The following is a 57671-nucleotide window of genomic DNA, read 5'->3' as shown; positions in this document are numbered from 1 at the left end:
TATTAGCCGGAAAATTATCCTACATTTATATCGGATACTTACGAAATAATATTACATTTAAAGCGAGCGGTTAATTTCCGCGTAAGTAAAACAATTAATAATGAATCTGCATACGTTACAACCTGCACAGGGTTCCGTACATAAAGAGAAGCGCCTTGGTCGTGGTGAAGCATCCGGTAAAGGTGGTACTTCCACAAAAGGTAATAAAGGTGGTCAGTCACGTGCTGGTTATCAGAGCAAAAGAGGTCACGAAGGTGGTCAGATGCCAATTCAGCGTCGTATGCCAAAACGTGGTTTCAAGAGCTTAAATCCAACTGAATATCAGGTGTTCAACATCGGTCAGATCGACCACCTGGTTGAAAAATATGGTCTCCAGGATTTCTCTCTGGAAAACCTGTACATTAACGGGTTGATCAACAGGACTGCGAAAGTGAAGATCCTGGGTCAGGGAGAACTGAAGGCTAAAGTAACCGCAAAAGTGAATGCGATCAGCGAAAAAGCCAAGCAGCTGATAGAAGCAGCGGGTGGAACGGTAGAGCTGGTATAAAGATTTCACGACTGAGGAGACGCCTACGCAGTAGTGCGTCTTTTCACATTTTATCAAGCCAGAGAAAACAACACAAATCCCGGCCGGAGTTACTGGATAGCAGCTAATGCCTGTTCGGAATTTGGTCCCGCCTCAAACGGGATGAAATTTTGAATATTAAACATTCATCTTCCTGTGAAGAAATTTATCGAAACGATTAAGAATATCTGGAGCATCGAGGATTTGCGTAGCCGCATTCTCACTACATTGCTTCTTGTCCTCATCTATCGTGTAGGATCCTATATCGCGTTACCCGGTATTGATGCCAACAGTTTGGGTATGGGAGAGTTTGCCAACAAGTCTGAAAAGGGTATCCTTGGACTATTCAACATGTTCGCAGGTGGTTCCTTCTCCAGGGCTTCCATTTTTGCTCTCGGCATTATGCCCTATATCTCTGCATCCATAGCCATACAACTGCTTACAATTGCCGTGCCTTATTTTCAGAAATTACAAAAAGAAGGTGAAAGCGGTAGAAAAAAGATTAATCAGTATACCCGTATACTGACAGTGATTGTGACTGGTCTGCAGGCAAGTGCATATGTTGCCTTCCTGAGACAGCAGTCTGCAGGTTCAATAATCCCGGAATACGGTGCAGCTTTCTTCTGGCTGACTACCACTGTCGTACTTACAGCAGGTACCCTGTTTGTAATGTGGCTGGGTGAGAAAATCACAGACAAAGGTATTGGTAACGGTACTTCTATCATAATCATGGTCGGCATCCTTGCCCGTCTCCCTCAGGCGATCATTCAGGAGTTCTCCTCCAGAAATGCGCAGAGCAATGGTGGTGCAATGCTGTTCCTGATAGAGCTGGCTGTATTCGTACTGATCACTATCGGTCTGATCCTGCTGGTACAAGGTACCCGTAAGATCCCGGTAAACTATGCAAAACGTATTGTTGGTAACAAACAATTCGGCGGTGTTCGTCAGTTCATTCCACTGAAAGTAAACGCTGCTGGTGTAATGCCGATCATCTTTGCACAGGCGATCATGTTTATTCCGGCTACAGCTATCGGTTTCGCTACTGACAGCAACTCTGGCTTCATTCGTATCTTCAGTGACCACACAAATGGCTGGTACAATCTGATTTATGCTGTACTGGTAATTGTGTTCACTTATTTCTATACTGCCCTGATATTCAATCCGACCCAGATGGCGGATGAAATGAAACGTAACAACGGTTTCGTACCTGGTGTTAAACCTGGTCAGGCTACCGCTGATTACATCGGCGCTGTAATGGATCGTATCACCCTTCCAGGTGCATTCTTCCTGGCAATGGTTGGTATCCTTCCAGGTGTTGCAGCCGCTGTGAATATCAACAGCAACTTTGCTACCTTCTTTGGTGGTACTTCCCTGCTGATCATGGTGGGCGTTATCCTGGATACGCTCCAGCAAATAGAAAGCCAGCTGCTGATGCGCCATTACGATGGTCTCATGAGCACCGGTCGGATTAAAGGCAGAACAGCTCCGGCTAACGTCTAATATCCGGGCTATCTGGCCTAAAAGCCACAGAAGCATAAGACCAACAGTGAGTTTACTCCGCTGCGGGTTTTATGCTTGCGTGGCTTCATCTTTTAAGTAAAGAGCTTTGAGAATTACTGGCAAGTGCAGGCCCCGTCTTTTATGTGGTTACGATCATTATTGACACGATGTGCAAACGCACTTTCGAAACTGAACTTTCCGAACCCGTTTTTTAGTATGGTGCATTATAAAACTAAAGAAGAAATTGAGCTGATGCGTAAAAGCGCATTGCTTGTGAGTGCTACGTTGGAAGAAGTGGCTAAGCATCTGAAACCGGGTATGTCTACCCTTGAGATTGATGCAATTGTGGAGAATTTCATCGTTGCTAACGGCGCCGTTCCTTCATTTAAAAATTACAAAGGATTTCCAAAGAGCTGTTGCATCTCTGTGAATGCAGAGGTGGTACACGGTATTCCGAATTCTTATGTATTACAGGACGGTGATATCGTCAGCGTTGATGTTGGGGTATTACTGAACGGATATCATGGCGATAGTGCATATACTTTCGCTATCGGTAATGTGAAGCCGGAAGTGCTGGAACTGATGAAAGCAACTAAGGCAGCATTGTATAAAGGTATAGAAAAAGCGGTGGCGGGTAACCGTATTGGTGACATCGCACACGCTATTCAGGATTATACCGAAAAACAGCGCGGTTACGGCGTTGTTCGTGAGCTGGTAGGACATGGACTGGGAAAGAACCTCCACGAAGATCCTCAGGTCCCAAACTACGGTAAACGAGGCAGCGGTCCTATCATGAAGGAAGGTCTGGTGATAGCAATTGAACCAATGATCAACCTGGGCGTAAAAGAGGTGGAATATATGGAAGATGGCTGGACCGTAATCACACGGGACGAAAAGCCTTCTGTACATTTTGAACACAACGTGGCCGTAATGAAAGGCAAACCGGACATACTTTCTTCATTTGAAGGTATCGAAAGGGCAGAAAAGAACAACCCTGCTCTTAGTTCAAGTCACTGATTATCAATGATTAACCGTGAATAGAAAAAATTATCCACAATAATTGTTCGCGTTTAATTCATTAATTTTTCTTTTTCTTAAGATTTCACTATCTTTGCAGTCCTAAAAATTTTTATGGCAAAACAGGCACTCATTAAACAGGATGGAATAATACTAGAAGCCTTGTCTAACGCTATGTTCAGAGTAAAGTTAGAGAACGGGCATGAGATTTTGGCGACCATTTCCGGTAAGATGAGAATGCACTATATCCGCATCCTGCCTGGTGACAAAGTAGGGGTTGAGATGAGTCCATACGATTTGAGCAGAGGCAGAATCATATTCAGATATAAATAACAATACAGACTTATAATTTATAACTTATGAGGGTAAGAGCTTCCATAAAAAAAAGAAGCGCAGATTGTAAAATCGTGCGCAGGAAGGGTAAATTGTTGGTGATCAACAAAAAGAATCCCCGTTTTAAGCAACGTCAGGGATAATCTATTTAATAAAGTAACAAAGTAAATTAAACTACAAATATGGCACGTATAGCCGGTATCGATCTTCCTAAAAATAAAAGAGGAGAAATTGGCCTGACCTACATCTTTGGTATTGGTCGTTCTACCGCTCAATATATTCTGGAGAAATCTGGTATAGACTTCAACAAGAAAGTTAAAGACTGGAACGATGATGAGCAGGCTGCAATCCGTAACATTATCAACGGTGAGTTTAAAGTAGAAGGTCAGCTGCGTTCTGAAGTGCAGATGAACATTAAACGTCTGTTGGATATAGCTTGCTATCGTGGTCTTCGTCACAGAAAGGGCTTACCACTGAGAGGTCAGCGTACCCGTACCAATAGCCGTACCCGTAAAGGTAAACGTAAAACGGTTGCAGGTAAGAAGAAAGCGCCTAAGAAATAAACTTGATAATACAAATAACAAGTTCCGGTTTCCAGTAGTCGTATATATGGCAAGAGGAATCTGGAACCTGGAACCTGGAATTTTATACAATTATGGCAAAAGCACAAAATACAAAAACTGCTGCTAACAAAAAGAGAGTAGTTAAAGTTGATAACTACGGTGATGTTCACATCTCTGCTAGCTTCAACAACATCATCATCAGCATTACCAACAAACAGGGTCAGGTTATCTCCTGGTCTACTGCAGGTAAGATGGGCTTCAAAGGTTCTAAAAAGAACACTCCATATGCAGCTCAGCTGGCTGCTTCTGACGCTGCAAAAACAGCAATGGAAGCAGGTCTGAAAAGAGCTGATGTTTTTGTAAAAGGCCCAGGTGCTGGTCGTGAAAGCGCAATCCGTGCGATCGCTAACTCCGGTATCGAGGTTAACATGATCAAAGACGTAACTCCTTTACCTCACAACGGTTGCCGTCCTCCTAAGAAGAGAAGGGTATAGGATTCAAGATATTCTGTGGTATTTCGAAAGTGGAAGGACTGGGATATTTTCGGTCTGCTGCTTTCGAATTTCCGCTTGAGAGTTTTATTAAATAATGGGTATATGATCAGGTTTAAGATTTTTTAAAGATCATATACCGGAACTAAAAAATCTATTAAAGAAAATGGCAAGGTATACAGGACCAAAGACCAAGATCTCCAGAATTTTTGGAGAACCGATTTTAGGAAACGGTAAATATTTAGGCAAGAACAGTAACCCGCCGGGTCAGCACGGTGTAAGCCGTAAACGTAAACAGCTGGGCGAATACGCACTGCAGCTGCGTGAAAAACAGAAAGCGAAATACACTTATGGTGTACTGGAGCGCCAGTTCGCTAACCTGTTCGTTGAAGCTAACCGTCGTAAAGGTGTTACCGGTGAAGTATTGATCAAATTGCTGGAAGCACGTCTGGATAATGCAGTATTCCGTCTCGGTATCGCTCCTTCCCGTCCTGCTGCACGTCAGTTGGTTTCTCACAAACATATCACTGTTAACGGCCAGGTAATGAACGTTCCTTCTTACCAGCTGAAACCAGGCGATATCATCGGTCTGAAAGCATCTGCAGCAACCAACACCGCTATTACAAGTAATATCCGCGGTAAAAATCCTAAATTCAGCTGGCTGGATTGGAATGAAAAAGAACTGAAAGGTACTTTCATTGCATATCCTGAGAGAGAGAGCGTTCCTGAGAACATTAAGGAGCAGCTGATAGTAGAATTGTACTCTAAATAATAATATGTCTTTAGCCGTTAAGCATGGGTCATTAGTTGCCAGCGTATTTAATGTACGCAGGTTGCTAAAGGCTGCATGTTAATGGCTAAAGCCAGTTTTACATAAACAATTAAACTTAACATATCAATGGCAATTCTGAATTTCCAAAAGCCTGATAAGATCGTTTTGCAGAAGTCAACTGACTTTGAAGCTCAATTCGAATTCCGGCCGTTAGAACCGGGTTACGGTGTGACTGTGGGTAATGCGCTGCGTCGTGTGCTCCTGTCATCTCTGGAGGGTTATGCCATTGTGGGAATAAAGATTGAAGGTGCTGATCACGAGTTTGCAACTTTAAAAGGAATCACTGAAGACGTAACTGAAATCATCCTGAATCTGAAACAGGTGCGTTTCAAACGTATCGTTGAGAACGAAGTTAACAACGAGAAAATTCAGATCTCCATTAAAGGTAAAACTGAGTTCCGCGCTGACATGATCGAAAAAGCAACCAGTGCTTTCCAGATCATGAATCCTGAATTGCTTATCTGTACGCTGGATCCATCTGCAAAGCTGGATATCGAATTAACTATCGGTAAAGGCCGTGGTTATGTGCCAGCTGAAGAGAATAAACCTAAAGATGCCGTTTTCGGTTATATCGCGATCGACTCTATCTTTACGCCAATCAAAAACGTAAAGTATAGCATCGAGAACACCCGTGTGGAACAAAAGACTGACTATGAGAAACTGATCATGGAAGTGATCACTGATGGTACTATCCACCCGGAAGAAGCTGTAAAACAAGCCTCCCGTATATTGATTCAGCACCTGATGATCATCACCGATGAAAACATCAGCTTCGATACTAAAGACACTGAGAAGGAAGATGTGGTTGACGAACAGACACTGCAGCTGCGTAAGATCCTGAAAACGCCGCTGGAAGATCTGGATCTGAGCGTTCGTGCCTTCAACTGTCTGAAAGCAGCTAAGATCAACTCTCTGAGCGAACTGGTACAGTACGAGCAGGAAGAACTGATGAAGTTCAGAAACTTTGGTCAGAAATCCCTCAGCGAAATCGAACAGGTACTGAACGAAAGAGGTTTACATTTCGGTATGGATCTGTCCAAACTGAAATTAGACGAAGAATAGTCGAAATCAATTAGAACATAAGTACCCTGTAATTCCTGACACGGTACAGGGGAATCTTAAAAACAAAGCGTCATGCGTCACGGAGTAAAATTAAACCGCCTCAGCAGAACTTCTGCTCACCGTCAAGCCCTGTTATCTAACCTGGCTATGGAACTGATTAAGCACAAACGTATCACTACCACCCTGGCGAAAGCTAAGGCGCTGCGTGTATATGTTGAGCCACTGCTGACAAGAGCAAAGAATGATTCTACCCACAACCGTAGAATTGTGTTCAGCTACCTGCAGGATAAAGAGGCAATCAAAGAACTGTTCGGTGCTATCAGCGAGAAAATCGCTAACCGTCCAGGTGGTTACACTCGTATCATCAAATTAGGCAAACGTGTTGGTGACAACGCGGAAACTGCGCTGATTGAACTGGTAGACTTTAACGAAATCTACGGTAGTAAAGTTGAAGCTGAAGCAGCTCCAGCTAAGAAAACACGTCGTGCTGGTGGTAGCAAGAAAAAAGCTACTGAAGAAGGCACTACTTCTACTGAAGAAAAAGCAGCTGAATAATCATTTAGCATTCGCTTCAATTCATAAAGAAAGTCCCGGAGTTTACTCCGGGATTTTTTTTTGCGGCTTTACTTCGATCTATAAAAGCGGATATAGATTAATTATATTTTTTTGTAATATCGTGGCTGGAAATGAAAACCACGGGAAGATCCGTTTAAAAACTACTCTATATCTTATGACTTACCTGAAATGTAAAAGTTGCGGGCACTACAATGAATTAAAATCAGAATTTCTCACCTTTTGCGCCGAATGTGGCAAAAAACTGCCTGCTAATTATGCTGACTGGAAATTAAAACATCCGGATGGCAGCTTTGAGCAATTCCAACAGGAAACCGGTATAAAGCCTAAAAAAGCGAGAACCAACCATCTTGGCTTATTACAGCAACGTTACCTGGCCTGGGCCGGCAGACGTGGCGTTATTATCACTATTATTCTTGTTATCGGACTGGCAGCTGTAGCTGGCGGATATATTGGAAAGAAGGTCGTATTTAACCTGATCTATCCGAAAATCAATAAAGCATGGTTATATTCTTCCTGGGAGACAGTCAAAATAGGTCGTCAGACTATCGAGATCAGCACTCCCATGCATCTGGGAGTAAATGACAGGCCACTGGCTCCGGAGATAGCCCAGTTCGTAGAATATGCCAAGAGCTACCGGAACAGGGTAGAAGAGGGGATGCAGGTAGAAGTGAACATGTATAGCTATCGCCCGAATGTATCTAACGATCTGGAAGTAGCAGGAGCGGCAGCCGCTACAGAAATGAAAAAGAATCAGGAAATCTCTGACCTGCAATATAAAACTGATACGCTGACACAAAATGGTATGTCGGCTTTATTACAGGAGGGAAGTTTTATATATAAGAATGGAATCCGCCTTGCTTTTTCTAACCTGTTGATGGTGAATGGTCAACATCGCTGGGAGGTTGTAATCAGGTACCGGGAGGACGATACTGTAGCATTGGCAACCGCACATCGTATTATAAAATCAATTGATGTCAAATAATTGAGTGGAAAGATTAACAATTATTGGGCGGAATTCTTAATTGTTAACCATTTATTCAATAACTTTGCACGATTTTTTAAAACGAAAAAATAAGCATGCCTCAGACTAGATCGATCCAGCCGGCCGTACTGTTATTAGATGACGGAACGGTATTTTACGGAAAAGCTTTTGGTAAAATAGGCACCGCCGCCGGTGAATTGTGTTTTAACACTGGAATGACAGGATACCAGGAAGTATTTACGGATCCTTCATACAAAGGCCAGGTACTGATCATGAATAATTGTTACGTAGGTAACTACGGCGTTAAGAAAGACGACGTAGAAAGTGACGATGTGAAGATCAGTGGATTGATATGTAAAAATATCGCTTACAATTACTCCCGTCAGATGGCTGACGGTTCTCTGGAGAAATTCCTGTCAGACAATAACCTGGTTGCGATCCACGATGTAGACACCAGAGCGCTGGTTGCTCATATCCGCAGCAAAGGTGCGATGAACTGTATTATTTCTTCTGAGATCCTGGATGTAGAGCAGCTGAAAGCGAAATTGCAACAGGTGCCTTCTATGGAAGGACTGGCGCTGTGTGCAGAAGTATCTACCAAAGAAGCTTATAATGTAGGTAATCCGGACGCTGAAATCCGTATTGCAGTGCTGGATAATGGTGTAAAGCGTAATATGCTGAAATGCCTCTCTGAGAAAGGTGCTTATCTGCAGGTATTCCCGACAGATACTCCATTTGAAGAGTGTGAGAAATTTAAGCCAAACGCATATTTCATCTCTAACGGACCTGGTGACCCGGCTCCTTTGAAATATGCAGTTGACACGGTTAAGAAGATCCTGAACGCAAATAAACCGATGTTCGGTATCTGCCTTGGACATCAGTTGCTGGCACTGGCAAATGATATCCCAACATATAAAATGCACCATGGTCACCGCGGTCTGAATCACCCGGTAAAGAACCTGGCAACTGGTCGTTGTGAGATCACTACCCAAAACCACGGTTTTGCTGTAGATCCGAAAGCGATCGCTGCAAGTGAAACAGTAGAAGTAACACACGTGAATCTGAATGATTCTTCTATAGAAGGTATCCGTATCAAGAATAAACCGGCATTTTCCGTACAGTACCATCCGGAATCAACTCCTGGTCCTCATGATAGCCGTTATTTATTCGACGACTTCTTTAATATGATCAAAGCGAACATGTAAATCTGCTGAAGATAAAAATAAAAGAGGCGGTCCTGATTGCAGGCCGCCTCTTTTTTATTAGCTATAATTTGTCGGTAGGTGTATTCGGTATAAGGGAGGTTTTTTATAAAAGACTGATTATCAACTATCTTTTTCAGTATAGGACAAAAAAATACGGCTCCGTGATCGGAGCCGTTTGCCTTTATAAATTCCACGTTATGAAAAACTGATACAAAAATACGGTATTTTGCTAAAACGTTTTAGTTTCTATCTAACTTTTTTACAGAAATCTGATAAATCATACTTCCGTGTTATTAATTCTGCTTTTTCAGAATTATTGATCGAAGTTCCACAATCTAAAACGCTTATCGAAATTATTAAGGTTAAATTTATGCTAAACAAGTGTTTCTCTATTCTTTCCCCTCATTACTGTCTCACCTGTTTGCTTGCCTTTCGCACTTCAAATATACAAAGAATATTGAAGTAAAAAACATTTTATGCGATAAAATTTGCATTTCGTTAGAAATACATTTACATAGAATTTTTCATAATGTAAAAAAAGGGCCTTTTTGGCCCTTTTTTAATCTAAAACAGAAAATATCTATTATATAGAATTTAAAATAATGTGTTTTTATTGCTGACCGGCGAGTATTGTTTCTTTTATGGCTGTACGACCCGGATACACTTCAAGTGCTTTTGCAAGACAAATCATCGCTTTTCTGATATCGTCAGTATTGAGTACATAAGCAAGACGTACTTCGTCCGTTCCCAGTCCCTGAGTGGCATAGAAACCGGTCGCAGGGGAGAGCATCACTGTTTGTTGCTCGTAAGAGAAAGACTCCAGTAACCATTGACAGAACTTATCTGAATTGTCAATTGGCAGTCTGGCAATAGCATAAAATGCTCCTCCCGGATTAGGACAGAAAACGCCGGGAATATCATTCAGCATACTAACCAGCACATCACGACGGCTCAGGTATTCTGCCTTAATCTCGTCGAAATAGTCCAAAGGAAGGTCAATTGCAGCTTCGCCCGCTATCTGTGCGAAAGAAGGAGGGCTCAGACGAGCCTGAGCAAATTTCATCACAGCATCCAGTACAGTCTGGTTTTTTGTTACCAGCGCACCGATTCTGCCTCCGCAAGCGCTATAACGTTTAGAGATGGTATCCATCAGGATTACATTTTCTTCCAGACCTTCAAGGTTCATGGCAGAAAAATGCTCACCGGTATAGCAAAACTCACGGTATGCCTCATCAGAGAAGAGGTAGAGGTTATGACGAAGACACAGTTCCTTTAATACGGAAAGTTCTTCTTTACTATATAAATAGCCGGTTGGGTTGTTTGGGTTGCAGATCATGATCGCTTTTGTGCGGGGAGTGATCGCTTTCTCAAATGCTTCCATTGCCGGAAGGGCAAAGCCAGTTTCGATATTTGCGGTGATGGTGCGTACATGTACGCCTGCCTCGATTGCGAAACCGTTATAGTTCGCGTAGAAAGGTTCAGGAACGAGTACTTCGTCTCCGGCATCAAGGCACGCCATAAAGGCGAACAGGATCGCTTCGGAACCACCTGTTGTAACGATGATCTGCTGATGGTTCAGCTTGATACCGAACCTATCATAATAAGTCACCAGTTTCCGGCGATAACTTTCGTTACCTGCACTGTGACTGTATTCAAGTACTTTGAAGTCTGAATGACGTACTGCATCCAGTACTGGTTTTGGTGTTTCAATATCCGGCTGGCCGATATTGAGGTGATAAACCCGGGTTCCGTTTTTCTTGGCTGCTTCTGCGTAAGGAACCAGCTTCCTGATAGGAGAAGGTGGCATTTGCTCCCCTCTCTTACTAATGGTAGGCATAAATTGTTTTGATTTTGAGTATACAAAGGTAGTGGTTATGGGGCGATCTGCGGCTAAGAATGATAGACGTGGAGATAGCTGTTTATCTGGCATAAAAAAACGCCTTACAGAGTCACTGTAAGGCGTTTTTTACGTTTTATAAGGTGGTTGTAGTATTAGTTTTCAACTGTACCTGTCAGGTGAAGTTCTTTGTCCTGATCAACACCTTTCAACCTTACCCAAACAGTTTTGTTCTGCTGGCCAACGCTGTTAGCACTGTAGCTGGCAGTTACTTTACCTTTTTTACCTGGCAGGATTGGCTCTTTAGTCCAGGTAGGAGTGGTACAACCGCAACTGGCACGTGCAGTTTCGATCAGTACTGGTTCCTTGGTAGTGTTTGTGAATTCAAAATCAACAGAAACTGGCTTGTTCAGTTTGGTTTTACCGAAATCGATAGTTTCCTGTTTGAATTTTACTTTTGCATCAACAGGGTTTCCGGTCTGTGTCTGCGCCCAGAGAGCTGTTGTTAACAGCATGCTCGCAAATAGGGATAAGATAAATTTTTTCATGTATAATGTGGTTTTAAAACGATTGGTTAAAAAAAAGATCATCGTTTACTTACTAACAAATTTACAGCCAAATTTAATGTCGAACCTAAGAATTTATTAAAATCTTATTAAAAAAAATCCAATTATTTTACGCATTACATTTTCAGACCTTTTGCAACTGTATAATTAACTATAATTAACCTTACTTTTGTACTTTAACAAAGAGGCATGATAGAAAACAATGAACTGACTATGAATATGGAAAGCCGGTTATCATTCGATGAATTTCGGAAAGAAGTACTGAATGATTATCGCCTGGCCTGCGAAAGCAGGGAAGTTAGTCTGCTGGCCCGTAAGGAAGTACTTACCGGTAAGGCCAAGTTCGGTATTTTCGGAGATGGAAAGGAAGTGGCACAGATTGCCATGGCCAAATATTTCCAGCCTGGTGATTTTCGCTCGGGTTATTACCGTGACCAGACTTTTGCCTTTGCTACAGGTATTGCTACGCCAGAACAATTCTTTTCACAGATGTATGCCGACCCTGATCTGGCGAATGAGCCATTTTCAGGAGGACGCCAGATGAATTCCCATTTTGCTACACCTAATCTTGCAAAGGATGGTAATTGGCTGGACCTGACCAGTATCAAGAACACCGCAACAGATATGTCGCCCACTGCCGCACAGATGCCACGTGCGCTGGGACTTGCCTTTGCATCCAAGTTATTCAGGGATGTGGAAGTATTGAAAGAGTTCTCAAAACTGTCCAACAACGGTAATGAGATCTGCTTTGCTACTATCGGCGACGCATCTACTTCAGAAGGACATTTCTGGGAAACTATGAATGCCGCCGGGGTATTACAGGTACCATTGGCTGTATTTGTATGGGACGATGGGTATGGTATATCTGTGCCGCGTAAATACCAGACTACTAAAGATTCAATCAGCGCCGCACTGGAAGGATTCCGTAAAACGGAAGATTCTAACGGTTTTGATATTTATACAGTGAAAGGCTGGGATTATGCAGCCCTGTGTGAAACCTTTGAAGCCGGTATCCGGAAGATGAGAGAGACACACATACCTGCATTATTCCATGTTGAAGAAATGACGCAACCACAGGGACACTCCACCAGTGGATCTCATGAGCGTTATAAGAGCAAAGAACGGCTGTCGTGGGAAAAAGAATTCGACTGTAATCACCAGATGAGACAGTGGATTCTGGAAAATGCCCTGTCGGATGAAGCTACCCTGCTGGCAGTTGAAGCAGAAGCAAAAACAGTAGCGCAGAATGCACGCAAAAATGCATGGGAAAAATATATTACACCTATCCGTCAGCAGGTACAGCAGATGTTGAGCTATGGTGAAGCCGTAGTTGGATTACCTGATGTAAACAGTGATCTGGTAAGTGAATTATTGAAGGAGCTGAGAGCAAATCGTGAGCCACTGAGACGCGATGTGCTGAAAACCGCTGCTACCATTCTGTTCGCACACAGACGTGTAAAAGCGCCTGCCATGGATGCACTGAAGCAGTATTACGAGAATCTGCTGGCGAGCGAAAAGAATAACTATAACTCCCTGTTATATGCTGAAGGCGTAAACTCTGTGCAGAATGTTCCGGTAGTGCCAGCGGAATATGACAACAGTGCGCTTCCGATAAATGGCTTTGAAGTACTGAATAAATACTTCGATCAGCTGATCGGAAACAATCCGAAAGTATTCGCTTTTGGAGAAGACGTAGGTAAGATCGGTGATGTGAACCAGGGATTTGCTGGTTTACAGCAAAAGCATGGTAAGGAACGCATCTTCGATACCGGTATCCGTGAGCTGACTATTATGGGACAGGGTATTGGTATGGCACTCCGTGGATTACGTCCTATCGCAGAAATACAATATCTGGATTATCTGATCTACGGCCTGCAACCACTCAGTGATGATGTGGCCAGTCTCCAATACCGTACAAAGGGTATCCAGTACTGTCCTATCATCGTTCGTACGAGAGGTCACCGTCTGGAAGGCATCTGGCATTCAGGTTCTCCGATGAGTATGATCCTTGGTTCACTGAGAGGTATGAATGTATGTGTGCCTCGTAATATGGGACAGGCCGCCGGTATGTACAATACGCTCCTTGCGGCTAACGAACCTGCACTGGTGATCGAATCTTTGAATGGATACAGGCTGAAGGAAAAACTGCCATTGAATCTGGATACTTTTACAGTGCCATTGGGTGTACCTGAAGTTATACACGAGGGTACAGATATTACCATCGTATCATATGGTTCTACACTGCGTGTTATTGAAGAAGCCATCCGGTCTTTGGAGAAATTCGGTATTTCCTGCGAACTGGTAGATGTGCAGACCTTATTGCCATTTGATATCAACCATCAGATCGTGGAATCTCTGAAGAAGACCAACCGTATTCTCTTTGTTGATGAAGACGTTCCGGGGGGAGGTACAGCTTATATGTTCCAGCAGGTAATGGAACTGCAGGGTGGCTATAAATGGCTGGATGTTGCACCAAGGACACTGAGTGCACAGGCACACAGACCTGCATATGGTTCAGATGGAGATTACTTTTCCAAACCGAATGTGGAAGACGTGATCAGGGTAGTAATGGAAATGATAGAAGAATAATCACTGATTATAAGAAAACGCAAGGCAAATGCCTTGCGTTTTTAATTTGTTGTGTAGGTTGTAGGTTTAAGAAGATGTTAATGTGTGCAGCAAATATTATAAATTCCTTTTATGATAAATGTATTATAAAATAATTGAATAATTATTTAACATAGCAAGCTGTCCTATACTTCCTGATAAGATTAACCAAATGTTATTTCCTATTTTTAGTGATAATTAATATATTAGACATGCTTATTTTTCGTTAGGTTGCGAATGAACGAAATGAATGGATATACAGTACATCGTGTCGCCAAAATTTGAAAGAATAAAGCTAAATTGGATAAACATTTAGTCCACGTTAAGAGTTAATAATTCGTCATTTTGTAACACTATTTTGTCAGGAAATGACTTCTAAATTAACCATCAACCCAAATCCCATTTATGAAAGCAGGAGTTCTGTTAGTAGAAGACGATCATTTTTTCGCCAAAGTCATCAAAAGCCATCTTGAAAAAGCCGGCTATCTTGTAGTACATTGCTCTGACGGAGAAGAGGGGTGGAACACTTTCCAGGAACGCCCATTTGATATTTGTCTGTTAGATGTTGTCATGCCGGGAATGGATGGATTCGCCCTTGCCAGAGAGATCAGGGATAGAAATGAGAACATACCTATTATTTTCACTACCTCAAGATATATGGAACAGGATAAACTGAACGGTTTTGAATGTGGTGGAGATGATTATCTGGTAAAGCCTTTCAATATGGAAGAGTTACTTTGCCGTATGGATGTATTCATGAAAAGAAGCCGTCTGCTGCAAAATGACAAGCAGATTATATTTAAACTCGGAATGCTGATCTTCAACTATAGCGAATTCAAGATATATCATCCTCCAACCAGCCAGACCATCAATTTGCCCCCCAAGGAAGCTGAATTACTGAAATTCCTTTGTGATAATCCTAATAAACGCCTGAAACGGGAAGGTATCTTACTGAGCGTATGGGGGAACGATGATTTCTTTACCGGCCGCAGCATGGATGTATATCTGACCCGTATCCGGAAGCATTTCAAACTGGATAATACCATCAAATTAGAAACTATACATGGCAAGGGACTACGTCTTGTCATTGAAAGCGAAGTATGCCGCGTGCTCTGATCAACCTGCAAACCTGCGACTCATCAACTGATTATAAATAAAAAGAAAGGCCTCGTCACAAGACGAGGCCTTTCTTTTTATTATCCTTACAAGGAGTATTAACGGAGGTTGTGGAAAACCTGCTGTACGTCATCGTCCTGTTCCAGACGATCGATCAGTGTCAGTACTTCTTTTGCCTGTTCTTCGTTCAGTTCAACAGTAGTAGTAGGAATACGTTGCAACTCCGCACTGATAGGAATGATATTTCTTTCTTCCAGTGCCTTGGACATATTACCAAACTCAGTAAATGGTGTATGCAGCACGATATTACCTTCGCTGTCCTCACCGATTTCTTCCAGACCAGCATCGATCAGTTCCAGCTCCAGGTCTTCCAGGTTCTGGCCTTCATTTTTGATCTTGAATACACCGGTACGGTTAAATATGAAACCTACGGAGCCACTGTTACCAAGCGTACCGCCTTCTTTATTGAAATGCATGCGCACGTTCGCAACTGTACGGGTAGTATTGTCGGTCGCAGTTTCTACCATTACAGCTACACCATGCGGCGCATATCCTTCATATACAACTTCTTCATAGTCTGTCTTATCCTTACCCATCGCCCTTTTAATAGCCGCTTCTACACGGTCTTTAGGCATGTTTACACCTTTGGCGTTCGCTATACAACGGCGGAGTGCGGGGTTATTTTCAGGATCAGGACCTCCTCCTTTTACTGCAATCGCTATATCCTTGCCTATCCTGGTAAATTGTTTGGCCATCCTGTCCCATCTGGCAAACATGGTGGCCTTTCTTACTTCAAATATTCTTCCCATAGTGGGTATAATTAATTATTAAGAAAATCGAGACGCAAAAATAGTCACTTTTATAGTAATAATAAGCTTCTTCCGCTCTCTTAAAACAACAAGGCCGGAAAATCATATGCCTTTGCAGCCTGATTTTCCGACCTTGTTATCTGTATTGTGAGAATAATTTTATTTCTGACCCATTTTTCTGGCCTTACTGTTCTTCACGCTATAACCAAAATAGATAGCGAAACCGATCAGCAGCCATACGATAAGACGTGCCCAGTTCTCAATACCCAGACTGACAATCATAGTCAGACAGAAGATTGCACCCAGTATCGGAATAAATGGTACTGCAGGAGTTTTGAATGCACGTGGTAAATCAGGATTGGTCTTTCTCATCACGATCACACCCAGACAAACCAGTACAAATGCAAACAGGGTACCGATGCTCGTCATATCACCCACAACGCTGTCCGGAACGAATGCAGCAAACAGGGATACGAAAACAAAGAACAACAGCTGAGATCTGTATGGAGTACGGAATTTAGGATGCAGATTGGAGAATACTTTTGGTACCAGACCGTCATTAGACATGGAGTAGAATACTCTTGTCTGACCTAACAGCATCACCAGGATCACGGAAGAGAAACCAGCGAGGATAGCCACCGTTACAAATGTGGATAACCACTGATAACCTGGCATATAAGTATCAATTGCATAAGCTACGGAAGCTTCACCACCCTGTTTCAGGAAGTCCTGATAAGGAGCGATACCAGTCAGTACATAAGAGAAAAGGATGTAAAGTATAGTACAGATAGCCAGTGAAGCAAGGATACCTACAGGCATATTTCTTTTAGGATTCTTTGTTTCCTGTGCAGCAGTCGAAACTGCATCAAAACCAATGAATGCAAAGAATACAACACCAGCACCTCTCAATACCCCTGGTATCCCATGGAACCAGAAGTCTGCATAATTCACCACTTTACCGTTGTGCATAGTTACGGAACCAGCATCAGCAGGAATAGTAAATGGCGTGTGGTTAGCCGGGTTGATAAACTGCCATCCCAATATGATCAGCAGGATTACGATAGCTACTTTGGTAATAACGATGATGTTATTAACAATCGCAGAACCCTCGATACCACGGATCAGTAACAGAGACAGGATTAATAATATAAATACCGCAGGTACGTTCATAATACCGTGAACGCCTGCATCGGAAATTTCGAAAGGACTGTGAGACCACTCGTAGGGTATCGCAAACCCGGGTCCGAATACCTTTTCAAGCAATTTGTTGAGATACTGCGACCAGCCAATAGCCACGGTAGCAGCACCAAGCGCATATTCCAGCACAAGATCCCATCCAATGATCCATGCAATAAATTCACCCATTGTAGCGTAAGAGTAAGTGTAAGCACTACCGGCGATAGGGATCATTGAGGCAAACTCAGCGTAACAAAGACCTGCCAGGGCACAACCAATAGCAGCGATAATGAAAGAGATAGTAACAGCCGGACCTGCATGTTGTCCCGCAGCAGCCGCTGTTCTTACAAAAAGCCCGGCACCGATGATAGCGCCTATACCCAAAGCTATAAGTGATCCTGCACCTAATGTACGTTTGAGACCTTTCTCAGATTCGGACGCTTCAGCTAATAACAGGGAGATTGGCTTTTTTACAAAAAGTTTGCCCATACTAATTGAGATATTGTGGTTGACGTTTAAGTGGTTTAGTTTTGTTGTTTCGTTTTATTACAGATCGCCAAATATAAATATCAAAAAGCAAACCCTCAGCTTTTATTTTACAAATGAGCTTACAACTTTACAGTACTAACCTTATTTTTGGGGAATTTTAGCATTTAGCATAAATATTAATTGTAATTAAAAGGCAAGGAATGAAGAGATCCAACCGGCTTACCTTATTTATATTCATAGCCATGGTATTGGGTATCCTCACAGGATACATTGTGAACGTGAACTACACCGAAATATACGGTGGTGGCGCTCAGGAGACAATAACTGACAATGGCATCCATGGAGGATTGTCCGGGTATATCACAGGATTGAATACAGGAAGAGGCAAGACCGGAGAGACCACAATTCTGAAATTCGCAGATAATATTTCGATTCTTACTGATATATTTTTACGACTGGTAAAAATGATCATCGCTCCGCTCGTCTTTTCCACTCTGGTAGTGGGTGTGGCTAAATTAGGCGATATTAAAGCGGTGGGACGTATAGGTGGTAAAACCATGTTATGGTTTATTTCGGCTACTTTCATTTCCCTGTTTCTCGGACTGATTCTGGTAAACATCATGCAACCAGGTCACTCCCTGAACCTGCCTTTACCTGATACACATGCCAGCAGTGGTGTAGCTGCATCCAGCATGACCCTGAAAGGATTTTTCCAGCACGTATTCCCTGATAGCGTGATTAACGCGATGGCACACAACGAAATTCTCCAGATAGTCGTGTTTGCACTATTCTTTGGTGTAGCCACTGCCGCTATCGGTACTGCAGGCGATATCGTTGTGAAATTCATGGACAGCGTAGCGCACATCATGCTGAAAGTAACCGGCTATGTAATGAACTTTGCTCCATTCGCCGTATTTGGCGCTATGGCAGCGATCATTTCACAAAAGGGATTAGGCATTCTGCTGACCTATGGAAAATTCATCGGTCAGTTCTACGTAGGGCTAGCCGCTTTATGGATCGTATTGGCATGCGCCGGGTTTGTCGTACTTGGATCCAGGGTATTCACTTTACTCGGTCTGGTAAAAGATCCGTTATTACTGGCTTTCAGTACTGCCAGCAGCGAAGCAGCCTATCCGCGTACCATGGAAGAACTGGAAAAGTTTGGTTGTGATAAACGTATCGTTAGTTTCGTATTGCCATTGGGTTATTCTTTTAATCTGGATGGTTCTATGATGTACATGACGTTTGCCAGCCTCTTTATAGCACAGGCATACAGTATGCATCTGGGCATTGAACAACAGATTTCTATGTTGCTTGTACTCATGATCACCAGTAAGGGGATTGCAGGTGTACCGAGAGCTTCTCTCGTAGTAATCGCCGGTACCCTGTCCATGTTTAACATTCCGGAAGCAGGCTTATTGCTGCTACTCGGGGTAGATCACCTGTTGGACATGGGCCGTTCCGCAACCAATGTGATTGGTAATGCAATGGCTACTGCAGTTGTTTCTAAATGGGAAAACTCACTGGTGACCGGGCCGGCGGGCGAGTTAAAGTAAGTATAACAAATCAATAACAGTTTTATGCTTATTTTGCCCATTATCTGTGGAATACGATGCCCGACAGGCATGTGATGCGGAAGGAAGGCAGTGTAAGCACCTATATTAGTACCTGATTTCGAGATTATAAAGAACATATGGACCAGTTTATAGAGTTATTCAAGCACCTTATTAACCCCCAATGGATCATTGATCATGGTGGATTGTATTTATTACTGCTGATCATTTTCGCGGAAACCGGCCTCTTTGTTGGTTTCTTCCTTCCGGGAGATTCATTGCTTTTTGTAGCTGGTATCTATGTTGGATTACTTAGTGAAAGCTTTTATAATGTGCCTTTCGTATTGATCATGGTGATGATCGCGTTGGCAGGAGTAATTGGAAACTACGTCGGATTCTGGTTTGGCCGGAAATCAGGACCCTTGCTCTTTAATAGAAAAGATACCTTCTTCTTTAAAAAGAAACATCTTTATCAGGCAAAGGAGTTTTATGAGAAATATGGTGGCGGTGCAATCTTCCTCGCCCGCTTCCTGCCTATCATCCGCACGTTCGCTCCGATTGTGGCGGGTATCGTACAGATGGAACAGAAACGCTTCATGTTCTTCAACATCATCAGCTCTTTCTGCTGGGTGTTTTCCATGATGCTGGCTGGTCACTATCTGGACAAAGCTTTTCCTTCTTTAAAAGAACATCTGGAACTGATCATAATTATATTAATAATTATTACTACATTACCTGTTCTTATTAAACTATTCTTTGGAAAAAGCAAAACATCCACATCCTGATCCTGTGATGTGAATGGACTAATAATTATTTCACTGTTATGAAACCGGGTAAGAGCACCTCAACGATTTTCAATGTGGCTGTTTTAGTCGCCTCATTGGGTTATTTCGTAGATATCTATGATCTTTTGCTGTTTACGATCGTCCGGGTGCCCAGTCTGAAGGACCTTGGGGTATCTCAGTCAGAAATTGACACGGGTGTCGGACTCTTACTGATCAATATCCAGATGCTGGGATTACTGCTGGGCGGTATTTTCTGGGGCATTGTGGGGGATAAGAAAGGTCGTTTGAAAGTGCTGTTCGGGTCCATTCTGCTTTATTCTGTTGCCAATATTGCTAACGGCTTTGTTACGGGAACCACTGGTTACCTGTTCTGGCGTTTTGTCGCCGGATTGGGACTTGCCGGTGAATTGGGCGCAGGTATTACCCTTGTCGCCGAGATCCTTCCAAAAGAAAAAAGAGGCTATGGTACAATGATCGTCGCCACTGTCGGCGTATCCGGTGCTGTAGCGGCCAACCTGATTGCCAAACTGGTACCGGACTGGCGTTACTGCTACTTTATCGGTGGAGGTCTGGGATTGCTGTTGTTATTCCTGCGTATTAGCGTAATGGAGTCACATATCTTCAATCAGACCGCTGAAAGTAAAACTCCGGGCAGAGGCCAGTTCTTCGCATTGTTTAATAACAAAGCGCGTTTTATTAAATATCTGAAATGTATCCTGCTTGGTACTCCTACATGGTTTGTGGTAGGTATCCTCGTAGCATTCTCTAATAAGTTCGCTATTGAAATGGGGGTAAAATCACCCATCGATCCGGGTAATGCGGTTGCCTTCTGTTATGGCGGACTGGTACTCGGCGACTTCTCCAGTGGTTATCTGAGTCAGTTGTTAAAAAGCCGTAAGCAGGTGATGTTGATCTTCCTCGGACTAACTGCCGCCTGTGTAGCCCTTTATCTGAATCTTTTCGGTGCAGAGGAATGGTTGTTCTATACTGTTTGTTGTGTATTAGGTTTCAGTGTAGGCTTCTGGGCCATCTTTGTCACCATTGCAGCGGAGAGCTTCGGTACTAACCTGCGTGCAACTGTTGCTACTACGGTACCTAACTTTGCAAGGGGCATGCTCCTGCTGATTACGATGGGCTTTAAAGGTTTACAGCATTATGTAACTTATCTCCAGAGCGGGATAATTATTGGTGTGATCTGTATCGCCATTGCGATAGTGGCGGCTTACACCGTAGAAGAGACGTTTGGAAAAGACCTTAATTACGTAGAGAAATTATAAAAAATAGGGTACTGATTGAGTAGTATTACTCAATCAGTACAATGTTCACCACTATTAATAGCGTGTGAGAATCTTGTCCAGCAGTAGGTTTAGCTGCGCAGCTTCTTCTTCCGTAAGCGATAATTTCAGAGAATCTTCTAAATCAGGCAGGTCCTGATCGACTATTTCCAGCAGTGCCAATCCTTTTTCTGTGATCTGTACATCTACGGCTCTGCGATCTACTTCACTACTTTTTCTTTCTACCAATCCAGCTTTACGGAGACGTTCGACAAGGCGGGAAACGTCACTCATCCTATCCAGCATTCTTTCCTTTAAAGTATTGATATTAGCTGCCTTAGGATGCTGTCCGCGTAGTATGCGCAAGATGTTGTATTGCTGCATGGTGATGTCAAACTTCTTGAAGAATTGTTGATGACGTGACACGATCCAGTTGCCGACGAAGATGAGACCAATTAACCCTTTATTATACTCGCTGGTAAAATTTTTCTGCGAGATCAGTTTTTCTATGTTTGACATAAGTGAGAATGTAGTCGGGTTAAAAATACGAATAATCAATCATGCATTTGGCAAACAAAACAGCAGGTTTTGTATAATAGCCGTTGAAACGAATGTAATGAAACTTTTTAGTCACCAAAAAGTATTTATTCCGGGGATAGCAGGAGAGAAGGGGAAAAGAGAGGGTTTATACTCAAAAAGGGGCATAAAGAAAGGCTGACTGGTAGCCGGGCATTTTTGGCTACTAGTCAGCCTTTTATATTAGGATCAATATATTATTGTCAGGCAACAACCTTCATGTTGTCCAGCACATCCATCACTTCCTTAACGTGTGTGGCAGAGGTATTCAGCAGTTCTTTTTCGCTGTCATTCAGTTGGAGTTCCAGTATCTTTTCAATACCGTTTTTGCCAAGTACAACAGGAACGCCGAGGTAAATATCTTTCAGGCCATATTCGCCGGTCAGCCATGCGCAACAAGGGAATATTCTTTTTTCATCTTTCAGAATGGCTTCTACCATCTGAGCAGCCGCTGCGCCAGGTGCATACCAGGCCGAAGTACCCAGCAGATTTACGATTTCCCCTCCGCCTACTTTGGTGCGTTGAATAATGGCTTCCAGTTTATCCGGAGCAACGAGTTCTGTGACCGGTATTCCAGATACGGTCGTATAACGTGGGAGTGGCACCATTGTATCTCCATGACCGCCCATCAGGATGGCCTGAATATCTTTAGGGGAGCAGCCTATTTCATCTGCCAGGAATGCACGGTAGCGGGCGGTATCCAGAATACCGGCCATACCGAATACCTTGCTGCTGTCTTTTTGTGCAGTGAGGAATGCGCAATATGTCATTACATCCAGTGGGTTGCTCACAACAATGATCACCGCATCCGGAGAGTATTTGCTGATATTTTCCGTAACTGACTTAACGATATTGGCATTAGTGGAGATCAGGTCATCCCTGCTCATACCCGGTTTACGGGGTAAGCCGGATGTGATCACAACCACATCACTGTTAGCCGTTTTCGTGTAATCAGAAGTAACACCCGTCACCTTTGTGCTGTAATAATCAATCGGGGCCTGTTGCCAGGTATCCAACGCTTTTCCTTCTGCTGTACCTTCCTTAATATCCAATAACACAACTTCCTGTAAGAAATCTCTGTGGGCCAGCACATTAGCACAGGTTGCGCCTACATTACCAGCTCCTACGACAGTAACTTTCATCGTTTGTATAAAATTTAAGAGGTGAAGAATATGAGGATAAAACAAATGTAACCAATGGCCACTGAAACAGGCCCGCAATGGATTAATTAAGATATGACATCAATTCCTCCATTTTTACTGTACCCTCAAAGCCTTTTACGAACTTTTGTTTTTTGTCATAGACAAACAGTCCGGGGAAGTAATGCAGATTATAGAAATACATGATCTGGCGGGTAGGCTCGCTGGCCATTATAATATTCGGGTAGTTTTTAATGTTGTAACTGTTATAATACTGTTTCATCTGTTCCGGCTGGAACGGCGTCAGCATCAGGATCCGTGTTTTCTTAAACTTGTCGATGTTCTGTAATACTTCCTGAGTCAGGTGCTTGCAATGGTCACAATCTACACTAAAAACAAAGACAAGCGTCTTTTCATTTTTCTTCAGACTATCTTTTGTATTAATTATATGTCCGTCAGGCAAAGTCACTTTATAGTTCGGTACTACGGGAAACTGCAGATAAGGTGGCTGGTCTGTTGGTCCGACAGCTGTTTTTGATTTGGTCTGCGTTTGCGCTTGTAATAAAAAAGGCAGGCAGCAGCATAAGATGGTCAGAAAACGCTTCATGTGTTAGTCTAATTTTGAACGCTTGAGTTTTGTATCAGACTAAAGGTATCGAATTTTGTAATAGCCCAAACTACCGCTAAGCGTCTCATAACCTTTATTTTGGACCCTTATTCTACTTAAATAAGCATCGTGGGGCTACCTTTGGTGGCAGGTATGGACATAGTTTCGATTTTTTTATAAAAAAATTACTAGATTACCCTTCCTTACACTATGTTTGCATTCCTAAAAAAAATAATAGGTAAGAAGAGGGTCTCTGTATAACACTAAAACAAATCAGGAAGCGATCAGTTCCATGAGGGATTTTGTCAGAATGACTTACTTTTGCAGTCCTAACGTATTTTTAACTTTATAAAATTTAGTATCCTTTTATGGCTACCACTGCAGATATCAGAACAGGATTGATTATAAAGCTGGATAACAGCTTATATTCTGTTGTAGAGTTTGGTCAGAACAAAACAGCCCGTGCCGCTGCTAAAGTATGGGCTAAACTGAAAGGCGTTGACAATAGCAGGTCTATTGAACACACCTGGAACTCAGGCGACACTATATTCCCTGTGCGTGTTGAGAAGAAGGCATTCCAGTTTTTATACCAGGATGACAGTGGTTACAACTTCATGGATAATGAGACTTTCGAACAGATCGCTTTACCAGAAGCAATGATCGATGCGCCTCAGTTCCTGAAAGAAGGCCAGGAAGTAGGTGTTTCTATCAACACCGAGACTGAACAACCAATGAGCGTTGAACTGCCTGACAAAATCGTCGTAAAAGTTACTTACTCCGAGCCAGGCCTGAAAGGTGATACAGCTACCCGTACGCTGAAACCAGCTACTGTTGAAACCGGCGCTACTGTAAACGTTCCGCTGTTCGTAAACGAAGGTGAACTGATCAGAGTAAACACCAAGAACGGTGAATACATCGAGAGAGTAAAAGAATAGTTTTAGTCCATATTATCTACTTACAAGCATTAACTAAACCAAAAACTGTCTACATGGATTTTAAACAGATTCAGGAGCTGGTAAAAATGGTCAATAAGTCCAATATCAGTGAACTGAGCATAGAGCAGGACAAGTTTAAGATTACAATAAAACAAAAAGATAACGAACAGCCGGTTTACGCTGTTCCCGCAGTAGCTGCTCCGGTTTATCAACCAGTACCACAGCAGGCACCTGTAGCTCAGGCAACAGCCGCAGCACCAGAAGCGCCTAAAGCTGAAGCGAAAGCTGATAACCTGGTGACTATCAAATCTCCAATGATCGGTACTTTCTACCGTAGCCCTGGTCCGGACAAGCCTTCTTTCGTTAATGTCGGCGATGACGTAACTTCAGGTAAAGTGGTTTGTATCATTGAAGCAATGAAACTCTTCAATGAAATTGAAAGTGAAGTGAGCGGTAAAATAGTAAAGGTACTGGTAGACGATGCTTCCCCTGTGGAGTACGATCAGCCTTTGTTTTTGGTAGAACCATAATTTAATTCTTTAAAAGGTTGGAATATTATGAGAAGGAAAACGAAATTTCCATGCCTCATAGTTTTCCAACCTTTTAGGTTTATTACTTTTCTTTAACCTATTGAAAAAACATGTTTAAGAAAATATTGATTGCCAATCGTGGAGAGATCGCCCTGCGTATCATTCGCACCTGTAAGGAAATGGGTATCAAAACGGTGGCTGTTTACTCTACGGCAGATAAAGATAGTCTGCATGTAAAGTTTGCAGATGAAGCGGTGTGTATAGGTAAACCACAGAGCAGCGAATCCTATCTGAATATACCTCACCTGATGGCGGCAGCAGAAATAACCAACGCTGATGCAATCCACCCAGGTTACGGTTTCCTCGCAGAAAATGCACGCTTTGCAGAAATCTGTGGCGAACACGGTATTAAATTTATCGGCCCGACTCCGGAGATGATCCGTAAAATGGGTGATAAAATGACTGCGAAAGAAACAATGATCGCAGCAGGCGTACCTGTAATCCCAGGTTCTGAAGGCCTCCTCCAGAGTCTGGAAGAAGCTAAGAAACTCTCCAAACAAATGGGCCTGCCTATCATCCTGAAAGCAACTGCTGGTGGTGGTGGTAAAGGTATGCGCGTAGTATGGAAAGATGAAGAGCTGGAGAACGCCTACAACATGGCTAAAAATGAAGCCCGCGCCTCTTTCAATAACGACGGTATCTACATGGAGAAATTCGTGGAAGAGCCTCGCCACATTGAAATTCAGGTAGCAGGTGACCAATATGGTAAAGTATGTCACCTCAGTGAGCGTGATTGCTCTATTCAGCGTCGTCACCAGAAACTGGTAGAAGAATCTCCTTCTCCTTTCATGACTCCTGAACTGCGTGAAAAGATGGGTGAAGCAGCTATCAAAGCAGCATCTGCTATCAATTACGAAAGTGTTGGTACCATCGAGTTTCTGGTAGATAAACACCGTAACTTCTACTTCATGGAAATGAACACCCGTATCCAGGTAGAACACGGCGTAACGGAAGAGGTAATCAATTTTGACCTGATCAAAGAACAGATCAAAATCGCTGCCGGTATTCCTATCTCCGGTAAGAACTATACACCGGAAATGCACGTAATCGAATGTCGTATCAACGCTGAAGATCCGTACAACGACTTCCGTCCATCTCCAGGTAAAATCACCACCCTGCATATTCCAGGTGGTCATGGTGTACGTGTGGATTCTCACATTTACGCTGGTTATGTGATTCCTCCGTATTATGATTCAATGGTGGCCAAACTGATCACTATTGCACAGACCCGTGAGGAAGCTATCAACACCATGGAGCGTGCATTGAGCGAATTTGTAATCGAAGGTGTGAAAACAACCATTCCTTTCCATCAGCAGCTGATGCGCGATGAGAACTTCCGTAAGGGTAACTTTACGACCAAATTCACAGAAACTTTCAAACTGGTATAAACTATCAGTGCGATATAAAGAAAGCCGGTATGTCTCAGACATACCGGCTTTTCTGTTTAAACAATCTGTACTGCTGCTATTTACATTTGTAAACGATCTTCATATTTGTTAAATCTGCATCAAGAAATGATACTGCTTTTCCCTTCGGATCATCCGGGAATTGCAGCGGAAGGCCATACTTGTTGTAAGTCACAGCTGTCTGGGTATTGTTTTCGCTGTAATTCCGGGTCAGTAACTGCCATACCTTATTCGTCTGCAGGAAATTGATCTTATTATCATAAGGACCATAATAAGTGGTATCTACCACCCAGCCTGTTGAACCCCAGCTGGACGCCAGTTTCTCAAGATTGTTGGCGCTGTTGTACAGGTATTTTTTCTTATACCAGCCGCTCCCATCTTCAAAGAAAGAATTCTCTTCGATAAGACGACCTTTCGCGTCATAGTTAAAATAAATCACAATAAGCAGTGGTGGCAGGAATGGATAGGGAATCGGATTGTCACCTATCGTACCATTGTTGTAAAGACTATCCATATAGGGTCTTTCCTGATTGTTATGATATTTAAACCGGTGCCACTCTCTGAAATCACCGCCATAGCCGCCATTCTCGTAGTGCAGTATCTGATCGGTCAGTCTTTGTTTTGCATCGTATCTGTAAGTTTCATTCTCGTTGCCGGTGGCCAGGTCAGAACGACTGCGCAATATCGGATTACCTGCTTTGTTATAGGTAAGCGTATTCACAACGTGTCCTTCCCACCAATAGTTATCACCTTCAAATGATTGTATCTGGCAAAGTGGGGCGCCACAATCGGGCGTAATGTCTGTTTTTCCACAGGCAGCAAGCAGACATAGGATTGCACCTGCGATCATCGCATGAAACGTAAAGTTGAGACGTGTTCTCATGAGGGAGTTTTTAGGGGGTAATAAATGAAATGTGCCTTTTAAACGAATAAAGCAGATCAGATTGCTTAAACAGCGGGTAGGTGGGGTATCGGGTTAAGAGTATATTGAAGGTAAGCAATACTTATAAAAACACAAAGCCCCGGGTAAATACCCGGGGCTAATCATACACCAAAACAATCTTACGGTTTTATCGCAAGAAAAGCAGCTCTCTGTACTTAGGAAGGCTCCATTGTTTATCATCTACAAGGAACTCCAGTTTATCCGCGTGATAACGGATAACATCAAAGTACGGCTTAATTTTATCACAATAATCTATAGCTTTTTGACGGCTGTCAGTAACTTTATTAGCTACTTTACGCGCTTCGATCATAGCCTGTACATTTTCACTGATAACATTAATGTGTTCAGCTATTTTAGAGGCGATCTGTGTTTGTGCTTTAACAGCGCTGTCACCGAGACCGATACCTTTCAAACCATTGATGTTGGTAATCAGGGTGTTCAGGTAGGTAATAGCAGAAGGCAGGATCGTGTTGGTAGCCAGATCTCCGATAACACGGGCTTCGATCTGTACTTTTTTCACGTAGTCCTCGAGCAGGATCTCATGACGTGCATGCAGTTCTTTCTCGTTGTAAATGCCTACTTCAGTGAACAGTTTAGTTGATTTTTCGGTAACGTATGCATCCAGTGCTTTAGGAGTGGTTTTTACGTTAGCAAGACCTCTCTTTTCAGCTTCTTTTTCCCACTCTTCGCTATATCCGTCACCCTCAAATAAAACTTTCTCCGAATCTACAATATATTTCCGAAGAGTTTGCATAATCGCAATCTCTTTTTTCTCGCCTTTTTCAATCAGGGCGTCCACTTCAACCTTAAAGGTAGCCAGTGTTTTAGCCACGATTGTGTTGAGAACAGTCATCGCAGAAGCACAGTTTGCAGAAGAACCTACCGCGCGGAACTCAAACTTGTTACCAGTGAAGGCAAAAGGAGAGGTACGGTTACGGTCAGTGTTGTCCAGCATCAGCTCTGGAATGTGACGGTGCAGATCCAGTTTCAGGATCGCTTCGTCCTGCTCGTCAAATTTGTTGTTTACACGGGTTTTAACTTCCTGCAGTACATCGTACAGGTATTTACCGGAGAACACAGAGATGATAGCCGGAGGCGCTTCGTTAGCACCCAGACGGAAGTCATTGCTTGGAGAAGCGATAGAAGCTCTCAGCAGGTCTGCGTAGTCATGAACCGCTTTGATAGTGTTTACAAAGAAGGTCAGGAACATCAGGTTGGTCTTCGGAGTTTTACCCGGAGCCAGCAGGTTCACACCAGTATCTGTAGCAAGGCTCCAGTTGTTGTGTTTACCTGAACCGTTTACGCCTGCAAATGGTTTCTCATGCAGTAACACTCTCAGTTTGTGACGTTTTCCAACTTTGGTCATCACGTCCATCAGCAGGGAGTTGTGGTCAACTGCGATGTTCACTTCTTCAAAGATAGGAGCACACTCGAACTGGGAAGGAGCTACCTCATTGTGACGGGTTCTCAACGGAATACCCAGTTTGTAGGACTCCATTTCGAAATCGCGCATGAAAGCATATGCACGCTCAGGGATAGAACCGAAGTAGTGGTCTTCCAGCTGCTGTCCTTTGGATGGCGCATGACCAACTACAGTACGGCCGCACATTACCAGGTCAGGACGGGCATTTGCCAGACTTTCATCTACCAGGAAGTATTCCTGCTCCCAACCCAGGGTAGCAGTAACTTTGGTTACATTTTTATCGAAATAGTTACATACGTCTACAGCCGCTTTGTCGATAGCAGAAAGTGCTTTCAGCAATGGCGCTTTGTAGTCCAGTGATTCACCGGTGTAAGCAACGAATATAGTAGGAATGCAAAGAGTTTTACCCTGACCCTGCTCCAGAATGAAAGGAGGTGAAGATGGATCCCATGCAGTGTAACCACGCGCTTCGAAAGTAGCACGCAGACCACCATTCGGGAAGCTGGAAGCATCTGGTTCCTGTTGAACAAGCGCATCGCCGTCAAAAGTTTCCAGAGCAGAACCATCACCTTTCAGGGTGAAGAATGAATCATGTTTTTCAGCAGTAGTACCTGTCAGCGGCTGGAACCAGTGTGTATAGTGAGTAACACCTTTTTTCATCGCCCATTGTTTCAGACCTGAAGCGATCTGCTCAGACATTTTACGATCGATCTTGGTGCCGGATTTAATAGAGTTCATTAAGCTCTTATAAGCCTCATCACTCAGATTCTCACGCACAACTTTTCCTGCGAAAACATTGCTGCCGAACACTTCGGTGATCTTTGTACCGTTGAGTTGCTCGGGCTTGATTTTTAAATCAACACCAGAAAGGCCTTCCAGTGCGGTGAAGCGTAACGATTGCATGCTGTAAATAATTTTATACAAAAGAACGGTCTTGCTATAACATAAGCAAGAATTTAGTGAATTTTAACTAAAAAATTACATTTATTGGTGAAAATCGTTAATTTTTCTGATTTTTAACTAAAAAACTTATAAGCGATCACTTAAAAACTGATATATTAAAAAAAATATAATTTGTCTCACCTGCAAGGTTGCCGCGTTGGACAATTTATATATTGTTTACCCCTTTCAAATAATGGTGAAAAACTGGCATAATTCTTTTAGTCTCAAATGACTGCAAGTTGTCAATAACCTTTGTCAATTGGCAGAAAAACCAGTACGTTTGTACTTCATTTCATCTATTCGCACTTATACAATTAGTTCCATGCAATCTAACGTAGAAACTACAGATAAGTTCTCCCAAACAACCGTCGAAACTGCTGAACAACTTGGTCTTACAGCAGACGAATTTGAGCGTATCAAAGGCCTGTTGGGCCGTACCCCCAATTTTACAGAACTGAGCATGTACTCAGTCATGTGGAGTGAACATTGCAGTTATAAGAATTCCATCGTATGGTTGAAATCCCTGCCCCGTGAAGGTGAGCGCCTGCTGGTAAAAGCCGGTGAGGAAAATGCCGGTCTGGTAGATATCGGCGATGGTTATGCCTGCGTATTCAAAATTGAATCCCATAACCACCCTTCAGCAATAGAACCCTTTCAGGGTGCCGCGACAGGGGTAGGTGGTATTCACCGTGACATCTTCACCATGGGTGCACGCCCCATTGCCGCGCTTAATTCCCTCCGTTTCGGTAACATCAATGACAAGAAAACACAACACCTTGTGAAAGGCGTTGTACACGGAATCGGCCACTATGGCAATTCTTTCGGTGTGCCAACTGTTGGCGGTGAAACATACTTTGAAGACTGTTACAATACCAATCCGCTTGTCAATGCAATGAGTGTTGGTGTGGTAAAAGTTGGTCAGACTGTTTCCGCAACTTCCTACGGTGCGGGCAATCCTGTGTTCATTGTCGGTTCTGCAACGGGTAAAGACGGTATCGGTGGCGCCTCCTTCGCCAGCGCTAACATCACCGAAGATAGTGTTGAAGATCTGCCATCCGTACAGGTAGGAGATCCTTTCCAGGAAAAGAAATTGCTGGAAGCCTGTCTTGAAATTATTCCTACAGGCGCACTCGTTGGTATGCAGGATATGGGCGCAGCCGGTATCACCTGCTCCACAGCCGAAATGAGCGCCAAAGGTGGTCACGGGATGGTTATCCAGCTCGATAAAGTACCCACCCGTCAGGAAAATATGAAGGCATGGGAAATACTGCTCAGCGAGAGTCAGGAAAGAATGCTTATTGTCGTACACAAAGGCCGGGAAGCCGATGTGCTGAAAATATTTGAGAAATGGGATCTGCACTGTGCGCAGATCGGTGAAGTGACTACGGATAAACAGCTGAAGTTCTATCTGAATGGTCATCTGGAAGCAGATCTTCCTGCAGACAGCCTCGTGTTGGGTGGCGGTGCCCCACAATACCACCGTGCCTATACAGAACCAACCTACTTCGAAAAAGTAAAGGCTTTTGATATTCATAAAATACCAGACACCCTGCATGCACGCTTCGCAGCAGAAAGACTGGTAAAACTACCTAACATCGCGTCTAAACGCTGGATATATAACCAGTATGATAGTATGGTAGGTACCGCTAATGCCAGCACGAATGCACCGAGTGATGCAGCTATCATCACGGTAAAAGGATCTAAAAAGGTCCTCGCACTCACAACAGATTGTAATAGCCGCTACGTGTATGCAGACCCGCATTTAGGTGGTCAGATCGCTGTTGCAGAAGCAGCCCGTAATATCGTGTGTAGCGGCGGTGAACCAGTAGCCATTACCAATTGTCTCAATTTCGGTAACCCTTACGACCCGGAAGTATACTACCAGTTCGTGTATGCGATCAAGGGAATGGGAGAGGCCTGCCGTAAATTCAATACCCCCGTTACCGGTGGTAACGTAAGCTTCTACAATCAGTCTCCTGACGGTGCTGTATACCCTACGCCGACCATCGGTATGCTCGGTATTCTGGATAATATCGATGATCGTATAACCCTCGACTTTAAAGAATCAGGTCACCTGATCTATTTAATAGGTCGTAGCCGTAATGATATCAGCAGTTCTGAATACCTGCATAAGCTGATTGGTATTGAGTTTAGTCCTGCTCCTCACTTCCATCTGGAAGAAGAACACCGCCTGCATCAGGCAATTGCAAAACTTAATAAAGCAGGTATCGTACAGTCATGCCACGATATCAGTGAAGGCGGTCTGTTTATCTCCCTGCTGGAAAGTGCAATGGCCTCAGGTTTAGGCTTCGATATTCACAGCAATCCTAACTTCCGTAATGATGCCTTCCTCTTCGGTGAAAGCCAGAGCCGCGCTATTGTTACTATCAGACCGGAAGACAAGGATAAATTCGATGCTGTTATGCATGGTGTGATAGACGCTACAGAACATTCAGTAAAAGCAGAGAAGCTGGGTGTAGTGAAAGGAGAACATATTATAATAGATAATGAAGACTGGGGTACTGTAGAAAGCTGGAAACAGCCTTATGATATAGCAATTGAGTCTCATTTATAGTAAAAAAGTTATACTTTAAATATTGAGAGGTACAACGTATATACCACATGGGTGTTATGTTGTACCTCTTAACATTTGTGAGCTGTCCATCATACACTTATAGCATATACGGCGTTATAGAATGCCCTACAGATAAGGTTTTTACACCTCTTCAAGTATTATTGTAATGTTAAATCCTTTTAACAAGTCATTAACAAAATCCCATCTTCGTGTGAATTTATATCACACTGCTTAGAGTACTTTTGATAAAGAGAAATGCGAATACATCGGGTCTGATAACAAAGACCAGTTCCAATATATTTTATCCCTGGAATCATGAGAGTGATTCCTGTCCTATGAGAGCCAATGCCAATTTTATCCCTGGAATTGAAAGAGTTCCAGCCTATGAAGTAAGAAGAATCATTTTATCCTGCGGAATCTAACACATTCCGACCTATGAAATCCAGTTATTTATCCTACGGAATCTAGCACATTCCGGTCCTATGAAATCGAGTTATTTTATCCTACGGAATCTAGCAAATTCCGATCCTATGAAATCGAGTTATTTTATCCTACGGAATCTAACACATTCCGATCCTATGAAAGCCAATTGAATCAATCCCCGGGATTAAAAGAATTCCGGCCTATGAAAGCCAATTATTCAGAACAATTAACATTCCTGGAGACGAAAGGATCCAGACCTATGAAAGCCAGTTTATTTATCCCAGGAACCTACGGGTTTCTAATTCTATGAAGACCAATTGTTCTGCCATGTCCTGATGAAAGCTAAGTGAAACTTACACCTAGTGAGAAAGAACGATTTGTTGTGAAGCCCCTCGTATTCAACGAGGGGTTTACTTTTTTCAGCTGTTTCCATTATAACGCAAATGTTATGCCATTCGTATAAAGGCAGTAAATAATTCAGGCCTGCAGGGTAAGAATTAACATTGGAGCCTATACGGTACTGCAAATCTTCATCTGATTATCTCCTCCAAAGAGCGTGTATCCGATATAGGTATAATCCCCCGAAGTACCCGTTATACCATGCATGCATTAGAAATCAAAGCGTTAGAGAGACATAGTATGTATTATGTGTACAAACGTGGAGATCTGCACTATAATGGCATCCGAAGTCAGGATGTATATATCTGTCAGAACCTGATTAATATTCAGTAATTAGTTATCAATAAGTTATAGCATCGACTGTATGTCTATACACAGATAAACAGTTAGATAGTTAATTATCAGGAACGTTATAGGGAGATAGGTATAAACATCTATATACTACATACTTCATAACGACGCATATACGATGCATCTCCTGAAAATAGGAACTATAGGTAACAGAATGTCCCATAAAAATGGATTTCCCGCCTCACTGAAATAAGTAGTCCTACGTAGTCTGTCCGTTCTCATTAACCGGTATCTCTTATCAGCAGGGCATTATACCGTAATTACATCGTTATGGCTACGTTCATTAACGTAGAGATGCGGGTGTAATAGCGGTATACCAACGGTACAATTAACGGGTGTCTCCATCAATACAACATTGACGGAATCTACCGGTTAGTTCAAATCTCTTTTTTTATCAGATATGCCGATTTTCTGGCCTGCTATGGAGGCTTAATATAGCCAGCAAGACGCGATTTTAGCACTGAGCTGTAAAAACAAAAAAGCCCGGATCATACAATCCGGGCTTTTTCTTTATGGAATCACTGACTATACCATCGGTATTTCAGCTACTTCGTATACTTTCTTGTCGAGTTTCTCTTTCGTCTCAGTGAACGCTTTCAGTGTCAGTTCGATATCCTCGTCGCTGTGTGCAGCTGTCGGGATCAGACGATAGATGATCTGTCCTTTTGGAATAACCGGATATACTACGATAGAACAGAAGATGTTGTAGTTCTCACGCAGATCCAGACACATTGCGGTCGCTTCCGGAATATCACCCTGCAGGTAAATCGGCGTCACAGGAGAGTTAGTTCTGCCGATGTTGAAACCACGATCACGGAGACCCTGTTGCAGTTTATTCACATTACTCCAGAGTTTCGCTTTCATCTCAGGATGTTTACGCATCAGTTCTACGCGTTTCAGATGTCCGATTACCAGTGGTAAAGGAATTGATTTTGCGAAGATCTGGGAACGCATGTTATAGCGCAGGAAGTTAATGATCGCTTTGTCACCGCTCATGAAAGCGCCGATAGAAGCACCAGATTTTGCGAAAGTGTTAAACAGCAGGTCAATTTTGTCCTGTACACCCTGTTCTTCACCTGTACCGGCACCGGTTTTACCCATTGTACCAAACCCGTGTGCGTCGTCTACCATGAGACGGAACTGATATCTTTCTTTTAATGCAACGATTTCTTTCAGTTTACCCTGATCACCCGCCATACCAAACACACCTTCAGTAACGACCAGTATACCGCCCGGGGTACCTTTGATCAGTTGCTCTGCACGTTGCAGCTGTTTTTCACAGTCAGCTATATCATTGTGTTTGAATACATAACGTTTACCCGGGTGCAGACGCAGACCATCGAGTATACTTGCATGACACTCAGCATCGTATACGATCACATCGTGACGGTTACAGATAGCATCGATAGCACTCATAATACCCTGATAACCATAGTTCAGCAGGGTAGTATCTTCTTTGCCCATGTAGTCGGATAATTCTTTTTCCAGCTTTTCGTGATAATTTGTGTTACCACTCATCATACGGGCACCCATTGGAGTGGCAAGTCCGTAATCGGCTGCTGCTTTTGCGTCAGTAGCACGTACCTCGGGATGGTTGGCAAGCCCCAGGTAGTTATTCAGGCTCCATATAACTTTCTCTTTACCCCTGAAATTCATACGGGGACCAATTTCACCTTCCAGCTTAGGGAACGCGAAGTAGCCATGAGCTCTGTCAGAGTGTTCGCCTATAGGGCCCATGTGCTTAAGCAGTTTCTCAAAAATATCCATATGTTAAATAATAATTAAGAGTGATCATTCGAAAACCCGCACAAAGGTATTAAAATATTAGTTTTTGTAAACTTGGGTTACCTTTGAAAATGTGAATAATAAATAATGTATTTAAGAATCATGAATTGTAAATTCTTGTCGTGTGTGTTGACTGCGACAACCCTGCTGGTTACACAATCTCTGAATGCTCAGAAAGCTACTTCTCCCAAACCCGGTTTTGCAACTGCATGGAGCAAACCGGCCGCTCCCAAAAATGTTACCCGTCCCAGACTGGTGGTGGGCATCGTGGTGGATCAGATGCGCTGGGACTATTTGTATCGTTATTCCAACCGCTATACTGATGGTGGGTTCAAGCGGCTGCTGAAGGATGGATTCTCCTGCGAAAATACGCTAATTAACTATACGCCGACTATTACGGCCTGTGGCCATACCTGCGTATATACCGGTTCCGTTCCTGCCGTGCATGGTATTGTCGGTAATGACTGGTACAACAGGGAGCTGAACAGGGATGTATATTGTGCGGAAGATTCTACGGTAAATACTGTAGGAAGCACTTCTGCCGCCGGTAAGATGAGTCCCCGCAACATGCAGGTGACCACCATCGGCGATGAACTGCGTCTGGCTACCAACTTTCAGAGCAAAGTAATAGGTGTGGCCATTAAAGACCGTGGCGCTATTCTGCCTGCCGGTCACAGCGCTACCGCCGCTTACTGGTATGATGGCAGCACCGGTAACTGGATCACCTCCACTTATTATATGAATCAGTTACCAGACTGGGCAACTGACTTCAACAGTATGAAATGGCCTGCCCGCTATCTGAGCCATCCATGGACTACTATGTATCCGATCGATACTTATACATTAAGTACTGCCGATAATAAATCTTACGAAGGTCCTTTCAAACAGGGTATCGCACCGGCTTTCCCACACGATCTGGGTGGTACAACCGGTAATCCTTTCAAATCCATCTCCTCCACGCCATATGGTAATACTATGACGCTGGAATTTGCTAAAAAAGCACTGGAAGCATACCAGTTGGGTAAAGGTAGTGTGACAGACATGCTGGCCATCAGCCTGTCCTCCACTGACTATGTAGGCCATCAGTTTGGTCCTAATTCCATCGAAATTGAAGATACTTACCTGCGTCTGGATAAAGACCTGTCTGAATTCTTCAAATACCTCGATGCCAAAGTAGGTAAAGGACAGTATCTATTCTTCATTACTGCGGATCACGGCGTTGCACATGTACCGGGCTTCATGCAGGAAAATAAACTGCCGGGTGGCAGCTGGAGTGAAGGAAAAGCCGTGAATGAACTGAACAGACTGGCGAAAGAACAGTTTGGTCTGGAAAAAGCAATTCAGGGCGCCAGCAACTATCAGCTGTATCTGAATCACGACGCTATCACCAAAGCAGGTAAATCTGCTGTGGAAGTACGTGATTTCCTGATCAATACTTTACTGAAAGATCCTGCTGTCAGCAATGCTTTCCCTTTACAGGAACTGATGACCACCACTTTGCCGGAACCAATGCGTACCATGATGGCAAATGGCTTTAACAGAAAACGTAGTGGTGACATTCAGTTTGCTCTGCAGCCGGGATTCATCGATGGCGGTAAAACAGGTACTACCCATGGTTTATGGTATCCTTATGATGCACATATTCCTCTGGTATGGATGGGATGGGGTATCACTCCGGGCAAAAGCAACCGTACAGTGGGTATGACAGATATTACGCCGACCATCGCTGCAAAACTGCACATACAAATGCCCAACGGTAACGTAGGACATGTAATAGAAGAAGTTGCGAGATAAGCGCAGCATTCCGGATAATAGCTCATTTCAGATCGCGGAATTTAACAAGTTCTTGTTATATTCATTCCGCGATCTGAAATCGCTAATCCGATAACAATGGTTTTCGAACATATCCTGTATAATGTAAGCGGACGTGTAGCCACGATCACGCTTAACCGTCCTGAAAAACGCAATGCGCTTAATGGCGCTACAGTAGGAGAGTTACGTACAGCCTTCAATCAGGCTGAGACAGATCCCGAAGTGAAAGTAATTATCCTGAAAGGTGCCGGTGAAGCTTTCTGCGCCGGAGCAGACCTGGAATATCTCCAACAACTCCAACGTAATACCAGAGAAGAAAATCTTGCCGATTCAAAAGAACTGATGCAACTCATGCAGCAGATCTATTATCATAATAAAATAGTTATCGCCCAGGTAGAAGGACATGCTATTGCTGGTGGCTGCGGACTCGTAACGATCTGCGACCTGAGTTATGCCGTACCGGAAGCCAGATTGGGATATACAGAGGTGAAAATCGGTTTTATTCCGGCACTGGTATCCGTATTTCTTGTCAGGAAAATAGGAGAGGGGCGTGCCCGCGACCTGCTGCTCACAGGCAGATTGATCACCGCCGAAAAGGCTGAATATTATGGTTTGCTGAATGAAGTGGTACCGGCCGACCGTATAGCAGCCCATGTGGCAAAAGTTGCAGAAGATCTCTGTACCGGCACTTCTGCCAATTCGCTTAAAGTGACCAAAAAACTGATTACCTCTGTCTTTGATCAGCCGATAGAAAATGCATTGCTGAACGCTGCCGAAATGAATGCAGCAACCAGAGAACATGCTGATTGCCAAAGAGGTATAAATGCTTTTCTGGCGAAGGAAAAGATGGTCTGGTAATCCGGTATGATTTTTTCATTTAAACCTATAAAGCCACGCATAATTATCCCTGTACAACAGCAACGTTATGCAGAGGCGACATCCGGCCTCAGCTTTTAAAATAATGCGGATGAAATTATTACTGTCATGCAAAAAGCTCTTTTAACACTTGTATGTTGTGTGCTGCTCTCCGGTAGCCTGCTCGCGCAGCGATTGGTGTCAGACGCGAAAATTGTTTACCGGATCGAAACACCACCACAAACCGATGCCTCCTTCGAAGGCGGTACTTTAACCCAGTATATGAAAGGACACCTCAGCAGGGTGGACCTTGATTTCAAAATGGTGCACTACAGCTATCTTATCAACAGCAAAGAAGAATCAGTGGTAACATTGATCGACAATCACGGAGATAAGTACCTGATCCGCGCCGGAAAAGAAGAATATGCAAAAGAACTGAAAGAATATCTTCAGGTGCAGTTCAAAGATGCCGGTGAAACCAAACAGATTGCAGGTTACACCTGTAAGAAAGCGATCGGAAAAATGTCGGATGGCCAGACCTTTGAAGTGTATTATACACCAGACCTGATGCCGGAAAACAAGCAGTATAACCGCCGCTTTGTCAATCTGAAAGGATTGCCCCTGCAATTTGAGATTATCAACAAAAATGGTTCACGTATGCACGTGATAGCGACCAAGGTTGATCTCTACGCCGTACCGGGTTCTTTCTTCGATGTACCGAAAACAGGGTATAAAGAAATCAGCAGGGAAGAACTGTTAAGAATGGGAAGTTGATGATAACGGAGTAATCCGGCAATAATAAAAAAGAGAAAGGTCCTGTATTATACAGGACCTTTCTCTTTTTATGCAAATGCAAAGTAGACGGTGATTAGTTCTTCCTGAACGGCAGCACAATGTGCAGTTGATGGAAGGTGTTGGTAGTAGGCTGCTGAATCTGTGCCGCATATGGCAATACATATGTCACATTCCCCTTCTTGATAGTCATTACTGACTTGAAGTTGTATGAATTATTATCAGACAGCTTGAAGTTGGAATTCATCGCTCCATTAAAACGAAATCCTGCGTCCAGACTCAGGTTGGTCTTTCCTGACAGACCTGCCAGGGAGATTTTATTTTCGTTCTTCTTTATCTTGTCTTTATTATCGGAAGTTAAATTATCGTTGGCTTTAGCAGTTAACCCGCTGATTACCAGGAGCCCTGCCAATAAGAAAGACAATGAAAAGGTCTGCAATATGTTAGTTTTCTGTTTCATTGTATCACAAATGTACAAACTTTTCTATATATTATATAACAAATCCTTAACGAAGATACATAAAATTCCTAAAGTAATGTTAAATATTTTTAACAAGCAGCCGTAAACCGGCTCATAACCTGCCGATTCAAAAAATACTTATATTTACATTAATGAATCAAGACTTTCCATTTTTAAACGACGATTTTGAGGAGTTAAAAGACTTGTTGCAGCAGTTTGAAAACCTGAAAGCAGGCACGTCTCACTCCTTTCTCGACGAGGATTCTTTCGAACTGATCATAGACTATTATGATGAGCATGATGAACTTCCTAATGCCATGCAGGCCGCTGAAATGGCAATAGAGCAGTTTCCCTATTCTTCTACTCTCTTACTGAAAAAGGCTAATCTACTTATAGAATCGAAGAAATACCAGGAGGCGATGGATCTGCTGGAAAAAGCTTCTATACTGGATAGTACAGATATCAATCTGTACATCCTTCAGACTGATGTATATCTTGCGATGAACCAGCACGAAAAGGCTGCCGCCCTGCTGGAAGAACAGATAGCAATATTCGAAGGAGACGATAAGACGGAACTGCTGCTCGAACTGGCAGATGTGTATGATGATTGCGAAGAGTTCGAAAAGGTTTTCGACTGCCTCAGACTGGCACTTGAACACGCTCCCAATAACGAAGAGGCTTTGCACAAGATCTGTTTCTGGACGGAATTCACCGGCCGGAACGAAGAAAGCATCCGCCTGCATACCAATATCATCAATGAGCACCCTTATAATCAGCTGGCCTGGTTTAACCTCGGTACAGCCTATCAGGGACTCAAATTGTACGAAAAGGCCATTGATGCATACCAGTACGCAATCGTTATCGATGAAAAATTCGATTATGCCTATCGTAATATGGGCGATGCCTACATCCGCTTACGCAAATATGCCGAAGCAATCGATGTGCTGAAAAAACACCTCGAAATTGCGAAACCGGAGGATGTGATCTATGAGGCTATCGGCCATTGTTACGAACGCCAGCGTAAATACACACAGGCCCGCTATTACTACCGTAAAGCGTCCCACCTCAGTCCGGGCGATGACAAGCTGTATTACAAGATCGGTATCGCTTACATGACAGAGGCAAACTGGGAAAATGCCATCAAGTCTATCATGAGCGCTATCAAAATCAATAAGAACAGCGCCGAATACCTCATCGCACTCGGTCAGTGTTATATTGAACTGGAAAAGAACAAAGAAGGCCTGATCCACCTGCTGGCCGCTGTACGTATCCGCCCTTCCAGTATTACCACCTGGCAGGAGTTTATCCGCGGACTCTACATTTCCGGTTTCTATGACGAAGCCCTGATCCAGCTGGATGCAGCTATTCAGAAAGTGGGTCATAAACCTGTATTGCAGTACTATCTCGCAGGTATCATGTTCGCCACCGGCAAATCCAAAGAGGGGATGCTGCAGCTGGAAACAGCCCTGCAGATGAATGCAAAACATGTGAAGAAACTGATCGAACTGGACCCTACTTTACTGCAACATCCCGGTATTGTAGAACTCGTTACGAGGTACAAAAAGAGCAAAAAAACTAAGTAATCTGACTATAGTCCGGAACACCCGTTCCGTAAATGCGTAATATTATGTGCTGTAATTTAGCATCATATATTACGCATTTTTCGTTTTAATATATTGATACACACATTGTTATGAGATATGAAATTTTATTTCCAATAAAAACCTTTATTTGAGAGTCTTTAACCGGAATGTGTTAATTTTGCGCCGGTTAAATAAAGATGGGCAGCTCCCTATTCCGGAAAACCAGTGAAGTATAGTTGTTTGATTTACAAACAATCATGACGATAAAAAAACGTTCAAATGAATTTTAATCTGACACAAATTCCCGATCGGACAAAGAAACCTCGCAATCATGGTCTGACCATGGTGATGGATAAAGGGCTAAGTTTGGAAGAAGCCAAGAATTTTTTATCGGTAGCGTCTCCTCACGTAGATATCCTGAAACTGGGTTTTGGAACGTCGTTCGTTACACCTAACCTGCGCCAGAAAATAGAATTATACCAATCAGCCAATATCCCCGTATACTTCGGAGGTACTTTATTCGAGGCATTTCTGATCCGTAATCAGTTTGATGATTTTGTGAATGTGATCAAAGACTACGGTATTAAACATATTGAAGTTTCCGACGGCTCTATCACCATCCCGCATGCTGAAAAATGCGGCTACATTGAGAAGCTGGCTAAAATAGCGACCGTATTGAGCGAAGTAGGTTCCAAAGATGCAGAACACATCATTCCTCCTTATAAATGGATCGAACTGATGAGTGCAGAATTAGGTGCCGGCGCTACTTATGTGATCGCAGAAGCACGTGAAAGCGGTAACGTAGGTATCTATCGTGGTACCGGTGAAGTACGTGAAGGACTGGTACAGGAAATCCTGACCAAAATCCCGTCCGAAAAAATTATCTGGGAAGCTCCGCAGAAAGCACAACAGCTGTATTTCCTGGAACTGATCGGCTGTAATGTGAACCTCGGTAACCTGGCTCCACATGAAGTGATCTCTCTGGAAGCAATGCGTATCGGCCTGAGAGGAGATACTTTCCACCTGTTCCTGAATCAATAAAGCTTTATAAGATACCTATGAAGGTGTATGGTCTTATTGGATATCCGCTGAGTCACTCATTCTCGAAAGGCTTTTTCGCTGAGAAGTTTGCACGCGAAGGCATTAAAGAATGCATCTATGATAGTTTCCCGATCCCAACCATCGGAGAATTACCTGCTTTACTGACACAACAGCCGGAATTGCAGGGACTCAATGTGACCATCCCTTATAAGGAAGTTGTAATACCATATCTTGATGAATTAAGTCCTGCTGCCGCTAAAATGAAGGCAGTGAACTGCATCCGTTTCAAAGATGGTCGTAAGATAGGTTACAACACAGACGCCATCGGTTTCAGCAGGTCACTCGAACCCTTACTTCAACCACATCATAATAAAGCATTGATATTGGGTACCGGCGGTGCAGCAAAAGCTGTACAGTTCGTACTCGAAAGTCTCAACATACCGTATCAGCTGGTCAGCCGTCAGGCATCTGCAGAAACAATCAGTTATGAACAGCTGGATGCCGCTACGATGGCTTCACACACGCTGATTGTCAACACCACACCACTGGGAATGTATCCTAATGTGGAAGCAGCACCTGCCATCCCATACGAATTGCTGACAGCGCATCACCTGCTGTATGATCTGATCTATAATCCTGCGGTTACCGCTTTTTTGCAACACGGTGCTGACAAGGGAGCTACTATTAAAAATGGGCATGAAATGCTGATCCTGCAGGCGGAAGCCAGCTGGGAAATCTGGAACGAACAATAAACAGACATAAAAAAGAAAGAGGCGGTCAATCACCGCCTCTTTCTTTTTTATGTCTGTTTATAATCAGATCTGATAACGTATCTATTGTGCCTTTATCATATAATAAACACACGTCGTAAAGAAATTCCTCACAAACGGTACAGCCGCTACCGGCCCCCATTGCAGTCTGGGTTTCAGACCAAATTTGTATTTGTAGATCGGATTGATCAGATAGAACTGCTTCTTCGTGATATTATATCCCTGCTGTTTTACGATCCGCTCAAAGCGCTCAATGGAAATACCGGTTTCCTTGATCTCCATCAGTTCGGCAATAATATTAGGTGGTTCCCCAAAGGCACGTAAAACCCCTCTGTAGAGCGGGTTAGGAAGCAGATGTATATAAGGCATCACATTCAGTACCTTGCTTACGCAGGTCTGCTGATGACCACCATGTGGCATATACCAGGGCGGAAAACCAAAATATACCTGTCCGCGGGGAGTAAGCAGGTTCTTGAGATAGCCAATGATCTTCGCCTGATCAGGAATATGTTCGATCGCATCTTTCAGAATGATAAGATCAAAAGAATGTTTGAACTCACCCAGAAAATCAACATCATAGATATTTTTGTTGATCAGCTGCAGGTTGCCCGCATCTACATATTCTTTCAGATAATCATGCGCCAGCGCGATCTTGTCATCCGACAGATCCACACCCACACAATGACAACCTCTTTCCAGGAAAGGTATCAATACGCCTCCTTCACCACAGCCTATTTCCATTATCCGGAGATCAGGTGTTACCGGCATGGCTGCATCGATAAAAGGCAGCACATAGTGAATGGAATTATCCACCTGTTGCTGGTATCTGACATTCGCGTTGCTGTGTTGTACTAAAGACATATTATGAAAATTGCGTGAAAATACTGAAAAAGCGCATATTTTCTACGCTTGCACTGTTTCATCCGTTGAACGCTGCATCCTGTGTTTCTATTATCTTTGCGGGATGAATCAGACTGCTGAAAAAAATATTTACGAAGAAGGACAGGTGGTATTGATCAACAAGCCTTTGAAATGGACGTCTTTCGATATCGTAAGAAAGATCAGAAATACGACAAAAGCCAAGACTGGTCACGCAGGTACACTCGATCCGCTGGCAACTGGTCTGCTGATCTGTTGTACAGGTAAAATGACAAAAAAGATCAACGAGTACCAGGCACAGGAAAAAGAGTATACCGGCACTTTCACGATAGGTGCAACAACGCCTACGTACGATCTGGAATCTGAACCAACAGATTTTAAACCACTGGACAGTATTACAGAACAACTGATACATGATACGACAAAACAGTTCCTTGGTGAATTGCAGCAGCTGCCACCGATTCACTCCGCTATCAAGCAGAATGGTAAACCCATCTATGAATTGGCAAGAAAAGGAGTGGAGGTAAAAGTAGAACCCCGTACCATCGTTATCAAAGAATTTGAAATTACAGCTATTGCATTGCCGGTAATTAATTTCCGCGTAGTATGCAGTACTGGTACTTATATTCGTTCGCTTGCCAATGATTTCGGTGCAGCGCTGGGCGTAGGTGGTTATATGAGCAGTCTTTGCAGAACGAGAATCGGTCAGTTTAAGCTGGAAGATGCCTGGGAGATAGAAAAATTTGTAGAAGAACTGGGCGGTACATTTAAACCGAAAGTTTAACAGGACAATAGTGTATTAGTACGTATAAAAAAGCCTGATCGTCTGATCAGGCTTTTTCTATTGTAAAAAGAACATGCTTAGAACGGATAACCAATCGCAATGTTCCAGATAATATTGTTTCTACGCCATGTGGCATCTCCCAGCTGCCATTCTCCCAGATACCAGCCATTTTTGTTGCCTTTGAAGTAAGGCACTTTGACGGGTACACCCCAGTCAAGTCTGATGAGGAAGAAAGAGAAATCCAGTCTCAGACCTGCACCGGTGCCTATTGCCATGTCCCTGTACAGATTCTGTAATCTGAACTCACCTCCGGGACGCGTCGTATCTTTTTTCAGCATCCAGATATTACCCATGTCAAGGAAGGTGGCACCTTTCAGATTGATACTGCCATCAAAAAGACGAAGCAGGTCAAAACGGTATTCTATATTGGCTTCCAGCTTCATATCACCCGTCTGATCAGGGAATGTACTGGCTGTTAAAGAACTGTCTTTGAAGATACCCGGACCCAGCGTACGCAGTCGCCATGCACGGATACTGTTAGGACCGCCGGCTGTAAACTGACGGATATAAGGCATTACATCCGATTTGCCATAAGGAATACCGGTACCTCCATAAGCACGGGTGGCGAGTACAGTATGACTGGTCAGTGTCCAGTAATGTCTGTAATCTGCTTCCAGTTTTATGAAGTTTGCAATCGGCATATTGGTCATCTTTTCCAGATCATTTCCATTGCTGGCAATCGTTCCCCACAAACTGTTAATGCCGTTCAGCCATGCGCCGGACTCTTCTACGTTTGCGCGGAAATAGGAATAGTGATTCTTATGCAGTGCATCGTTATTGCTATAAATGTAGGTGACGTTTTCTCCCCCGATAAATGCTGGTTCAAAACTACGTTTCAGGTAAGGGTTCAGATTTACCACCGTCTCACGGAATACCTCATTCAGGTTTACGCCTACATAGTTGAGTGAGATCGGCTTTACAATCCAGCGTTTATAAGGAGATGCATTCCACTCATAACCAAAAGACGCATTCACGTTGGAAATGTAAAATTTAGAAGAACGGGTGAGGTAATCAACCCCTGCGGTCAGTCTCGTTCTTACTGCCGAACGTGTACCCTGTGCAATATGGAATGGCGTGATAAAACGCGGGAATATCAGACTGACCTGTCCGCCGATCTCCTGTGATTGCAGCATCCATGTACCTTGTGAACGGATCAGCTCAACACCGGTATTCAGGCTCACATTCAGCTGCGTGGCGGAGTGACCTATATTCAGGTGTTTATAGTTTAAACTGATACCACTACCCACGAGGTAATCCGAGCTCGTGCTGACCTCAAAGTTGACGCCTATTTCCTGCCGGCGTTTAGGTGTCAGGTAGATGTAGGTATTGAGTGTATTGGGCGTATCTTTTCTTTCACGGTATTGCAATGTTACAAACTGCCATGCGCCCAGATCATACAATCTGTTGATGGCATCATTCGTACGTTGTTGAGAGAAAGTGTCTCCGCTTTTTAACAGGATAGATCTGTATAATACGGAGGGCTTCAGAATATTCTGGCGGAAGCGGATAGTCAGTTCTTTCCGTTGTGTAGTTTTGAAGATGGAATCTGCATTATTACCATACACCGGAAAATCAGGATAAGCGACAATGCTGTCCAGTACATATTTCTGATAGCGGATAGAAGAATCTTCCGGATGCCAGATGCGGACGGAAATATCCATTTTCGGTCTGTCCTGTCCTTTACGTTCGTTGTACACATTCACGATACCTTCAAATGGGTTCATGAGGTTGCGGAACAGGCTTTTATGGAGGGTATCTATCTCAAATTCTATTGCATCACGATCAAATTTATAGTAACCGGCATTACGTATCACACGCATCAGTCGCTCTCTTTCACTACCCAATACTTCCTGTTTATAAGGCAGACCGGTTTTGATCAGCGCCAGTTTTTCGTTGTCTTTTACGATTTTCAGCAGATTGGTGTCTGGTATTTCGTAGTAGATCTTATTGATAACAAAGTTTTTGCCGGTATTCACCTTGTAGGTCACACTGACTTTCTGCCTTTTGATGGACTCTACCCGGTCTATGGTTGCATAGAAATACCCCTGATTATTCAGGTAGCTTACCATGCGTTTGATAGATTCTTTGGTTTTGGTAGAATCGTAGAGCACGGGCTCTTCGAGGTTGCGGGGCGACAGCATCAGGTTCCAGAACCAGTTGGATTTTTTCTCGTTATGCTTCTGGTTATAGAGCCATATTTTGAAACGGGTACCAACAAAGAGGGTGTTTGGCTGTTGCATCATCAGCTGTTTGGAGTAAAGGGAGCTGCGGATATCCTGTTTATCAACAGAAGAGGCTTCCCCTTTGACGTCTACATCTGCGTCAATATATAAGAGCTGATTTTTCTGAAGGTATTTTGTATTGGAACATGCAGCCAGCGCGAGTGAGATCATCAGGATGATTGAATAGTTCAGATAAATAAAAAGGGAACTATGTGGCCGCTGCTGCATCAGAGTCAATACAATTATTAATAGTTAGAAGCTTTGTTTTCAGTTTATTTCCATAGAGACCAGATCCGGGTGGCTTTGCCGATTAAAAGAATTCATGTAGGTTTGGCTCTATGTTGTCGAAGGCGCAAATTAAGTATATTCAATCATTACAGCATAAAAAATACCGTCAAAAATCCGGCCAGTTCATGGCAGAAGGTGATAAGATCGTTCCTGAGCTGCTACAGGAGGGCGTTCCGGTAAAAGAAGTATATGCAACTTCAGCCTGGATCGCTACTCACAGTGCATTACTGGATCGTACTGCTGATGTGAAAGTAACGGAAGTAGACGAAAATGTCTTAAAGCAGCTGTCTGCATTGACCACACCTAATCAGGCGATTGCCCTGCTGGATATTCCTGCATCGCCCGCTATAGCGCCAGGATCACTGAAAGGTACTATATCGCTGGCCGTGGAAACCATTCAGGATCCCGGTAATCTGGGTACCATCATTCGTATAGCCGACTGGTTCGGTATCCGCCGGATTATCTGTTCGCCTGACTGTGTAGACGCCTACAATCCAAAAACTATTCAGGCTACCATGGGAAGTATTGCCCGTGTCAGCATACTGGAAAGTGACATCAGTACCCTCATAAAGGAAGCAGGTGTGCCTTCTTATGCGGCCACGCTGCATGGGCGCGATATTACGGAATTTTCGAAGCTGGAAGAGGGGATTATCCTGATTGGAAATGAGTCCCGCGGACTCAGTGAAGGGGTCATCGCAGCCAGTACCCACAAGATCACTATTCCCCGGCTGGGAGGCGCAGAATCCCTGAATGCAGGTGTAGCAGCAGGTATTATCTGTGGCAGATTATTGATATAAATTCACTTTTTCATAACAAAAAAGGCGGCTGATCCATAGAAGATCAGCCGCCTTTTTATGTGCTTTTGTAGCCGGTTTGATATTGCTTATATAATGCTTATCCTACGTTCATCCTACGTTCATGAACGTAGGATGAACGTAGGATAAGCATTATTAAAACGGCATCTGAACAAATATCAGCCAGCCGGAAAAGGGCCTTATTTGAACTGAATAGCTTTTACCGGGGTAATTCTCCGGATCACACGCGAAGGTATGATAAGTACCAGCAAACATATCAGCAGTGTACCTGCATTTATCGCTAAAACTTCCCACCAATGCAGGGAAATAGCAGCCACTGACATATAGTAGGATTCTTCCGGCAGTTTGAAGAAACCGGTCGTTTGCTGCAGAATGGCAATGCCGATACCCAATATATCACCGAGGATAATCCCTGCCAGCACAATATAACCCGCCTGATAAATGAAGATTTTCTGAATATTGAAACCACGCATTCCCAGTGCCTTCACAATACCAATCATATTTGTGCGCTCGAGTATCAATATGAGGATGGCAGTGATCATGTTAATAACTGCAACGATAGACATGATCACAAGTATGATGACCTCATTTTTATTCTGCAGACGCAGCCATGCGAAGATATTGGGGTATATCTCCTGAATGGAACGCATGAACAAAGTTTCCGGAATCACATCGTAGGCCTCGGTAGCAACCTGCTGAATATTGCGATAGTCATCTGTAAATATCTCATATCCTGCGATGCTGCCTGGCTTCCAGTCATTCAGTTTGCGTATCAGTTCCAGATCTCCCAGAACATATGTTTTATCATATTCTTCAATACCTGTCTTAAAAATGCCACCTACTGTGAGTTTACGTGCTCTGGGTGGCTGCCCTGCGCCCTGAATGAAATAGACAATCAGAGGATCATGGAGCTTCAGCTTTAATTCTTTCGCCAGGCTCACAGAGATCATCACTTCGGGTGCATAACTACTGTCATTATAGCGAATAGGGCTCCCTTCCTGCAGGAATTGCTGCAGATTGTTCCAGTTATAATGACGATCCACACCTTTGAAAATAACGCCTTCCAGATCTTTTTCAGCTTTTACAATAGCCGATTTAGTAGCATATGCATTGACCGTGGTAATACCCTTGATCTTTTTCAGCCGCTCCACAACGGTGCTGTCACCCGTAAAAGGTACCTGCTCTGTCAGCGGACCGGCATTTGGCTGATACTGGGTAATGTGGATATGTCCCCAGAAACTGAATATTTTCTGCTGGATTACCTGTTGAAAGCCATTTACCAGTGCTACCGCCAGTATCATGACCGCTACGCTGATAGCGGTAGCGACAACAGCTATGTTGATGATAAACCTCGAAAAGGAAGAGGACCGGTTAAATGCGATCCGTCTGGCGATAAATAGAGATAAACGCATGTAACAAATGTATTGAATATAATCCTAAACAGTTCTATTCCCCCTTGCACACACGGGACCATCGGTAGGCTCATCATACGAAAGAACAGGGCCAGCGCGTTGTACAAGTTGAAAAAATAGTACCTTACTGCTTACTTGAAATGCGATTATGAAGTTAAAATCCCTCTTCTGTATACCTGTAATGTGTTTGCTGGTATATGTTCTGCCTGTAGCGGCGCAGGAAAATACCATTGGGCCTGACCACATATACTACAATAATATTCAGTCAGTTAAGCTGAATCAGGCCGGCGACCAGCTGAGTTATCCTATCATTACGCTGAATGGTGAGGAAAAGCTGGAACTCAGCTTTGATGATCTGGACAATGATGTAAAGAACTACTTCTATACATTCGTTTTGTGTAATGCTGACTGGACACCTGCGCAGATCACACAGGTGGAATACCTGCGCGGTTTCTCAGAAAACAGAATACAGGATTATCGCTTTTCCAGTATTGCTTTACAGAAGTATACACACTGGACGGTACAACTGCCTAATCAGAACTGTTATCCTACGAGGTCTGGTAACTATCTGTTAAAAGTATACATGGACAGTGATACCAGTCAGCTGGCATTTACACGTCGTATGCTGGTGGTGGGTAATAAAGCAGGGGTAAGTGGCTTCATTCAGCAGCCTGTTACGCCAAAGATTTTCCGTACTCACCAGAAGATCAACTTTTCTGTAAATATGGGCGGTCTGAATGTGGTGAATCCTTTCGATCAGATGAAAGTAGTGATCCTGCAGAACTACCGTTGGGATAATGCCATCAAGTTTCCACGTCCGCTATTCATCAAAGGAAATATCCTCGAGTATAACTGGGAAGTAGATTGTGTAATGCCTGCCGGTAAGGAGTGGCGTTGGATCGATCTGCGTAGTTTCCGTTTACAGACAGAACGTGTGCGAAATACAGAGTATGCAAAAGATCATACCAACATTTTCGCGCTGCCGGATTTCGAAAGAGGAGGGAAGATGTATCAGTTTATCAAAGATATTAATGGCTTGTACTATCTGGCAACACTGGATGACTACAATCCTTTCTTCGAAGGAGATTATGCTACTGTACATTTCTCTTTTCCGGTACCGGAGCCATATGCAGGCTACAACATGTATATATTGGGAGAACTGACCAATTATGAGTGTAATGATTACACACGTATGGTCTTCAATCCTGCGACCAAAGCCTATGAAGGTTCGCTGTTTCTGAAACAGGGTTTTTATAACTACGTATATGCGTTAGTGGATAATACGATTGCAGGCAGCAAGGCAGATACAAAACTGACGGAAGGCGACTGGTGGGAAACAGAGAACAACTATACCATTCTCGTTTACTATCGTGCATTAGGTGGTCGTGCGGATGAACTGGTGACAACTACCACACTAAACTCTATATTAAGCCGTAAATAACTCATCCACCGAAAATAAAAAGCCGAAGGCCAATTGGTATCTACCAATTTGCCTTCGGCTTTTTATTTTATTCAGTCAGGAATTCCCTTTGCTACACTTTCTCTATCATTCCTGATTCTTAGTTGACCGTCTGGCGCAACTTCACAATATTCGCCGCTCCACGTTTAATAATAATACGTGTACCACGATCAAATGTAAAGTAGCGGTAGAACCAGTTACTGAACACAACCAGTTTATTTCTGAAGCCTAAAAGGCTCATCAGGTGTACAGCCATCCATACCATCCATGCCATAAATCCGCTCAGTTTCATACCTGCGAATTCAGCTACTGCGTGGTTACGACCGATGGTAGCCATGCTGCCAAGGTCTTTGTATTTAAATGGTTGCAGGCCTTGTCCGGAAGAATTGATTGTTTTCAGCAGGTTCTCAGCAAGATTCCCCCCTTGTTGAATAGCTACCTGCGCTACCATCGGATAACCTCTCGGGAACTTAGGATCGTTCACCATCTGAGCGATATCACCGATCGCGTAGATATTTTGCGTACCATTTACAAGGTTGAATTCATTCACCTGTATACGGCCGTTTGGCAGGATTACTTCTGCCGGAATACCTGCTACAGGAACGCCTTTTACACCAGCAGCCCACAGGAGGGACTGTGTGCTGAGGGTTTCGCCATTGCTTAACACAAGTGTTTTACCGTCATATTCTTTTACAACAGCATTGCACAGTACGTTTACGCCCAGTTTCTGCAGACTTTCCAGTGATTTCTGAGAAGAGTGTTCACTCATACCGTTCAGAATACGGTTACTACCTTCAATAAGATAGATATTCATGAGAGATACCGGCAGTTCCGGATAATCTTTCGGCATGATATATTTACGTAATTCAGCGAATGCGCCTGCCAGTTCAACACCGGTAGGACCGCCACCCACCATTACGAAGCTCAGTTTTGCTTTGATCTGTGCTTCATCTTTCAGCAGCAGACTTTCTTCGAACTGTTTGATCACATAGTTACGGATCTGCACTGCTTCTATCAGTGACTTCATACCGATAGCATGTTCTTCAATGATTTTGTTACCAAAGAAGTTGGTATTACTACCGGTTGCAAATACGAGGTAGTCGTATTTCAGTTCGCCAATCCCTGTTTCCAATATGTTTTCAGCCGGACGTACGCCGGTTACTTCTGCCATTCTGAAAATGAAATTGGATTGATTTTTAAAGATACCGCGCAGTGGGAATGCAATACTATCTGTTTCAAGACCGGCTGTAGATACCTGATATAGGAGGGGTTGGAAGAGGTGATAGTTGTTTCTGTCCAGCATGACTACCTGAACAGGGGCGTGTTTGAGTTTCTTAGCGAGGTTGATACCACCAAAGCCACCACCAACAATTACCACACGAGGTTTACCAGTTTCCGGAATATTCGGTTGAATCATAATACAATCATTTAGCAGTCAGAGAAATAAATCAGAAATGATCGTGTTGTTCTCTTTGCAACACTATGTATTCAAACGCCGGAAGTTATAAATGCATATCAAATTTACAATACTTTCAGAAAAGAATGAAAGTTTATTATGAAAGTGATAAAGAATATGCAAAAATAGGAAGGAAAAGAGGATTTCGGGGCAAAAAAAATCCCCGATGCATGGCCTGCACCGGGGAGTATACCATCTAAAAGTACGATTACATTTTTTTCGCGTCTTCCAGGAATTTGGCAAGACCGATGTCAGTCAGCGGGTGTTTCAGCAGGCCGAGGATAGAATCCAGCGGGCAGGTGCAAACGTCAGCACCAACTTCAGCACATTTGATGATATGCAATGGGCTACGGATAGAGGCAGCCAGGATCTCAGTTTTGAAGCCCTGTACACCATAGATCTGAGAGATCTGAGCGATCAGATCTACACCATCCCAGTTAGCATCATCGATACGACCGATGAAAGGAGATACGAAGCTGGCGCCTGCTTTAGCAGCCAGGATTGCCTGACCTGCAGAAAATACCAGCGTACAGTTTGTTCTGATACCGTTGTCAGTGAACCATTTCAGCGCTTTCACACCATCTCTGATCATTGGCACTTTCACCACGATGTTTGGGTGAATAGCAGCCAGTTTCTTACCTTCTTCAATGATTGAATTGAAGTCAGTAGACAGTACTTCTGCACTGATAGGACCATCTACCAGCTCGCAAATTGTTTCATAATGCTTGAGGATGTTAGCTTCCCCTTTGATGCCTTCTTTAGCCATCAGGGAAGGGTTGGTGGTAACACCGTCAAGAACGCCAAGGTCGTTTGCTTCTTTTATCTGTGCAAGGTTTGCAGTATCTATGAAGAATTTCATTGTGAAATGATTTAGTCCTTTTTAAATAAAATTGCCGGTACAATAGTACGCAACAAATAATACATAATCAACAGTATTCAACTATTCATCTTTTAATGAATACAGAAACCGGACAATCACGCGAATAAACAGTTGGAAAGCATTGGGCAGATTCTCCGGGCATCTTTATTTTAAAGAGAGTTGAATAGTGTCTGAATGACGCCTGATGACCGGGAATAAAAAGAAAAAAAAACGGCAAGTTACTTACATCGCACCGCTACAACCACCTACCCTTGCTACATTCCTGTCCTGGGGGAGTTCAGTAGGAGCTGGTCGTATAAGACTTGCCGGGTGCAAATGTACACCATTTGAAATAACTAACAAATATTATTCAGGAAAATTTGTGATTTTTTGAAAAAAAGTAAATAAAAATGTGGTTAACAGTGATCAATTCTGTAATTTATGATGTTATAAAAGCTATATAATGTGACTGTTGGCCCCTGTTGAGCTCCATTTTTACAAGAAATTCATCTGTTATCGAAAACTATGGGACATTCTGATCGTTTTACATACCTCAATTTTTCACCTAAACCTTTTAATTATGCAAGACTATTCGTCGTATGATTCTTCCGGAGGCATACTTGCCGGAGTTTCTGCTGTATTTATTTTAATTTGGTTAGCCTTTGTCGTATTTTACATCTACTGTAGCTGGAGGATATTCGAGAAAGCAGGTAAACCGGGTTGGGCAAGTATCGTCCCTATATATAGCACCATCGTGATGCTGGAGATTATCGGCAAGCCGTGGTGGTATATATTTATGTTCTTAATTCCTATTTATGGATGGTTCATTTTGCCGATCATTCTTACACATGAGTTCAGCAAAAGTTTTGGAAAGGATATCGGGTTTACGCTCGGTCTCATTTTCCTGAGTTTCATCTTTATTCCTATCATGGCGTTCAGCAGTGATATCCGATATATCGGCCCGGGAGGTCGTCCTTCAGGCTCATCTCTTGATAATCAGATAGGAAGTATCGGTACGCCGGCCGTCTGACAACTTTTGCCATAATTAGTTACCTGCCGGTTGTGATTCAAATGCAACCGGCAGTTTTTTTTAGCGTTGTTCATTAATTTTTACTTTCTATATGCAAAACCAATTTGGGGACAATATCCATGAAAAAGGACTGATAGAAGATCTGCACGCTATCCAGTATACCAGAAAAGCTGAAAAGACACAGCGTTTTGTCAATTATGTGGTGGATTATATCATCGCGGTATCAATAGGATTGCTGTTTTCGCTGGGGATCATACTCATGGTAAGCGCACTGAGTGATACACAATTTGACGAGTCAAATGATTTCGCAGGCATATTTTATTTAGCGATGATCGGAGGTTTCGTAGCGTATTACACAGGCTTTGAATATGGTAATGGCGGCCGCACTATCGGTAAAATGATTACCGCCACTTACGCTGTACGTATAGATGGCAGTCCGCTGACCTTACAGGACGCATTGCTGCGTTCTCTGTGTCGTCTTGTACCTTTTATGCGCTTTTCAGGGTTCGCAGATGCACCATGGCATGACCAGTGGACACATACCATGGTGATCAAAAGATAACTATCTGGTAGTATAGTAGTTATAGTCGTTTAAGATTGTCTCGAGAAATTCTCCGGGCATCATGTCCGTCTGAATATCCAGCACATCTCTTACCCGGTAAGCAACACGCGCTGTCAGTTCAGGATTATTGGATTTGACTGCCTGATCCATCAGGTTCTTGATCTTATTCATATCTCTGTCTGACAGGCGTAATATCTGTGGGAAACGAGGTGTATAATCCACTGCCGACATATCCCTGAATATAGTACCATTCAGGCTCGCTTTGGTTTTCGTACTCACAACGATTGTTCCTGCCACCACATCTCCCAGCCGCTGATAATAAGGAGACCTTAACATGGCAATCAATGGAATAAGCCCATTGATAAGGAAATACGGTGTCTCGATAATGCGGAATAACCAGCGGATCAGATGCTGACTCATGCTCGGCCGGCCTCCCTGCATATTCCTGACCCTGATATTCATCAGCAGCTTACCCGGCGTTTGTCCGTTCATTATGATCTCCAATACAAGGTAGTAACAGGTCATCGGCAGGCCTCCGAGGAAGAAATATACTACATAACTGGCCACCTGTCCCAGTTGAAGGTTCTTAACGGTATACCCTAACACAATAATATACAGGATCTTGATAGTACCGTCAATCAGCAGTCCCATCAACCGCTGGAAAATATTGGCTGTTTCGAACTCCAGATCTATATTAAAGGAAGTGGGTATTTTTATATTGGCCATGTATAAATTTAGTGATTAATCGATATGTTTGTAAGCAGTCTGTTCCACACAGATAACAGACTAATCTAGCTACATTTCCTTAATATAAAATTTTATCGGCACATTTTTTTGTATATTCTAAACGAATATCCGACTGATGAGCAGAAACGTCGCACATTGACTTCCGGTAAACAGGCATGTAGACTTTGGAATTTATGGCCCTGCACCAGGATGACGGACTAACAGACAGCCCATGCGTGAATCAACCTTCATAAAAAAGAATCTCCAGCGCTGGAAAAAGTATCAGGATCAACCCGCAGAAGATCCGGATGAAATGGCAGAACGCTTTACAAGCCTTCTGGATGATCTGGCTTATGCCAAAACCTTCTATAGTTTCAGTAAAGTGACCAGCTATATTAACAGTCTGGCCGCCAATATTTATCACAGCATCTACGGCAATCGTAAAGAGCAGGATGGCAGATTCCGCAACTTCTTCAAATATGAATTGCCTCTGCTGTTCCGCAGATATCACCGTTTATTCCTGTTTACATTCTTGTTCTTTCTACTCTTCTGTATCATCGCCGCATTTTCTGCCGCACACGATGAAACATTCGTTCGTGGTGTATTGGGTGATGAATATGTAAGTATGACAGAGCAGAATATCAATAATGGGGATCCCTTCGGCGTATATAAACAGGAAAACGAACTCGTGATGTTTTTATGGATCGCCAAAAACAATATCACGGTGGCCATGATGACCTTCATGGGAGGTATCTTCTTTGGTATCGGTACACTCTGGTATATGCTGAAGACAGGTGTAATGCTGGGCTCCTTTCAATATTATTTCTTTTCCAAAGGACTGGGTTTTAAATCTGTACTGGTGATATGGATTCATGGTACACTGGAAATATCAGCTATCGTGATAGCTGGTTGTGCCGGACTGGTCATGATCAGCGGATTTATCTTTCCCGGTACCAGAAAACGGCTGGACGCGCTGAAGAAAACAGCGCGTGATGGCGTAAAGATTATGATCACACTGGTCCCCATCTTTATAGTGGCAGCATTTCTGGAAGGATTTGTTACCCGCCATACAGCCATGCCTTTATGGGCCAGCATCAGTATCTTATTGCTATCACTGATATTTATTGTCGGATATTTCATTGTTTACCCGATCTACCTGCACAAACAAGGATATAAGCTCGGTCTGAAAGCAAATATTATAAAGCCGGTGAAATGAGGAAAATGCGTGTTTATTATATCCTGATTATACTGATCCTGCCATTATGTGCAAACGCACAAAAGTCTGTACCGGCTGAGAAATGGGATTCCATGGTAGCAGCAGATATGGAACAGACAGTTACAAAAAAAGAAGCGGATGAAATAGCGGATGATTCAGTACTGGCAGCCGCAGCTGATAAGGCCGTACAGGAACACTACCTATGGGATCAGGCTGCGCCGGTCATCGCAGATACTATAGAATCTTATGCAGATTATCCACTGGTAGTGCGCAGCGTGCCGGACACTATGATGAAAGTGCTGCAGGCTGATAAGAAACTGCAATATGCGCTTAAAAAGAAAGAGCCGCCCCGCCGCTCCGGCTGGAATGATTTTCTGAACGCTGTTTTCAATTTCATCGCAGCTATACACAAACTGATCATTGCAATTGTAGTAGCCTGTCTTGGCTGGTTATTATATCTCTATCTGAAACAGAATGGTTATCTCTTCCGGAAGACTTCAGACGATGCCGGAAAAGTGGTGAAAATAATGGAAGAAGAGCAGGACGTGGAAACCTATCAGCAACAGATAGAAGAAGCCATTGCAGCCGGCAGGTTCAGACAGGCAGTGAGACTGCTTTATCTGCAAACACTGCGTGTATTGATAGATAAAGAGGTTGTCACCTATAGCAGGGAAAAAACAAATGCGGCTTATCTGCGCAGTATGTTGTCAACACCGTGGTATAAGAAATTTGCCGCACTGACATTGAATTATGAATACATCTGGTACGGAGAAGCTCCTGTGAATAATCAACAGTTCAATGATCTGCACAGAGAGTTCCGTCAATTTATGAACGAATTAGGCTATACCCGGTGAAATCAAAAACAGTAGCAATAATAGTAATCAGCGCCGTTGTCCTGATCTTTATAGCCCTCATGGCTATATCAGTCCGTGATGGAATGGTTGATAATAAAAATATCGACGAACAGGAACTGGCGCGGCAGAGCTTTTCTTATAAGGATAAGCGGCCGGGGGGATGTTATGCCATGTTTAAAGCAATGTCGCAATTGTTTTATTATGACATCAAACCACAGGTCGTTACCAAGCCATTTACGCGTACTTATACAAAGGATGCTACTTTGTCTTCGACAGATTATAATCTGTATATATTGGTCGCAGA

At 43.3% G+C, this 57671-nt stretch carries 52 protein-coding genes and 1 other RNA gene (1 of these 53 cut by a window edge); 35 read left to right on the top strand and 18 right to left on the bottom strand.

Annotated features, from left to right (window positions below; genetic code table 11):
* Positions 1 to 100 precede the first annotated feature (100 nt).
* The 12 genes from rplO (at position 101) to carA (ending at position 9126) form a co-directional block, all read left to right on the top strand.
* Positions 101 to 547 carry a 50S ribosomal protein L15 gene (rplO, locus tag FEF09_RS07370; RefSeq protein WP_012789306.1) on the top strand — a complete coding sequence of 149 codons (447 nt, stop codon included), beginning with the start codon at positions 101 to 103 and terminating at the stop codon, positions 545 to 547.
* A gap of 174 nt (positions 548 to 721) precedes the next feature.
* Positions 722 to 2065: a preprotein translocase subunit SecY gene (gene secY, locus FEF09_RS07365; RefSeq protein ID WP_012789307.1), complete on the top strand. Its 1344-nt coding sequence runs from the start codon at positions 722 to 724 to the stop codon at positions 2063 to 2065.
* A gap of 216 nt (positions 2066 to 2281) precedes the next feature.
* Positions 2282 to 3082, top strand: coding sequence for a type I methionyl aminopeptidase (gene map / locus FEF09_RS07360; RefSeq protein ID WP_012789308.1), 801 nt, complete (start codon positions 2282 to 2284; stop codon positions 3080 to 3082).
* 114 nt (positions 3083 to 3196) lie between these two features.
* Positions 3197 to 3415, top strand: a complete 219-nt coding sequence (infA, locus tag FEF09_RS07355) for a translation initiation factor IF-1 (protein WP_012789309.1) — start codon at positions 3197 to 3199, stop codon at positions 3413 to 3415.
* A gap of 26 nt (positions 3416 to 3441) precedes the next feature.
* Positions 3442 to 3558 carry a 50S ribosomal protein L36 gene (gene rpmJ / locus FEF09_RS07350; RefSeq protein WP_012789310.1) on the top strand — a complete coding sequence of 39 codons (117 nt, stop codon included), beginning with the start codon at positions 3442 to 3444 and terminating at the stop codon, positions 3556 to 3558.
* A 39-nt stretch (positions 3559 to 3597) separates the two neighbouring features.
* Positions 3598 to 3978: a 30S ribosomal protein S13 gene (gene rpsM / locus FEF09_RS07345; protein ID WP_146304511.1), complete on the top strand. Its 381-nt coding sequence runs from the start codon at positions 3598 to 3600 to the stop codon at positions 3976 to 3978.
* A 92-nt stretch (positions 3979 to 4070) separates the two neighbouring features.
* Positions 4071 to 4472 carry a 30S ribosomal protein S11 gene (gene rpsK / locus FEF09_RS07340; RefSeq protein ID WP_012789312.1) on the top strand — a complete coding sequence of 134 codons (402 nt, stop codon included), beginning with the start codon at positions 4071 to 4073 and terminating at the stop codon, positions 4470 to 4472.
* A 163-nt stretch (positions 4473 to 4635) separates the two neighbouring features.
* Complete coding sequence (gene rpsD, locus FEF09_RS07335) at positions 4636 to 5241, top strand: 30S ribosomal protein S4 (RefSeq protein ID WP_146304510.1); 606 nt, start codon at positions 4636 to 4638, stop codon at positions 5239 to 5241.
* 126 nt (positions 5242 to 5367) lie between these two features.
* Positions 5368 to 6363, top strand: coding sequence for a DNA-directed RNA polymerase subunit alpha (locus tag FEF09_RS07330; protein WP_012789314.1), 996 nt, complete (start codon positions 5368 to 5370; stop codon positions 6361 to 6363).
* 72 nt (positions 6364 to 6435) lie between these two features.
* Entirely contained in the window at positions 6436 to 6918 is a 483-nt protein-coding gene (rplQ, locus tag FEF09_RS07325) for a 50S ribosomal protein L17 (protein ID WP_146304509.1), read from the top strand.
* A gap of 175 nt (positions 6919 to 7093) precedes the next feature.
* Entirely contained in the window at positions 7094 to 7921 is an 828-nt protein-coding gene (locus FEF09_RS07320) for a hypothetical protein (protein WP_146304508.1), read from the top strand.
* A 95-nt stretch (positions 7922 to 8016) separates the two neighbouring features.
* Positions 8017 to 9126 carry a glutamine-hydrolyzing carbamoyl-phosphate synthase small subunit gene (gene carA, locus FEF09_RS07315; RefSeq protein ID WP_146304507.1) on the top strand — a complete coding sequence of 370 codons (1110 nt, stop codon included), beginning with the start codon at positions 8017 to 8019 and terminating at the stop codon, positions 9124 to 9126.
* Positions 9127 to 9736: 610 nt separating this feature from the next.
* Here carA and FEF09_RS07310 read toward each other — a convergent pair.
* Together FEF09_RS07310 and FEF09_RS07305 are read right to left on the bottom strand one after the other, a co-directional pair.
* Positions 9737 to 10963: a pyridoxal phosphate-dependent aminotransferase gene (locus FEF09_RS07310; protein WP_146304506.1), complete on the bottom strand. Its 1227-nt coding sequence runs from the start codon at positions 10961 to 10963 to the stop codon at positions 9737 to 9739.
* Between the two features lie 155 nt (positions 10964 to 11118).
* Positions 11119 to 11511 carry a DUF1573 domain-containing protein gene (locus FEF09_RS07305; protein WP_012789319.1) on the bottom strand — a complete coding sequence of 131 codons (393 nt, stop codon included), beginning with the start codon at positions 11509 to 11511 and terminating at the stop codon, positions 11119 to 11121.
* A gap of 207 nt (positions 11512 to 11718) precedes the next feature.
* Here FEF09_RS07305 and FEF09_RS07300 point away from each other — a divergent pair, with 207 nt between their 5' ends.
* Positions 11719 to 14118, top strand: a complete 2400-nt coding sequence (locus FEF09_RS07300) for a thiamine pyrophosphate-dependent enzyme (RefSeq protein ID WP_146304505.1) — start codon at positions 11719 to 11721, stop codon at positions 14116 to 14118.
* A 423-nt stretch (positions 14119 to 14541) separates the two neighbouring features.
* Positions 14542 to 15252 carry a response regulator transcription factor gene (locus FEF09_RS07295; protein ID WP_146304504.1) on the top strand — a complete coding sequence of 237 codons (711 nt, stop codon included), beginning with the start codon at positions 14542 to 14544 and terminating at the stop codon, positions 15250 to 15252.
* Positions 15253 to 15350: 98 nt separating this feature from the next.
* Here the strand turns inward: FEF09_RS07295 and FEF09_RS07290 are convergent, their stop codons facing one another.
* Both FEF09_RS07290 and FEF09_RS07285 read right to left on the bottom strand, forming a co-directional pair.
* A complete protein-coding gene (locus FEF09_RS07290; protein WP_012789322.1) occupies positions 15351 to 16061 on the bottom strand; it encodes a YebC/PmpR family DNA-binding transcriptional regulator in 711 nt (236 codons plus the stop codon).
* A gap of 159 nt (positions 16062 to 16220) precedes the next feature.
* The gene (locus FEF09_RS07285; RefSeq protein WP_146304503.1) at positions 16221 to 17726 is read right to left on the bottom strand and encodes an amino acid permease; all 1506 of its coding nucleotides are present in this window, start codon (positions 17724 to 17726) and stop codon (positions 16221 to 16223) included.
* Positions 17727 to 17926: 200 nt separating this feature from the next.
* Between FEF09_RS07285 and FEF09_RS07280 the strand changes: the two genes are divergently transcribed.
* The 3 genes from FEF09_RS07280 to FEF09_RS07270 all read left to right on the top strand — a co-directional run bounded on the left by FEF09_RS07280 (position 17927) and on the right by FEF09_RS07270 (position 21341).
* Complete coding sequence (locus tag FEF09_RS07280) at positions 17927 to 19282, top strand: dicarboxylate/amino acid:cation symporter (protein ID WP_146304502.1); 1356 nt, start codon at positions 17927 to 17929, stop codon at positions 19280 to 19282.
* 137 nt (positions 19283 to 19419) lie between these two features.
* Positions 19420 to 20064: a DedA family protein gene (locus FEF09_RS07275; protein WP_146304501.1), complete on the top strand. Its 645-nt coding sequence runs from the start codon at positions 19420 to 19422 to the stop codon at positions 20062 to 20064.
* A gap of 38 nt (positions 20065 to 20102) precedes the next feature.
* Positions 20103 to 21341: an MFS transporter gene (locus FEF09_RS07270; RefSeq protein ID WP_146304500.1), complete on the top strand. Its 1239-nt coding sequence runs from the start codon at positions 20103 to 20105 to the stop codon at positions 21339 to 21341.
* 54 nt (positions 21342 to 21395) lie between these two features.
* Here FEF09_RS07270 and FEF09_RS07265 read toward each other — a convergent pair whose 3' ends face one another.
* From FEF09_RS07265 to FEF09_RS07255, 3 genes are all read right to left on the bottom strand, one after another.
* Positions 21396 to 21857, bottom strand: coding sequence for a MarR family winged helix-turn-helix transcriptional regulator (locus FEF09_RS07265; RefSeq protein ID WP_146304499.1), 462 nt, complete (start codon positions 21855 to 21857; stop codon positions 21396 to 21398).
* Positions 21858 to 22117: 260 nt separating this feature from the next.
* Positions 22118 to 23056, bottom strand: a complete 939-nt coding sequence (mdh, locus tag FEF09_RS07260) for a malate dehydrogenase (protein ID WP_146304498.1) — start codon at positions 23054 to 23056, stop codon at positions 22118 to 22120.
* Positions 23057 to 23138: 82 nt separating this feature from the next.
* On the bottom strand, positions 23139 to 23660 hold the full coding sequence (locus tag FEF09_RS07255; protein WP_146304497.1) for a peroxiredoxin family protein: 522 nt from the start codon (positions 23658 to 23660) through the stop codon (positions 23139 to 23141).
* Positions 23661 to 24028: 368 nt separating this feature from the next.
* Here FEF09_RS07255 and efp point away from each other — a divergent pair, with 368 nt between their 5' ends.
* The 3 genes from efp (at position 24029) to accC (ending at position 26573) form a co-directional block, all read left to right on the top strand.
* Complete coding sequence (gene efp / locus FEF09_RS07250; protein ID WP_146304496.1) at positions 24029 to 24595, top strand: elongation factor P; 567 nt, start codon at positions 24029 to 24031, stop codon at positions 24593 to 24595.
* 53 nt (positions 24596 to 24648) lie between these two features.
* On the top strand, positions 24649 to 25125 hold the full coding sequence (accB, locus tag FEF09_RS07245) for an acetyl-CoA carboxylase biotin carboxyl carrier protein (RefSeq protein WP_146304495.1): 477 nt from the start codon (positions 24649 to 24651) through the stop codon (positions 25123 to 25125).
* Positions 25126 to 25235: 110 nt separating this feature from the next.
* Positions 25236 to 26573: an acetyl-CoA carboxylase biotin carboxylase subunit gene (accC, locus tag FEF09_RS07240; RefSeq protein ID WP_012789332.1), complete on the top strand. Its 1338-nt coding sequence runs from the start codon at positions 25236 to 25238 to the stop codon at positions 26571 to 26573.
* 76 nt (positions 26574 to 26649) lie between these two features.
* Here the strand turns inward: accC and FEF09_RS07235 are convergent, their stop codons facing one another.
* Together FEF09_RS07235 and FEF09_RS07230 are read right to left on the bottom strand one after the other, a co-directional pair.
* Positions 26650 to 27474 carry a hypothetical protein gene (locus FEF09_RS07235; protein ID WP_146304494.1) on the bottom strand — a complete coding sequence of 275 codons (825 nt, stop codon included), beginning with the start codon at positions 27472 to 27474 and terminating at the stop codon, positions 26650 to 26652.
* A 187-nt stretch (positions 27475 to 27661) separates the two neighbouring features.
* Positions 27662 to 29860, bottom strand: coding sequence for a glutamine synthetase III (locus FEF09_RS07230; protein ID WP_012789334.1), 2199 nt, complete (start codon positions 29858 to 29860; stop codon positions 27662 to 27664).
* A 361-nt stretch (positions 29861 to 30221) separates the two neighbouring features.
* Here FEF09_RS07230 and purL point away from each other — a divergent pair, with 361 nt between their 5' ends.
* Entirely contained in the window at positions 30222 to 32474 is a 2253-nt protein-coding gene (purL, locus tag FEF09_RS07225) for a phosphoribosylformylglycinamidine synthase subunit PurL (protein ID WP_146304493.1), read from the top strand.
* A gap of 1698 nt (positions 32475 to 34172) precedes the next feature.
* Here purL and FEF09_RS07220 read toward each other — a convergent pair.
* Positions 34173 to 35384 carry an aminotransferase class I/II-fold pyridoxal phosphate-dependent enzyme gene (locus tag FEF09_RS07220; RefSeq protein WP_261387383.1) on the bottom strand — a complete coding sequence of 404 codons (1212 nt, stop codon included), beginning with the start codon at positions 35382 to 35384 and terminating at the stop codon, positions 34173 to 34175.
* Positions 35385 to 35558: 174 nt separating this feature from the next.
* On the opposite strand from FEF09_RS07220, the gene pafA reads away from it, so the two are divergent.
* The 3 genes from pafA (at position 35559) to FEF09_RS07205 (ending at position 38873) form a co-directional block, all read left to right on the top strand.
* Positions 35559 to 37226: an alkaline phosphatase PafA gene (gene pafA / locus FEF09_RS07215; RefSeq protein WP_261387382.1), complete on the top strand. Its 1668-nt coding sequence runs from the start codon at positions 35559 to 35561 to the stop codon at positions 37224 to 37226.
* A 96-nt stretch (positions 37227 to 37322) separates the two neighbouring features.
* Positions 37323 to 38102: an enoyl-CoA hydratase/isomerase family protein gene (locus FEF09_RS07210; RefSeq protein WP_146304490.1), complete on the top strand. Its 780-nt coding sequence runs from the start codon at positions 37323 to 37325 to the stop codon at positions 38100 to 38102.
* 126 nt (positions 38103 to 38228) lie between these two features.
* A complete protein-coding gene (locus tag FEF09_RS07205) occupies positions 38229 to 38873 on the top strand; it encodes a hypothetical protein (protein ID WP_146304489.1) in 645 nt (214 codons plus the stop codon).
* Between the two features lie 94 nt (positions 38874 to 38967).
* Here FEF09_RS07205 and FEF09_RS07200 read toward each other — a convergent pair whose 3' ends face one another.
* Positions 38968 to 39351: a hypothetical protein gene (locus FEF09_RS07200; RefSeq protein ID WP_146304488.1), complete on the bottom strand. Its 384-nt coding sequence runs from the start codon at positions 39349 to 39351 to the stop codon at positions 38968 to 38970.
* A gap of 152 nt (positions 39352 to 39503) precedes the next feature.
* On the opposite strand from FEF09_RS07200, the gene FEF09_RS07195 reads away from it, so the two are divergent.
* The 3 genes from FEF09_RS07195 to FEF09_RS07185 all read left to right on the top strand — a co-directional run bounded on the left by FEF09_RS07195 (position 39504) and on the right by FEF09_RS07185 (position 42727).
* Positions 39504 to 40934, top strand: a complete 1431-nt coding sequence (locus FEF09_RS07195) for a tetratricopeptide repeat protein (RefSeq protein WP_146304487.1) — start codon at positions 39504 to 39506, stop codon at positions 40932 to 40934.
* A 279-nt stretch (positions 40935 to 41213) separates the two neighbouring features.
* On the top strand, positions 41214 to 41975 hold the full coding sequence (locus tag FEF09_RS07190; RefSeq protein ID WP_146304486.1) for a phosphosulfolactate synthase: 762 nt from the start codon (positions 41214 to 41216) through the stop codon (positions 41973 to 41975).
* Positions 41976 to 41992: 17 nt separating this feature from the next.
* Positions 41993 to 42727, top strand: coding sequence for a shikimate dehydrogenase family protein (locus FEF09_RS07185; RefSeq protein WP_146304485.1), 735 nt, complete (start codon positions 41993 to 41995; stop codon positions 42725 to 42727).
* 81 nt (positions 42728 to 42808) lie between these two features.
* Here FEF09_RS07185 and FEF09_RS07180 read toward each other — a convergent pair whose 3' ends face one another.
* A complete protein-coding gene (locus FEF09_RS07180; protein ID WP_146304484.1) occupies positions 42809 to 43606 on the bottom strand; it encodes a class I SAM-dependent methyltransferase in 798 nt (265 codons plus the stop codon).
* Positions 43607 to 43709: 103 nt separating this feature from the next.
* On the opposite strand from FEF09_RS07180, the gene truB reads away from it, so the two are divergent.
* On the top strand, positions 43710 to 44408 hold the full coding sequence (gene truB / locus FEF09_RS07175) for a tRNA pseudouridine(55) synthase TruB (protein WP_146304483.1): 699 nt from the start codon (positions 43710 to 43712) through the stop codon (positions 44406 to 44408).
* Positions 44409 to 44485: 77 nt separating this feature from the next.
* Here truB and FEF09_RS07170 read toward each other — a convergent pair whose 3' ends face one another.
* Positions 44486 to 46918 (bottom strand): BamA/TamA family outer membrane protein, encoded by a 2433-nt coding sequence (locus FEF09_RS07170; protein ID WP_146304482.1) that lies wholly within the window; start codon positions 46916 to 46918, stop codon positions 44486 to 44488.
* A gap of 110 nt (positions 46919 to 47028) precedes the next feature.
* On the opposite strand from FEF09_RS07170, the gene FEF09_RS07165 reads away from it, so the two are divergent.
* Entirely contained in the window at positions 47029 to 47775 is a 747-nt protein-coding gene (locus FEF09_RS07165; protein ID WP_146304481.1) for a TrmH family RNA methyltransferase, read from the top strand.
* Between the two features lie 197 nt (positions 47776 to 47972).
* On the opposite strand, the gene FEF09_RS07160 is transcribed toward FEF09_RS07165, so the two are convergent.
* On the bottom strand, positions 47973 to 49205 hold the full coding sequence (locus tag FEF09_RS07160) for an ABC transporter permease (protein WP_146304480.1): 1233 nt from the start codon (positions 49203 to 49205) through the stop codon (positions 47973 to 47975).
* A gap of 148 nt (positions 49206 to 49353) precedes the next feature.
* Here FEF09_RS07160 and FEF09_RS07155 point away from each other — a divergent pair, with 148 nt between their 5' ends.
* Positions 49354 to 50646, top strand: a complete 1293-nt coding sequence (locus tag FEF09_RS07155; protein ID WP_146304479.1) for a DUF5103 domain-containing protein — start codon at positions 49354 to 49356, stop codon at positions 50644 to 50646.
* Positions 50647 to 50764: 118 nt separating this feature from the next.
* Here FEF09_RS07155 and FEF09_RS07150 read toward each other — a convergent pair whose 3' ends face one another.
* The 3 genes from FEF09_RS07150 to ffs form a co-directional block, all read right to left on the bottom strand.
* A complete protein-coding gene (locus FEF09_RS07150) occupies positions 50765 to 52081 on the bottom strand; it encodes an NAD(P)/FAD-dependent oxidoreductase (protein ID WP_146304478.1) in 1317 nt (438 codons plus the stop codon).
* Between the two features lie 247 nt (positions 52082 to 52328).
* On the bottom strand, positions 52329 to 52979 hold the full coding sequence (gene fsa / locus FEF09_RS07145) for a fructose-6-phosphate aldolase (protein ID WP_146304477.1): 651 nt from the start codon (positions 52977 to 52979) through the stop codon (positions 52329 to 52331).
* 229 nt (positions 52980 to 53208) lie between these two features.
* An RNA gene (gene ffs, locus FEF09_RS07140) (signal recognition particle sRNA small type) lies at positions 53209 to 53308 on the bottom strand.
* 251 nt (positions 53309 to 53559) lie between these two features.
* Here ffs and FEF09_RS07135 point away from each other — a divergent pair.
* Positions 53560 to 54009, top strand: a complete 450-nt coding sequence (locus tag FEF09_RS07135; RefSeq protein WP_146304476.1) for a DUF5684 domain-containing protein — start codon at positions 53560 to 53562, stop codon at positions 54007 to 54009.
* A 91-nt stretch (positions 54010 to 54100) separates the two neighbouring features.
* Positions 54101 to 54571, top strand: coding sequence for an RDD family protein (locus FEF09_RS07130; protein WP_146304475.1), 471 nt, complete (start codon positions 54101 to 54103; stop codon positions 54569 to 54571).
* Here the strand turns inward: FEF09_RS07130 and FEF09_RS07125 are convergent, their stop codons facing one another.
* Complete coding sequence (locus FEF09_RS07125; RefSeq protein ID WP_146304474.1) at positions 54572 to 55297, bottom strand: RDD family protein; 726 nt, start codon at positions 55295 to 55297, stop codon at positions 54572 to 54574.
* Positions 55298 to 55529: 232 nt separating this feature from the next.
* Here FEF09_RS07125 and FEF09_RS07120 point away from each other — a divergent pair, with 232 nt between their 5' ends.
* The 3 genes in view from FEF09_RS07120 to FEF09_RS07110 are tightly spaced (at most 59 nt apart) and all read left to right on the top strand, a layout consistent with a single transcriptional unit that may run on beyond the window.
* Positions 55530 to 56513: a stage II sporulation protein M gene (locus FEF09_RS07120; RefSeq protein WP_146304473.1), complete on the top strand. Its 984-nt coding sequence runs from the start codon at positions 55530 to 55532 to the stop codon at positions 56511 to 56513.
* Positions 56514 to 56518: 5 nt separating this feature from the next.
* Positions 56519 to 57367 carry a DUF4129 domain-containing protein gene (locus tag FEF09_RS07115; protein WP_186774230.1) on the top strand — a complete coding sequence of 283 codons (849 nt, stop codon included), beginning with the start codon at positions 56519 to 56521 and terminating at the stop codon, positions 57365 to 57367.
* A gap of 59 nt (positions 57368 to 57426) precedes the next feature.
* Positions 57427 to 57671 carry the beginning of a DUF4350 domain-containing protein gene (locus FEF09_RS07110; RefSeq protein ID WP_146304471.1) on the top strand. 934 nt of this gene lie beyond the right edge of the window, so only the first 245 of its 1179 coding nucleotides appear in the window; its start codon is at positions 57427 to 57429; the stop codon falls past the right edge of the window.

This window comes from Chitinophaga pinensis, from assembly GCF_007896845.1.
Lineage (GTDB): Bacteria > Bacteroidota > Bacteroidia > Chitinophagales > Chitinophagaceae > Chitinophaga > Chitinophaga pinensis_C.
This window is presented reverse-complemented; position numbering and strand designations above follow the sequence as displayed.

Bases quoted from the DNA above. Each gene is read 5' to 3' on its own strand.
- rplO (WP_012789306.1), top strand. From the start codon at position 101: ATGAATCTGCATACGTTACAACCTGCACAGGGTTCCGTACATAAAGAG.
- map (WP_012789308.1), top strand. From the start codon at position 2,282: ATGGTGCATTATAAAACTAAAGAAGAAATTGAGCTGATGCGTAAAAGC.
- infA (WP_012789309.1), top strand. From the start codon at position 3,197: ATGGCAAAACAGGCACTCATTAAACAGGATGGAATAATACTAGAAGCC.
- rpmJ (WP_012789310.1), top strand. From the start codon at position 3,442: ATGAGGGTAAGAGCTTCCATAAAAAAAAGAAGCGCAGATTGTAAAATC.
- rpsM (WP_146304511.1), top strand. From the start codon at position 3,598: ATGGCACGTATAGCCGGTATCGATCTTCCTAAAAATAAAAGAGGAGAA.
- rpsK (WP_012789312.1), top strand. From the start codon at position 4,071: ATGGCAAAAGCACAAAATACAAAAACTGCTGCTAACAAAAAGAGAGTA.
- rpsD (WP_146304510.1), top strand. From the start codon at position 4,636: ATGGCAAGGTATACAGGACCAAAGACCAAGATCTCCAGAATTTTTGGA.
- FEF09_RS07330 (WP_012789314.1), top strand. From the start codon at position 5,368: ATGGCAATTCTGAATTTCCAAAAGCCTGATAAGATCGTTTTGCAGAAG.
- rplQ (WP_146304509.1), top strand. From the start codon at position 6,436: ATGCGTCACGGAGTAAAATTAAACCGCCTCAGCAGAACTTCTGCTCAC.
- FEF09_RS07320 (WP_146304508.1), top strand. From the start codon at position 7,094: ATGACTTACCTGAAATGTAAAAGTTGCGGGCACTACAATGAATTAAAA.
- carA (WP_146304507.1), top strand. From the start codon at position 8,017: ATGCCTCAGACTAGATCGATCCAGCCGGCCGTACTGTTATTAGATGAC.
- FEF09_RS07310 (WP_146304506.1), bottom strand. From the start codon at position 10,963: ATGCCTACCATTAGTAAGAGAGGGGAGCAAATGCCACCTTCTCCTATC.
- FEF09_RS07305 (WP_012789319.1), bottom strand. From the start codon at position 11,511: ATGAAAAAATTTATCTTATCCCTATTTGCGAGCATGCTGTTAACAACA.
- FEF09_RS07300 (WP_146304505.1), top strand. From the start codon at position 11,719: ATGATAGAAAACAATGAACTGACTATGAATATGGAAAGCCGGTTATCA.
- FEF09_RS07295 (WP_146304504.1), top strand. From the start codon at position 14,542: ATGAAAGCAGGAGTTCTGTTAGTAGAAGACGATCATTTTTTCGCCAAA.
- FEF09_RS07290 (WP_012789322.1), bottom strand. From the start codon at position 16,061: ATGGGAAGAATATTTGAAGTAAGAAAGGCCACCATGTTTGCCAGATGG.
- FEF09_RS07285 (WP_146304503.1), bottom strand. From the start codon at position 17,726: ATGGGCAAACTTTTTGTAAAAAAGCCAATCTCCCTGTTATTAGCTGAA.
- FEF09_RS07280 (WP_146304502.1), top strand. From the start codon at position 17,927: ATGAAGAGATCCAACCGGCTTACCTTATTTATATTCATAGCCATGGTA.
- FEF09_RS07275 (WP_146304501.1), top strand. From the start codon at position 19,420: ATGGACCAGTTTATAGAGTTATTCAAGCACCTTATTAACCCCCAATGG.
- FEF09_RS07270 (WP_146304500.1), top strand. From the start codon at position 20,103: ATGAAACCGGGTAAGAGCACCTCAACGATTTTCAATGTGGCTGTTTTA.
- FEF09_RS07265 (WP_146304499.1), bottom strand. From the start codon at position 21,857: ATGTCAAACATAGAAAAACTGATCTCGCAGAAAAATTTTACCAGCGAG.
- mdh (WP_146304498.1), bottom strand. From the start codon at position 23,056: ATGAAAGTTACTGTCGTAGGAGCTGGTAATGTAGGCGCAACCTGTGCT.
- FEF09_RS07255 (WP_146304497.1), bottom strand. From the start codon at position 23,660: ATGAAGCGTTTTCTGACCATCTTATGCTGCTGCCTGCCTTTTTTATTA.
- efp (WP_146304496.1), top strand. From the start codon at position 24,029: ATGGCTACCACTGCAGATATCAGAACAGGATTGATTATAAAGCTGGAT.
- accB (WP_146304495.1), top strand. From the start codon at position 24,649: ATGGATTTTAAACAGATTCAGGAGCTGGTAAAAATGGTCAATAAGTCC.
- accC (WP_012789332.1), top strand. From the start codon at position 25,236: ATGTTTAAGAAAATATTGATTGCCAATCGTGGAGAGATCGCCCTGCGT.
- FEF09_RS07235 (WP_146304494.1), bottom strand. From the start codon at position 27,474: ATGAGAACACGTCTCAACTTTACGTTTCATGCGATGATCGCAGGTGCA.
- FEF09_RS07230 (WP_012789334.1), bottom strand. From the start codon at position 29,860: ATGCAATCGTTACGCTTCACCGCACTGGAAGGCCTTTCTGGTGTTGAT.
- purL (WP_146304493.1), top strand. From the start codon at position 30,222: ATGCAATCTAACGTAGAAACTACAGATAAGTTCTCCCAAACAACCGTC.
- FEF09_RS07220 (WP_261387383.1), bottom strand. From the start codon at position 35,384: ATGGGCCCTATAGGCGAACACTCTGACAGAGCTCATGGCTACTTCGCG.
- FEF09_RS07210 (WP_146304490.1), top strand. From the start codon at position 37,323: ATGGTTTTCGAACATATCCTGTATAATGTAAGCGGACGTGTAGCCACG.
- FEF09_RS07205 (WP_146304489.1), top strand. From the start codon at position 38,229: ATGCAAAAAGCTCTTTTAACACTTGTATGTTGTGTGCTGCTCTCCGGT.
- FEF09_RS07200 (WP_146304488.1), bottom strand. From the start codon at position 39,351: ATGAAACAGAAAACTAACATATTGCAGACCTTTTCATTGTCTTTCTTA.
- FEF09_RS07195 (WP_146304487.1), top strand. From the start codon at position 39,504: ATGAATCAAGACTTTCCATTTTTAAACGACGATTTTGAGGAGTTAAAA.
- FEF09_RS07190 (WP_146304486.1), top strand. From the start codon at position 41,214: ATGAATTTTAATCTGACACAAATTCCCGATCGGACAAAGAAACCTCGC.
- FEF09_RS07185 (WP_146304485.1), top strand. From the start codon at position 41,993: ATGAAGGTGTATGGTCTTATTGGATATCCGCTGAGTCACTCATTCTCG.
- FEF09_RS07180 (WP_146304484.1), bottom strand. From the start codon at position 43,606: ATGTCTTTAGTACAACACAGCAACGCGAATGTCAGATACCAGCAACAG.
- truB (WP_146304483.1), top strand. From the start codon at position 43,710: ATGAATCAGACTGCTGAAAAAAATATTTACGAAGAAGGACAGGTGGTA.
- FEF09_RS07170 (WP_146304482.1), bottom strand. From the start codon at position 46,918: ATGCAGCAGCGGCCACATAGTTCCCTTTTTATTTATCTGAACTATTCA.
- FEF09_RS07165 (WP_146304481.1), top strand. From the start codon at position 47,029: ATGTTGTCGAAGGCGCAAATTAAGTATATTCAATCATTACAGCATAAA.
- FEF09_RS07160 (WP_146304480.1), bottom strand. From the start codon at position 49,205: ATGCGTTTATCTCTATTTATCGCCAGACGGATCGCATTTAACCGGTCC.
- FEF09_RS07155 (WP_146304479.1), top strand. From the start codon at position 49,354: ATGAAGTTAAAATCCCTCTTCTGTATACCTGTAATGTGTTTGCTGGTA.
- FEF09_RS07150 (WP_146304478.1), bottom strand. From the start codon at position 52,081: ATGATTCAACCGAATATTCCGGAAACTGGTAAACCTCGTGTGGTAATT.
- fsa (WP_146304477.1), bottom strand. From the start codon at position 52,979: ATGAAATTCTTCATAGATACTGCAAACCTTGCACAGATAAAAGAAGCA.
- FEF09_RS07135 (WP_146304476.1), top strand. From the start codon at position 53,560: ATGCAAGACTATTCGTCGTATGATTCTTCCGGAGGCATACTTGCCGGA.
- FEF09_RS07130 (WP_146304475.1), top strand. From the start codon at position 54,101: ATGCAAAACCAATTTGGGGACAATATCCATGAAAAAGGACTGATAGAA.
- FEF09_RS07125 (WP_146304474.1), bottom strand. From the start codon at position 55,297: ATGGCCAATATAAAAATACCCACTTCCTTTAATATAGATCTGGAGTTC.
- FEF09_RS07120 (WP_146304473.1), top strand. From the start codon at position 55,530: ATGCGTGAATCAACCTTCATAAAAAAGAATCTCCAGCGCTGGAAAAAG.
- FEF09_RS07115 (WP_186774230.1), top strand. From the start codon at position 56,519: ATGCGTGTTTATTATATCCTGATTATACTGATCCTGCCATTATGTGCA.